This window comes from Acidovorax sp. 210-6, assembly GCF_010020825.1.
Lineage (GTDB): Bacteria > Pseudomonadota > Gammaproteobacteria > Burkholderiales > Burkholderiaceae_C > Simplicispira > Simplicispira sedimenti.
In genome coordinates, this window is record NZ_JAACJE010000001.1 from 2822033 (window position 1) to 2876490 (window position 54458).

A 54458-nucleotide genomic window follows, 5' to 3' on the forward strand; every position below is an offset into this window, starting at 1 on the left:
AGCCAGCGCCTGGGAGTCCTTGCCGCCGCTCACGCCCACATACACCGGCGCGTGGCCTGCCAGGGCGGTGTCGATCACCGGATCGCGGGCGACGCCGAAGCGCTGCGTGGATGGCATGAGAAGGGCTTGCGGCGCCAGGTGCTCGACCGGCGCCAGCCCGGGCAGTTCGATCTGTTGCACGATGGGCCTCCTGAAATCCAGGATAGGCAGCGCCATGCGGCATCAAGGGCTCAGGTTCGTCGCCCAACAGCTGCGAGACAATGCGCTGATGTGCGATGTCCATCTCGTCGAAACACGCCGAACCACCGAACCCGCTCCGGCGGGGCAGCGCTGCAGCTATTGCAGCGAGCCGTTGCACGGGCGGTGCGTCATCGTCGCAGGCTATCTCGACGACGGATCGCAAGAGCTGTACTGCTTTGCCTACCACGAGGACTGCGCATGGGACATGGAACATGACGACGAAGTGATCGAGACCCGCGAGGGCTGCTTCGACTACGGCACCCCGCTGACCATCGGCGCACTGCCGACAGTCGTAGCCAATGTCGTTCCCAGCCCGCCTGCCGGTGCATCGCGGATCGCCGCCGAGCAGGGAGCCCCATGACCTCCTGGAAGCTCAAGCAGACTGCGCAATGCGCCAAGTGCCCCTGGAGAGTGGACGTCGACCCGCACGAAATCCCGAATGGCTACAGCGTGGACAAGCATGCTGCGCTGGCATCCACCATCGCCGCGCCGGGCGCGCTGCCGGATCCTGGCGCGCCCCTGCGTGTGATGGCTTGCCATGAAACCGAGGACGCCCATTGCGTGGGATGGCTGCACCACCAACTGGGCCAGGGCAACAACCTCGCGTTGCGATTGCGCATGCTTTCCTGCGCGAACGCGGGCGAATTGCGGCTGCGCGGCGCACAGCACCAGACCTTCGAGGCCACCCTGCCTCGCGAAGCCGCACACGCGACGACGACGCCTTCCGGAAATGGATATACAGAGATGCCGCCCTGGCAACCTCGGCGCAGAAACGAAGAGACCGCACTGGATCAATAAAATCGAACCTTGCGCACGACGCAACCCATCAACGGGCTATTCACCATCCGACAAACAACGAGACCGACAACCATGGCAACTGCGAAAAAGACCACCGCTCCAGTGAAGAAGGCCGCCAAGGCACCGCCCGCCGCGACCGGCATCCGTCCGATCAAAGACACGTTCACCAAGAGCGCGCTGATCAATCACCTGGCCGAGCAATCGAGCGTCGAGCCCAAGGCCGTGAAGGCCGTCCTGGCCGCCCTGGAAGCCACCGTGCTCGGCTCGGTCAACAAGAAGGGCGCGGGCGGGTTCACGCTTCCCGGCCTGCTCAAGATCGACGTACAAAAGGTGCCTGCCAAGCCCAAACGCAAGGGCATCAACCCGTTCACCAAGGAAGAACAGGTTTTCGCGGCCAAGCCGGCCACCGTGCGCATCAAGGCCCGCGCCCTCAAGAAGCTCAAGGACGCCGCGCTCTGATGCGATGCGACAGTAGCGGCCCGGTCAGCCGGGCTGCCCTGTCGGCATGACCCGTTCCGACCTGCACCGCCCTACCATGCGCTGCAGCCGCTGCTGCACCATAGAAAGGTGCTCGGGAAATCGCGTGACGTTGGGATCGCTGGTTTCCCGGCCCCACCAGATGCTGGCGTAGTCCGAGACCGCGCCGTTGTAGCCGCAGTCCGGGCCGTCCTCCTCGAACTCCGCGCACAGGCGCCGCAGGGCCTCGCGGAAAGTCAGCCGACGCACGGCGACCAGCACTGCGGGGTTCCACACGACCCAGACGTTGCCCCAGAAATCGCGGGCCGCGTCGTTGCCCGAGCACTCGAAGAACCTGTCGTAGGCCTCGCCCACGTCGAAACGCCCCTCCGGTGCCTTGATCCCCTCGGTCCAGCGCGCCGAGGGCGCAACCCAGGCCTCCAACACACAGCCTCCCGCGCCGTACTCGCCGTACTCGTAGGCCACGGACAGCGATTCGCTCAGGCAGATCCCGGTGCCGGTGTAGCTGCATGATGCCGAGCGCCGAAACCCCTCCCGCAAGATGCGCCGCCCGCTCGCGCTGCGCGTGCCATGGAAGAGCGGCCCCAGGCGGCCATCGGTACTGGTGTCCATGCCCTGAGCTTCCCAGCGGAGCCTCCCGGTGCAAGGTCGCCGCCCACCGCGTCAATCATCGAAAAGCCTGAGCTGGGCAGCCACTTTCGGTTGCGACGCCTGACGCACCACCGGCCTGCGCTCGGGCCGCGCATCGCTCCTGTGCGCCCGTGCGGGATGGGGCACGGCGGGGGAAACGGTATCGGTGCGCTGCGGCTCGGGCTCGCGCGCCTGCCGCGCCTCGATGCGCCGCCGCCAGCCGCCCAGCACATGGGCTGGCGTGTACCAGCGGCTCCAGACCTCGTTGCTCAACGAATTGCCGTGCAGCACGATGGCCGGGATATGCAGCAGCGAAGCCTGGAGATAGGTCATGTGGACACAGCACAGGTCGATGTCGATGCAGGTTGCGTGCATCGCGCCCTGGTAGTTCAGGCCCGCCTGCTGCAGCGCATCGGCCATCGCGATCACCATGCCGCCCGCGCCGGAGGCTGGCTCCAACACGTCGAGGAAGCCCTTCGCCCTGGCCTCGGCCCCGTCGCCGACCAGCATGCGCGCCATCATCTGGGAGACGTGGTAGGGCGTGAAGAACTGCCCAGCCCGATCATTGCCCAGTTCGAGCTGCATGTAGACACCACCGAGCACGTCGCCCAGTCCGCCCGCGGCGCAGCGCTGCTCCATCGCGAAGGTCAGGTGTCCCAGCATGCGTGGGAAGCTCTCGAATACGTCGCGCGGATACCTCTTCGCGATCTGCAGGTAGCGCGCCTCGCGTGCGTAGAACTGGCGCCGGTCCACCGCGTTGCTGAACGACAGGCAGGACAGCTCGACGAAATCCGAGAACACCTCGTGCGGGTTCCAGCGGTGAGCGGTCTTGCGGATCAGTTGCAGCAGCTCCTTGGTGTGGTCGGTACCGTCCAGGTCCATCGCCATCCTTTCGCACCCGCCCATGCGGGTCGTCCAGAACAGCATCCCGCCCGGCAGGGGCGGGTCAACGGCACCGCCCGGCCGTCAGGCAGCAGCCGGTGCGCGCCCTCAGCCTTCGGCCGCCAGTCAGCCAGCCAGGCAGGCGGCATGGCGCGATGGAAGCGCACCCGTGCCCAATAGCGCCTTGCGCGGGCGCGCACGGCCTCGCGGTGGCAGCGGCTGCCGCTCGGCACGGCCCGCCGGGCAAGTTCACCGTCTTTCACCCGGCGCTGCACCGTCGTCGCCGAGTTGCTGCCAGTCTCATTTCGGAACCACCTTACGGAGCCGTGCTCACCCTGCAAGGGCACAGCTGCCAGCGTTGCTGCGGCGTCGTCCGGCCTACTCCACAAATGAAGGATTCATCAGATCGATCCCTGCCCCTTTGCATTTGATCCACGGGCCGCCGGGATGCTCCTGGCCGTCCCAGGCCGCGAGCGCCGCAAGGGCATCGGCCGCATGCTCGTAGCAATACCGGCGCTCATAGCCTTCGAAGTTCAGTCCGACCACGAGGCCGGTCGTGAAACTGAAGCGATGCAAGCCACACACGGCAGTGCCGATGACGCGGAGTTGGATGTAGCCTTGCGAAGCCAGGAAGGCTTCGAGTTCAGCTGTCGGGCCGTCTTCCTGAACACGTCGGCGAACGCGTTTCAACATGTGCTTCCTGGGAAAACGGAGGAGCGTTGTACTGCGGCGGAGCCGCTCACTCGACGATGGGCACCGGCTCGCGGTCCTCGAACGCCGACTGCACCGCCTCGACGACGCGCAGGGCCAGCGCCTTGTCTTCGAGCACTGCGTACTCCCTTGTCAGCTTGCCGGAGACCCGCCAACCGTTCTCCTTGATCGACCGGATCATGCGTACGGCATCAGGATCTGGCATCTCCAATACGTCCTTGATGCGGCGTTGCGCGACCTCGAACCGGATCAGCACGCGGGCCTCATCCGCCATCTCGTGCCGGATCGTGTTGGCGACGAGCTGGGCCGTGTAGACCGCGTGTTCCGTGAGATCCGGGTAGCGCCAGGCCGCATCGGCGTCCTCGTAGGCGTCGAACACGAGGTTCGAGCGCACGCCGTCTTCGTAGGTGAGCATCTCCCCGAAGCGGTGGGCATCGTCGTAGCGCCGCATGAAGGGGCGCGAGAACACCTCCAGGACGCGGTCGTATCCATGGCCGAACTCCCGCACGCCGGTGATAGTGGCCGACACAGGAAGGATCACGCCCGCGGGAAGGGCCCGATCGCGCTGCAGCGTGTCGTTGATGAGGAAGCGGTGGATGCGTCCGTTGCCGTCGCTCATCGGGTGGATGTAGACGAAGCCGAACGCGATGACGGCCGCGCGCGCCAGCGCCTCCCGTCCGCGCGTCGCCTGCTCGAACGCTTTGAGCCCGTCCAGCATTCCGTCCAGCGCAGCGAAGTCCGGGCCGATGTAGTGGACGATGTCGTCGCGAATGGTGGCCTGGCCCACGAAGACCGGCGATCGGCGCACGCCGAAGCGAAGCGCGGTTTCGCCCAGGATGCCCTTCTGCAGCACGGTGAGGCTGTCGATGCCCAGTGGCTCCTCGAGCTTGCCGCAGTGCTCGGCCATGACATGGGCAAACCGCTTGATGCGGTCGGTCTTGTCCGCCTCGTGCTCGATCAGGAAACTCGCCCGCGACTCCTTGAGCGTGAGCCACGCCGCGGCGCGCATCAGCACGTCCTCGCCGAACTGGCGGTCCAGCTCGGCGATCGCCCCGAAGGGATCGAACTGCAGCGCTTGGCCGAGGGCCGGGGTACGGCGCACGAGCGGACAGAACGCCGGGGTGCCCGGCAGGTTGTTGTTGATGCGCCAGCGCCGCTCCCGGACGGCCTCGGTGCGTGTCAGATAGGCGTCGGCGGACACCGCATCGACATAGGTTCCTGCGGCCAGGTCCGGCACGTCGAGCCGGTGCCCGGTGAGCCACTCGTAGAAGAAGCCGGCACGGCGTGCGTACTGCCCGAAGGGCTCAGCCCGGCACCACCGCTCCAGCGGCTCCGGCCCACAGGCTGCGAATAGCCGCGCGAAGAATTCGAGGTGGATCTCCTCGTACTTCAAGCCAAACTCGAAGTGGCCAGCGAAGCTGTCTGTCGGCCGGTAGACACCTGGATATTGGGTCAGGATGCGCTCGGGTGACTCCCGCACCGAGCGGGTGGTACCGATGGTCGATTCCACCCGCAGGGGCTGCACCAAGGCGATGCCGTACTGAGCCTCCAGGGCCTTGAAGCCAATCTGCATGTTACAAAAATCCCCTTATTCGCCTCAAAAAATGATGATTATCAACTCCGTTGGAGCAAAAACACTTCGGCATATGGTTACATAAATACGCTGACAACCCAAGAAAAACGATGATTAATGGCCGATATGTTGGAAAAACACCTCCGCACAAGCCGATGGCAGGGAGCACCACCGATCAGTAATAGCGTGACGCTCCCGGCCAGGTCAATGCCAACGCCGATGCCGATGCCGCCAGAAATCTCCCGCAGACCGGGGCGCTTGCGCGGCACTCCTTCATAAACGCCAACTGCTGCGCCGCGGCTGCCCTCACACTAGGGGGTCTCCTCGTTTTCAGTGCAATAAGTGACGGTACGCAAAGCTAGCACTGGCGCGGGGGTGGTCTGGGTAGACCGTTGATTTCATTGACTTTCCTGTTCGCTTTGTAAACGGGTATGGTGGCCTCCCACTTTTGAGGTTCACGATGCAGGGTTGGCACACAACGTTTTTGGGGATGCGTGGGCTCCCCCGCGATATCAGCGACTTCGAGATGAAGGCATTTTTCACCTTCGATGGTGCCGAGCGCGACGCAATCAATGCACGCCGAGGTGATTCCCACAAGCTTGGTCTGGCGCTCCATATTGGTTTCCTGCGCATGAGTGGGCGTTTGCTCGGTGCCTTTCGGGTAATTCCAGTAGCCTTGTGGCGCCACCTTGGCAACGAGCTTGGCATTGCAGCACCAGAAGTCGCCTCGCTGAGAGCCATGTATGAACGCGGGCGCACGCTATTCGATCACCAACAAGTAGCCTGCACGGTCCTTGGATTCCAGTGGATGAGCGAGCACCAGCGCCGCTCACTGGTACGTGAACTGCGCGACGAAGTGGCGCGCTGCGCCGACCGCGATCAGCTACTCGTGCGGGCGCGTCAATGGCTGTACAAGAACAAGCTGGTGATCGTGCACGAGCGGGCAATTCGGACACTGATTGCGGCGGCACTTGCCCAGCTTGAAGTTGAAACAGGCACCGCCATCGCCGCCAGCGTTGATCCAGCAACACTTGATCGCTGGCGAGCCTCAGTTTCAGAGCTGCGCCCAGATGGACAAACCCAGCAGAGTTGGCTATGGGCTGCACCGGCGAAACACTCAACCCGCCAAATCAGCGAGGTACTGGAGCGCATCGACCTGCTTTACACGCTGGACGTTCATAAGCACCTGGCAGACATCCCCGATCTCATCTTGCGCCGCTACGCGCGCCGACTTGTCTCCAGGCCGCCCTCAGCCGGAGCCAAGATCAAAGAGCCAGCGCGCACCGTGGAGGTCGCATGCTTTCTTCGGTATTGCCTGTTCACCACCACAGACCAGTTGATCCTTATGGTGCAGCGCCGGATCGCCGATCTGTGGCGTCAGGCTGCCGCCGATGTCCCCGCTACCGTCAATTGGGCCGCAATGTACAAAACGCTGCTCGGCGAACTTGTTGCCTTGAGCGCGCAAGGTGCGGTGCCAGATGCTGAGTTGCGTGCCCGTCTTGAAGCCTTGATCACCGAAACCCAGAAACGCAAACCACCGAGCAGGGCCTCCCTGGTCCGCGAGGGATTGATTGATGGAATTCGCCCCGTGCGGTCGTTGCTCGTCGCCATTGCAAAGCTGCCCTGGCAGGCCACCGGCGAGCATCCTGCCATCGAGTACCTTGCCAAGCTGCAAGCTTTATATCTCAAAGGATCCAGAAAGCTGCCAGTTGAAGTGGTGGCACCAAGTCTGGGAATGATCTGGCAGGTTTCGATCTCCAGCCCAGACCGGGAACGGGCGTTTCAGGCGTTGGAGGTGGCCACCCTGTTTGCCCTGCGCCGCGCGGTGCGCAATGGCTCGGTCTGGATTGAGCACAGCCTGAGCTTTCGGGGTCGTGCGCGCTTGTTCTTCACGGACGAGCGTTGGCAGGCAGAGTCCAAGAAACACTATGCCCGTCTATCGTTACCCAGCAAGGCTGCCACTTTCTTGAAGCCTTTGCTGGCCAGAGTAACTGCCGGTGTCGATGCGGTGGCCGCTGCAGCCCGCAGTGGCGTACTGCGCGTGGATGATGAACTCCATTTGTCGCCATTGCCCGCAGAGGACGAAGACCCAGAAGTGACCAAGCTGCGCGCGGCTTTGGATCACCGCATCGGTGAGGTTCAATTGCCGGAAGTGATTCTGGCCGTTGACGCCCAGGTGCGCTTTAGCTGGATCATGCTCGGACGTGAGCCGCGCTCTACCGACGAGCTGCTGATGGTCTATGCCGGCATCATGGCCCACGGCACCAGTCTGACTGCGGTCGAATGCGCGCGCATGATTCCGCAATTGTCTGCCACCAGCATTCGCCAGGCCATGCGCTGGGCGCGGGACGAACGGCGTCTGAGCCAGGCCTGCCAGGCTGTGCTGGAATTCATGCAGCGACACCCGATTGCCGCCACCTGGGGGCGGTCCGATTTGGCATCTTCTGACATGATGAGCATGGAGACCACCAAACGGGTGTGGCAAGCCCGGCTTGATCCTCGGCGCAACACACCTTCCATTGGAATCTACTCCCATGTAAAAGACCGGTGGGGCATCTTCCATGCGCAGCCCTTTGTGCTCAATGAGCGCCAGGCGGGCGTGGCCATTGAAGGTGTCATCCGCCAAGAAAAGCTGGAGACCAGCCAGCTTGCTGTGGATACCCATGGCTACACCGACTTTGCCATGTCACATGCCCGTTTGCTTGGTTTTGATCTTTGCCCGCGGTTGAAGGAACTCAAACAGCGCCACCTCTTTGTGCCACGCGGCACCAAAGTGCCCGCAGAAATCGCTGCGGTGTGCGAAGCCAATGTCGACGTCGCTTTGATCGAAAAGCATTGGGATAGTCTGGTGCACCTGGCAGCCTCGGTCATGAGCGGACATGCCAGTGCGGTGGCAGCTCTTGCGCGGTTCGGTTCTGCCGCCCAGGGCGATCCAATCTATGAGGCTGGCGTGCAATTGGGGCGGTTGCTGCGTACGGCGTTTTTGGCTGACTACTTTGTCAAGGACGCTTTCAGGAACGAGTTGCGCCGGGTGCTCAATCGGGGCGAGGCTGTTAACGCCCTCAAGCGCGCCATTTATACCGGCCGGATCAGCCCGGCGCAGGCCAAACGTGTCGATGAAATGCAGGCTGTGGCCGATGCGTTGAGCCTGATGGCCAACATCGTGATGGCGTGGAATACCTCACAGATGCAGGCGGTCCTGGATCGCTGGTCGAACCGCCGCCAGGTCATTCCACCGGAACTGATCGGGAAGATTGCGCCCACCAGGCTGGAGAGCATCAACTTGCGGGGTGTGTTTCGCTTCCCGGTTGACCGCTATGCTGACCAAATCCTGCCTTCGCGGCCAAATGCATCGATAACTGGCACCAATGGATGAAACCGACCACGGTTTGACGCCACGAATCGCAGATTTGAAAGTGAACAGGAAAGTCAATGAAATCAACGATCTACCAACACCACCTCCGCGCCAGTGCTAGCTTTTCGTACCGTCACTTATTGCACTGAAAACGAGGAGACCCCATGGTCGGCACGCATGCGGGCGACATGATCGGCGAGATCGCCCTGGCCATCGAGATGGGTGCGGACGCTGTCGACATCGGCAAGACCATCCACCCGCATCCGACGCTGGGCGAGAGCATCGGCATGGCGGCGGAAGTGGCGCATGGCAGCTGCACGGATGTGCCGCCTGCGCGCAAGTAAGTCCGCAGCCAAGCTACCCTGACAAGGCCCGAACTGGCGACGGTTCGGGCCTTGTGCTTTGCGTACCCAAACAATCGCCGCAGAATACTGTGCATTTGTACAGTATTCATGTCAGCCACTTCCAAGCCCAAGCTCTACAACCCACGCCACCCCGAACGCACGCTGCTCTACCAAATGGTAGCCGAGCACTACGAGACCTGGCTAGAGTTGGCCAGCGCGGGTCAGTTCGACGGCCAGGGCGACCACCACACCCCCAAGCCCTTCGTGCGCAAAGCGTTTGCCAAGTATCTTGAGTGCGGCATCTTTGCCCATGGCTTTGCCCGCGCTCGCTGCGGCGACTGTGGGCACGACTACTTTGTAGCCTTCTCCTGCAAAGGCCGGGGAGTCTGCCCCTCGTGCACCACGCGGCGGATGGTGGAGACGGCGGCACACCTGAGCGACCACGTTTTCCCCCGCCTGCCGGTGCGCCAGTGGGTGCTCTCCGTGCCCAAGAGGTTGCGGTACTTCATGCAACGCGACGGAGCGGTGCTGAGCATGGTGCTGCGCATCTTTCTGCGGGTGATCGCACAAACTCTGCAGACCCACAGCCCCGGTGCGGCCCATATGGACAAGGCAGGCCTGCACATCGGTGCCATCGCCTTCATTCACCGATTCGGCTCCAGCCTCAATGAACACGTCCACTTCCACGTTTGTGTGGTGGACGGGGTGTTTGAGGAAGTGGAGGGCGAGGGCGATGCTGATGCGACCCCTCGAATCTCATCGCCGGGTGTCATCTTTCACGCGGCCACCGGCATCGATGCGGCTACCGTGGCCCCAGTGCAGACCACACTGCAAAAACGCATCCTGCGCGCCTTCGTTGCTCGGGGCCTGCTGGAGAACTGTGACGCCAAAGACATGCTGGGCTACAAACACAGCGGCTTCTCGGTGGACGCCGGTGTCTGCATCGAAGCCCACGACCGCGCTGCGCTGGAGCGGCTGCTGCGCTATTGCGCGCGTCCACCGTTTTCCATGGAGCGCCTACGCAAAGAGGGAAGCAAACTGGTGTACCGCTGTGCCAAACAGCGCAGCGAGCCCACCAGTGACAAGCGTGGTGCCAAGGCAGATGAGCTGCACCTCACACCGCTGGAACTGATCGACCGCATCGCCGCGCTGGTGCCACCGCCACGCACCCACCGGCACCGCTACTTTGGTGTGCTGGCACCAAACTCGCCGCTGAGAGCGGCGGTAACGGCGCTGGCTCAGCCTGCTGCGTCGCAACCAGCCACGGTGGAGACTGCACAACCTGGCGCGGGCGTACCTGGGGTGGCGGCGCCGGGCAACGCGGCCACACCCACACCCGAACCTGAAGCACGCCCGAAGCGAGCGGCGCATTACTTGTGGGCGGTGCTGATTGCCCGCATCTACGAGGCATTTCCGCTGCTGTGCCCCATGTGCGGTGGGCAGATGCGCATCATTGCCTTCATCACCCACAGCGCCGAAATCCGCCACATCCTGAACCACATCGGGGTGGAGTCTGCCCCCCCGCACATCACCCCGGCACGCGGGCCACCGCTGTGGGAGGGCTGCGACGCGCCGGTGGATGATGGTGCGCAAGGCGAGCCGGATTGGGATCTGGCAGCTCAACCCGACGAGGTAGACCAGCGCGTCAATTGGTGACCCAGTGAAGCGGCGGTATCCATCGCTGCGGGGAAGCAGCTGCGCGCGCGCCAGGCCCAAATGCATACTGCCTCCCAAGCTCTTGCCATTGAGCGGCAAGCGAGCGCTCAACCTTCCTTGGCCGAACGTGTTTCGAGGCCCAAAACTCGTGCCATACTTGGCCTCATGCGGTTGAATTTCCTATCCGTTCCGCAGCGGTTCCCCCGAAGGCCCGGCAGCAAGTCGCCGCAGCGGAGCAACGGACTGCTCCGCGCGTCACGCAGCCTGCCGGGCCGGCCAATGTGCCGGCCCAGACCCGCGCCCCGGCTGTCGTTGCCGAGGCCGCGCCCCAGACTGTGCCGGCGGTTGCTGCCACAGCGTCGGTCGCACCGGCCGAGGCCGCCCCCCCGGTCCGGCCGCAGGGTGACGTCCTCGCCGCCTATCGCCAGCACCTCACCGAATTGTTCGCCCGCGGCTACGAATATCCGCGCATCGCCGCCCTGCGTGGCTGGGAGGGTGAAGTCCGCCTGCGCCTCAAGGTCGCCCGGCGCGGCAACCTGCTCGGCATCGCGCTCGATCGCTCCAGCGGCTTCGATGTGCTCGACCAGCACGCCCAGTCGCTGCTCTCCAGCTACGGCGATCTGCCGCCGCTGCCCGAGGCGCTGGAAGCCAGTGAAATCCAGGTCATCGTCCCGATCAACTACAAACTCAGAAAAACGACATGAAGAGACAAAGCCCCCAACGCACCCTGCTGGCCCTTGCCATCGCCGCCGCTTTCGCGCCGGCCCACGCCGAGCCCATCGTCACCACCGCCACCGTCGAAGTGGTCGGCACCACGCCGCTGGCCGGGGTTGGCGTGCCGCGCCTGCACCTGCCGGCCAACGTCGTGTCGCTCGACGACCAGCGCCTGGAGGAAATCGAGAGCCTCAACATCGCCGAACAGTTGCTGCGCCAGGCACCGGCCGTCACGGTCAATGAAACCCAGGGCAATCCTTACCAGGCCGACCTCAACTACCGCGGCTTCACCGCCTCGCCGCTGCTTGGCACGGCCCAGGGGCTGTCGATCTACGTCGATGGCGTGCGGGTGAACGAGCCCTTCGGCGATACGGTGAATTGGGATCTGATTCCGCATTCGGCCATTGCCGGCATCGACCTTGTCCCCGGCTCCAACCCGGCCTTCGGCCTCAACACCCTGGGCGGTGCACTGGCCATCCGCACCAAGAGCGGTTTTTCGCATCCGGGCGGCAAGCTCGAACTGTCTGGCGGCAGCTTCGGGCGCAGCAACACCGAACTGGAATACGGCGGCAACAACGGCACGCTCGGCTGGTACGTGGCCGGCGACTGGTTCCGCGAGGATGGCTGGCGTGATTATTCGCCGTCCGACGTCAAGCAGTTCTTCGGCAAGCTGTCCTTTCGCAATAGTGCCGGCGAGGCCGACCTGACGCTGACCCAGGCCCGCACCCGCCTGATCGGCAACGGGCTGTTGCCCCAATCGATGGCCAGCGAGCGCCGCGAAGCGATCTTCACCCGCCCCGACCAGACGCGTAACGACCTGACCCAGCTCGCCCTCAACGGCAAGCTGTGGCTGGGCGACAGCCAGAGCCTGAGCGGCACCGTCTATGTCCGCAAGACGCGCACCCGGACGCTGAACGGCGACATGAACGACGATTACGAGAACGACTGGGCGAGCGATCCGACCACCCCGAGCGGTGCCCACAACCGGACGCAGACCCGCCAGGTCGGCACCGGCGCCGCCGTGCAGTGGAACCTGACCAGCCAGGCCCACCAGCTGGCGGTCGGCGCTTCCTGGGACCAGGCCCGCATGCGCTTCGTGCAGACCCAGCAGCTCGGTTCGCTGAACGACTCGCGCGGCATCGACAACCTGCGCGATGTCGAGGAAGAAAACCGCCTGTGGGGCACCACCCGCACGGCCAGCCTGTTCGCCACCGATACCTGGTCGATCACCCCGGCCCTGCACCTGACCGCCTCGGCCCGCTACAACATGAGTCGGGTGACGACGCACGACGAACTGACCCTCACCGCGCCGAACCTCGATGGCGACCACAGCTACCGCAAGCTCAACCCGGCCCTCGGCCTGAGCTGGCAAGTGCTGCCGACGCTCAACGCCTACGCCGGTTTCAGCCAGGGCAACCGTATCCCGACGCCGATCGAACTCGGCTGCGCCGACCCGGCCAACCCGTGTACCCTGCCCAACTCGATGGCCGCCGACCCCTACCTGAAGCAAGTGGTATCGCGCACCCTGGAGGCCGGCCTGCGCGGCACCCTGGCCGGCAACACCCAGTGGAACGCCGGCGTCTATCGCACCTTGAACACCGACGACATCCTGTTCGTCGGCACCTCGACCAGCGCCGGTTATTTCACCAACTTCGGCAAGACACAGCGCCAGGGCTTCGAACTCGGCCTCAACGGCAAGCTGAGCGGCATCGACTGGTTCGCCAGCTACAACTGGCTGCACGCCACCTTCCGTTCCGACGCCTGCCTGCTTGCCGAAAACAACAGCACGCGCGGCACGGCGGCCGAATGCACCGGGGCCGGCCAGGACGACGAGATACTCGTCAAAAAGGGCAACCGCCTGCCCGGCCTGCCGGAGCACAGCGTCAAGCTCGGCCTGGCCTGGCGGGCGACCAGCTGGCTGCGCCTGGGCGGCGACGTGCAGGCCTTTTCCAGCCAGTACGTGCGCGGCAACGAGAACAACCAGCACCAGAGCGGCACTACCACCGATGCGCTGGGCAATGTGCGCACCTTCGAGGGACCGGGCAAGATCGGCGGCTACGCCATCCTCAACCTGAACGCCGAGGCGAAGCTGGGCGGCGGCTGGCAGATGTTCGCCAAGGTCAATAACGTCTTCGACCGCCGGTACGCCACGGCCGGCGCGCTGGCCGAAAGCCCCTTCGTCGGCGGCAGCTTCCAGGCCGATCCGGACGACTGGCGGCGGCAGACTTTCGTCGCGCCCGGCGCGCCCCGTGCGGCCTGGGTCGGCGTCCGCTACGTCTTCGGCGGCAAGTGAGCATGCAGCAGCCATTCGCCCTGCCTGACGCCAGCCTGCACACGCGGGTCGGCCTGGTCCTCACCGGACTGGCCGCCTGCCTGCTGCTGGTCCTTGGCGGCTTGTGGCTGCATGCGACGCGCAATGCCGTGCATGAGGAAGTCGAGGCTGCGACGCGGGTTTCCGGGCAATGGCTCAAGGTCATGCTCGGCCAGTTGCAGGCCCTGCCCGAAGCCGAGCGCGGTGAGCGCTTGCTCGCCATGACGGCCAGCATCGGCCGGGTGCGCGCCAATGTGCTGGAGGTGCGCGATGCCGCCGGCCAGCTGCGCTATGTGTCGCCGCCGTCGCCGTACAAGGCCGGGCGGACGGCGCCGGCCTGGTTCGCCGCGCTGCTGGCCAGCGACCTGCCGGGCAGCCGCCTGCCGTTCGCCGGCTACGAACTGAGCCTGCATCCCGACCCCTCGCGCGCCGTGCTCGACGCCTGGGATGAACTGCTCGGCCTGGCCGGCTGGGCCTTGCTGCTGCTCATTGGCCTGTTCGCCGCCACCCGGCGCGCCCTGGCGCGTGCTTTGCGCCCGCTCAACCAGGTCATGCAGGCGCTCGACCGCACCGGCATGGGCCGTTTCGACACCCGCCTGCCGCGTTTCGCCTCGCCGGAACTGGGTCGCCTGTCGCGTGCCTTCAATGGCATGGCCGACCGCTTGAAAGCAGCGGTGGACGACAACGTCCGGCTGGAAACCGCCAAGGAGGTGGCCGAACAGATGCAGGCCCGGGTCGAAGCCGAGCGCCGGGCCGAACGCGAGGGCATCGCCCGCGAACTGCACGACGAACTGGCGCAGGGCGTCACGGCGGTGCGCGCACTGGCCGGCGCCATCGTCCAGCGCACCACCGAACAGCCGGCCCTGCACAGCCACGCGCAGAGCATCGTCGCGGTGACTGGCGAGATGCAGGACGGCGTGCGCCGCATCCTGCATCGCCTGCGTACCGGGCAAAGCCTGGTCGCGCGGCTGGAGAGCACGCTCGACGCCTGGCGCCGGCAGCATCCGATTCAGCTGACCAGCCGTATCGCCCTGACGGGCGAGGCTTTTGACGATGAGGTGGCACAGTGTGTGCTCCGTACCGTGCAGGAAGGGCTGACCAACATCGTTCGCCACGCCGATGCCAGCCGGGTCGATCTGACACTGCTCCAGAATGGAGCAACTGTGCAAATCCGGCTCGCCGACAACGGCCGCGGCCTCGATGGCAGGCCTTCGGGGCAGGCCGGTTGCGGCCTCGGCCTGCAGGGCATGCGCGAACGGATCGCGCTGCTCGGCGGCCAACTCGAATTCGCCACGCCGGCGGGCGGGGGCTTCGTGCTCCAGGCCAGCCTGCCGGTGGCACAGGGGAGGGTAGAAGCATGAAACTGAACGGAGTCCGCGTCCTGCTCGCCGACGACCACGCCATGGTCCGCCTCGGCTTTCGCCTGCTGCTCGAAGGGGCCGGCGCCAGCGTGATCGGCGAGGCCGATTGCGGCGAGAGCGCCGTCCGCCTGTACGCCGAATCGAATCCGGATGTCGTCGTGATGGATGTCTCGATGCCCGGCGTCGGCGGCCTGGCGGCGCTTGAACGGCTGCTCGTCTGGGAGGCCCGGGCGCGCGTGCTGATGCTTTCGGCCCACCACGACGACATCGTGCCGGTGCGCGCCCTCAAGCTCGGCGCCCGCGGTTATCTGTGCAAGCGGGCGGCGCCGGAGGAATTTCTGCGTGCCGTCGGCGAAGTGGCGCGCGACCGCCGCTACCTCGACCCGGAACTCGCCCAGGCCGTCGCCCTGGCCCAGCTCTCGGGCTCGGCCAACCCGGTCGAATCGTTGACCGAGAAGGAACTGGCCGTCTTCCTCAAGCTCGCCGAGGGCCGTTCGGTGAACGAGGTGGCGAGCGATTTCTGCCTCAGCCCGAGCACCGTCGGCACCCACCTCTATCACATCAAGCAAAAGCTCAATGTGCAGAACGCAGCCGAACTGACGCTGGTCGCCGTGCGCAACGGCCTGATCGAATCGTGACCGCCAGCCGATGACCGGCGACCCGCTATTCCCCGACGTGCAGCCCCGCTGCGCACGCCGTATCGCGGTCGGTGACGGGCACTATCTCTACGTCGAGGAAATCGGCCCGGCCGATGGGCTGCCCGTTCTCTTCCTGCACGGCGGGCCGGGTAGCGGCTGCACGCCGGGGCAGCGCCGGCTGTTCGATCCGCAGCGCTTCCGCACCATCCTCGTCGACCAGCGCGGCGCCGGGCGCAGCCTGCCGCTCGGCGACCTGCACGACAACACCACGGCCGACCTGATCGCCGACCTCGACTTGCTGCGCGAGGCGCTCGGCATCCCGGCCTGGATCGTCTTCGGCGGCTCCTGGGGCAGCCTGCTCGCCCTGGCCTATGCGCAGATCTACCCGGAAAACATCCTCGGCCTCGTGCTGCGTGGCATCTTCCTCGGCTCCCGGCGCGAGATCGCCGCCTACGTGCAGGGCAATGGCGAGGCGCCGAGCCCGGCCTGGCAGGCCTTCGCCGCCACCCTGCCGGCCGGGGAACAGAGCGACCTGCTTGCCGCGACCGCCCGCCGCGTCCTGCGCGGCACGCCGAGCGTTGCCCGGTGTGCCGCCCGCGCCTGGCTCGATTACGAACGCGCCCTGCTCGGCGAGGCGCCGCTCGGGCACGACCCCGATGCCTGCCAACTGGCCAAGGTGCGCATCCAGATGCACTACCTGACGCGCGACTGCTTCCTGATGCCCGGCCAATTGCTGGCCGGTGTCGAGCGCCTGCGCCACCTGCCGGCGGCCATCGTGCAAGGCCTGGCCGATCCGGTCTGTCCGCCGCAGGCCGCCGAAGCCCTGCATCGCGCCTGGCCGGAAGCCACCTGGTTCCCGGTCGCCCAGGCCGGCCATGCCGGTTTGTCGCCGCCCATCGCCCGCGCCTGCATCAAGGCGCTCGGCTGGGTGGCGGAATGCGTCGAGACGGTAGGCTAGTTCGCCGCCAGCGGAGGCGGTTGGTGGCAATCGGCCAAGGCACCGGCCCCGTCGCATCCTTCGATCGCCACCCCCAGTCGGCGTACCGCTTCCGCCAGCATCCCCTCGGCCAGATTCCCGTAGCCCAGCACCAGCCCGTTGCAGGTCATCGGTGGCCGGGTGTAGCTGCTGAGGGCACGCACGCCGAGCCCCAGCGTTGCAGCCCGCGCCACCACCGCGCCATCGGGTATCCCGGCGGGCAGCCACATGACCAGGTGCAGGCCGGCTTCGCCGCCCGACAGCGTGACGGAAGAACCGAAAGCCTCCTTCAGGGCCGTTCTCAGTGCGCTCTGCCGTGCCGCGTAGCGCCCCCGCATGCGGCGCAGATGGGCGGTGTAGTAGCCGCGGTGGATGAAATCGGCCAGCGCCCGTTGCTCGATCCCCTGCCCGGGGCGCATCGCCTGCGTGGTGGCGCGGGCAAAGTCGGCGGCGATGGCGTGCGGCAGCACGAGATAACCGAGGCGCAGACCGGGGTAGAGCGTCTTGCTGAAGGTGCCGGCATAGACGACCGGCGCGTCGGGTTGCAGGCCGAACAGCGCGGGGGGCGCAGGGCCGGCGCGGCGGAATTCGCTGTCGTAGTCGTCCTCGATAATCCAGGCAGCGGCCTGGCGGGCACGCGCGATGAGGGCCAGGCGGCGCGGCAGGGACATGACGCGGCCGGTCGGGTACTGGTGCGAGGGGGTAATCATGATCAGGCGCGGCGGATGACCGGACCAGTCGCCTTCGCGCGGCGCCAACCCCTCGTCGTCGACCGGCACGTCATGGATGAGCAGCCCGGCAAGGCCGAAGACGGCACGGGCGGCGAGATAGCCGGGATTCTCCGCCCAGACGGTATCGCCGTGATCGGCGAGCAGGCGGGCGCAGAGATCCAGCGCGGCCTGTGTCCCGCTGGTGATGACGATTTGTGCCGCATCGACCGGCAGGCCGCGGACGGTAGTGAGATGACCGGCCAAAGCTTCACGCAGGACCGGGTCGCCGCCGTGCGCGGCATAGCCGAGCTGGCGCCAGCCGGCATCGCGCCAGGCGCGTTCCTGGCAGGCCCGCCAGGTGCGGAACGGAAAGGCGCTGTAATCCGGCGTGCCGGGGGCAAATGGCAGTGCCGCCGCCTCGCGCGCCGGTTCGGGTTGCAAGACGGCCGCAGCGCGGGCGGCAAGGCGCAGCCGGGTGACGGGCGAATGCCCGCTGCTGGCGGGCGGTGTCGCCCGCTCCGGCAACGATGCGACGCGCGTGCCCTGGCGATCGGCCAACAGGCAGCCTTCGGCCGTCAATTGTTCGTAGGCAAACAGCACGGTGTTGCGGGCGATCTTCAACGAAGCCGCCAGGCTGCGGCTGGCCGGCAGACGTGTACCAGGCGCCAGGCGGCCGGACAGGATCGCCTCGCGCAGGCGGTGGTAGAGCACGCGCTGCCGTGGCAGGGTGTCCGGCAACGGTGGGGCGAGCAGCCAGTCCAGCTCCATCGTGGCTCCTTTGATGAATCGTTTGGTGGTGCTACGAAAGGTACCACGGGCGCCCTAGAGTGGGGTCCTCGTGACCCTCTGGAGCCTTGCCCTCATGCCAACCGTTACCGCCCCTTCCGCCCGCACGCGCGTGCGCCGCAAACCGGAACGCGCCGACTACGATGCAACCGCCATCAACGCCATCGTCGACGCCGCGCTCATCTGCAGCGTGGCTTTCCAGATCGACGGCGCCGTGCACGCCATTCCCACCCTTCATTGGCGCGACGGCGAGCACCTCTACCTCCACGGCGCCAAGGCTTCGCGCATGCTCAAGGCGCTGACCGAGGGCGAGGCCTGCCTCACCATCGCGCTTGCCGACGGGCTGGTGCTGGCCCGCTCAGCCATGCACCACTCGCTGAATTACCGCTCGGTGGTGATCTATGGTCGCTTCGCGTTGGTGACTGACCCGCTGGAAAAACAGCGTAGCCTGCAGGCTTTCATCGAAGGCCTCTACCCAGGACGCTGGGAGACGCTGCGCCCGATCACCGACAAGGAACTCAACGCCACCAGCGTGCTGCGCATGCCGCTGGCCGAGGCATCGGCCAAAGTACGCGACATGGGCACGGTGGACGACGCGGAGGATCTGGCGTGGCCGGTTTGGGCCGGCGTGATCCCGTTGAATACGGCTACCGGAACGCCGCGTCGGGAGGACGACAGCGTGGGGGGCACGGTGCCCGCCACCCGCTTCTCGGTGGGGAAGGACAGCGTCGGCTGGGCGGTATAAGCTATCCGGCATGACGGAAAAGCAGATCCCGGGCGGCGCGTCCGGGCTGCCCGGACTGGCGGAGGTGTCCCATGCGCGAACTCGAACTGAGCAAGGCCTTCACCCTGATCGAGCCGGGGCCAGTGGTGCTGGTCACCACCTGTGCGGCGGGCCGGGCCAATGTGATGACCATTTCGTGGACCATGGTGCTCAATTTCTCGCCGCGTTTCGCCCTCACCACCGGGCCCTGGAATCATTCCTTCGCCGCGCTGGAGCAGCAACGCGAATGCGTCATCGCGATCCCGACGGTGGACCTGCTTGACACCGTGGTCGGTATCGGTACCTGTTCGGGCGCCGATACCGACAAGTTTGCCCGCTTCGCGCTGACGGCGCTGCCGGCCCACCAGGTCGCGGCGCCGCTGCTCGGCGAGTGTCTGGCCAACATCGAATGCCGGGTGATCGACATCGTCCGGCCGCACGGCATCGTCGTGCTCGAAGCGCTGGCCGCCTGGATCGATCCGGAACGCAAGGGGCGGCGCCTGCTGCATGCCGTCGGCGATGGCACCTTCATCGTCGATGGCCGCCGGCTGGACCGCAGGGCGATGATGGCGGCCAAGCTGCCGCCGGGGGTCTGAACGTCCGGCCGGCGCGAATGCGCTAACATGCCCTGGCTGCCATCATTTCCAGGGAGGATCGAATGGACCTGCAACAACGTTTCAGCGACGAACAACTCCACCAAATCGTCGAAGAAGCCTCGATCTACATGTGTGCCTGCCCCGGGCAAGTGGCCAATGAATTACGCCAGTTGCGCTATCTGATTCGCTATCAGCGCGACTGCATCACCGAGGGAAAATCGCCCAGCCTGGTGCACCAGACCATCGCCGCCGCCTCGCAGGAAGCGCACGCGGTGATGGAAGGCTGCCTTGACCGGGTGCTGGAAATCGAGGGCTGGGACCGGACCACGCTGAAAATGCCGGCCGGCCTGCGCAAACTGCGGGATGAAATCCTGGCCAGCGATCTGTAAGCAGCCCTCGCGCCCGTGATGCGGCCGCCGCCGGTATCCGCATCGGTCCTGAAACCCCTTTCCGCCGAGCCCATCCATGCCAACCATCGAAATCGTTTCCGACCTTGTTTGCCCGTGGTGCTTCATTGGCCTGCGCCGCCTGGCGGTGGCCATCGAACAGGTGCGCCGCGACGTGCCCGATCTCGAATGCCACAAGCGCTGGCGCCCATTCTTCCTGAATCCGCAGACGCCGCCGGAAGGTGAGCCGTACCTGCCCTTCCTGGTCGACAAATTCGGCAGCCGCGAGGCGGTCGAGGCCTTGTTCGAGCGGGTGCGGGAAGCCGGCCGGCCTTATGGCATCGAATACGCCTTCGAGAAGATCACGCTGCGCGCCAACACCCTGCAGGCGCACCGCCTGATCCATTGGGCCCAGCAGCAGAGCGACGCCGAGGCGCTGGTCGAGCGCTTGTTCGTCGCGCAGTTCCAGCGCGGCGAATATGTCGGGGATGTCGGCCTGCTCGCCGCCATCGCCGGCGAGTGCGGCTATTCGGCCGCCGACGCGGCCGCTTATCTCGCCTCGACGCAGGACACCGACAGCGTCCGGGCGATGGAAGCCGACGTGCGCCAAGCCGGCATCCGGCAGGTGCCCACCTTTATCGTCGACCGCCAGCAGATCGTGGTCGGGGCCGAAGACCCGCGGGTGCTGGCGGAGGCCATCCGCCGGGCGCTCGCCGCCAACTGACGTCTATTGGCCTTGCCGGCCGGCCCACAGGCCATGCAGCCCGGCCCCGGCGAAGATGGCCGCCAGTGCGATCAGCATGTCGCCATTGCCCGCCCCCAGGCCGGCCAGCGCCGGACCGGGGCAGATGCCGCAGATCCCCCAGCCCAGGCCGAACAGCACACCGCCGGCCAGCGCCGGGCGGTCGAGCGTGAACGGCCGTTGCTGGTAGGCGGACGCGAAAGCCGGGTGCCGGGTGAGGCGCGGCAGCAACTGGAAGACCAGCAAATTGAGGCCGACGGCGCTGCCCAGGACAAGAAGCAGGCCAAGATCCTGAAAGCGCAGGAAGGCAAGGATCGACTCGGGGCGGATCATGGTGGACCAGGCCAGGCCGAAACCGAAGATCAGGCCGCTGACCAGCGTCGCGATGTGGCCCAGGAAGGCGCGGCTCATGGTGCAACCCCCAGTCCGTACAAGGCCCAGGCCGTGACGATGGCCGTACTCAGAAAAGTGATGACCATCAGCAGGGAGCCGCCCGACAGCGAAGCCATGCCGCAGATGCCGTGGCCGGACGTGCAACCGCCGCCCAGGCGGGCGCCAAAGCCAATGAGCAGGCCGCCCAGCACCAGTTTCCACAGCGGCAGATGGCTGGGCTCGACCGGCTGACCGGCGAGCACGTAGAGACTGCCGCCGAGTAGCAGGCCCAGCGCATAAACCAGGCGCCACTGGCGGCTATCGCGTAACGATGCCTGCTGGAAAAAAGGCGTCCTGAGCAGCCAGGACCAACTGGAACTGAAAAAGGTACTGACGCCCCCTTGCCGCCCGGTGGTGGCAAACAGCAGCGCCACGCCGGCACCGATCAGAAGGCCGCCGATCACGTAGCGTTCGAGGCCATTGGGGAAAAACGAGAGGATCATGGTGCGGCAACATGTAAAAGCTGGGGGGGGAATTTTCCCATCAAGGGCGCCCGGCTGTCAGGTGCGAGGGCTGGCCGAAGGGGGGACTTGGCGCGGAGTCGGCGCCATCCGGGCGCCGAACTGCATCGCCTTCACTGGCGCGAATCGACCTAAAGCGGCAAGTGCCGCATGAGCAATGCGGAGCTCAGCGGGCGGCAATCAGGTAGATCGCGGTCACACCATGCTCAGAAACGTAGCGCCGCACCAAGTGCAACGGTGAGTCCGCGATAAGGGATTCGAGCCCTCCCGAGGCAATGAAATCACGATAGTTGCCGTAATGCTTCCGGCCGGCACTGATTTCCATGAGTTTGATGAGCAGATGCCAAATCTTGCCCATGACCTTGGAGAACGGCCCGGGGTGGTAATCCATCAGCATGATGCGACCGCCAGGCTTGAGAAGTCGCTGGCATTCCTTCAGGACTACCGGCCGCAATTCTGGATCCATCTCATGCAAGACGAACACCACGCTGATCAGATCGAAGCGAGAGGCGGCGAGTGGCATTCGGGTCGCATCACCGATGCACAATTCGGCGGCCTGACCCAGTTTCTGTTTCGCAACGGCGAGCATTGCGGGCAAATTATCGATGCCGACAAGGCGGCAGCCCGCTCTTCGATAAAGAGCAAGCTGGCTCCCGGTGCCACACCCGACGTCCAGAATCGCGATATTTTCCCGCGGGGGAAAAATCGTCAGGCCGACATCCCGGAGAATTTTCGCAGCAGGCTCATAGAGGCGGTCATAGAAGCCTGCATGCCAGCCGTAAGCGTCATGCTTCATAGGCGGCCTTTCCATTAAAGGCATCGATGAAGCACTATCGCACAAACTGGAATTCCGGGTATGCAACCCCTGACCTGTTTTGTTGGCATGCGTCTGGCCGAATCCCACCGACGATCATCAGATCACCTCAAGCCGCCCTCACCAAGCGCTGCAGTCGTATGTCCACGGTCATCGTCAGCGCAGTCAGCGCGGCGGCGCGGGCCCGGCCTTCCGGGGTGGCGCGGTAGAGGTGGGGAGTCATCGCCAGCAGGTCGGCGATTTCGGCCTGGCTGTTGAGGCTGAGCGGGAAGTGGACGGTTTCGGGGGCGAGGCCGGCGAAGCCGGGGGGCGGCTCGCTGGCGGCTGGGCGGGCGGGCTTCAGGCTGGGGTAGATGATCTCGCGCAATTCGCGCAGGTGATCCGGCCCGGCGTCGGCCATCAGGAGCTGGCCACCCGGCTTCAGGGCGCGGGCGAATTCGGCGTACACCGGAAAGCCGAACAGGCACAGGATGCGGTCGAGGCTGGCGTCGAGCACCGGCAACCGGGCGTTGGTGCCGACCACCCAGTTCGGGCGCTTGTCCTGCTTGGCGGCGGCGAGAACAGCCCATTTGGAGATGTCGAGGCCGAGCACGGCCAGCGGGATGCCCCGGCTTTCCGCTGCGGTGGCCAGTTGGCGCAGGTAGTAGCCTTCACCGCTGCCGGCGTCGAGACAGGCGGCCGGGCTGCCGGCCGGCAGGTCGGCCAGAGCGGCGCGGGCGACGGCTTCGGCGATCGGGCGGTAGTGCCCGGCATTGAGGAAGCGCCGGCGGGCGGCGACCATCTCCTTGCTGTCGCCGGGGTCGAGCGAGCGCTTGTGCTGTACCGGCAGCAAGTGCGTGTGACCCTGGCTGGCGATGTCGAAGCTGTGGCCGGCGGGGCATTTCCAGGCGGCGCCCTGGCGGTTGAGCGGGGCGCCGTCAAGCGGGCAGGTGAGGGCGGTGAAGGGCTGGATGGACATGCGGCGGGGGCGAAGGCGAAAGCCGGATTTTCGCCGCTTTCCGGGGCCTTGTGTGCAGCCGGGCGCCGTTGGCGAGGTAGCCTCCTGAAAATCGCTAGCCCCGGTTCCCGATTCCATGGTCGCCCGCCCGCAGCCGGGGGGCAACAATCGGTCATCACATCGCTTACGTCGAAAGGTTGGCCATGCCCAAGGAAGATCGCGGATTGAGCCTGGACGGCCAGGGGATTCCTCTCTGGTTGTCGCTGGAGCTGACTTACCGTTGCCCGCTGAAGTGCTCGTGGTGCAATAACCCGCTCGATTTCGAGGATTACGGCAGCCAGGAGCTGAGCACCGCCGAGTGGAAGAAGGTACTCGACGATGCCCGCCGGCTTGGCGCGCTGCAGCTTGGGTTCACCGGCGGCGAGCCGATGCTGCGCGACGATCTGGAGGAGCTGGTCGGCCACGCCGACCGCATCGGCTTCTACACCAACCTGATCACCTCCGGCATCGGCCTGACCGAGGAGCGCCTGCTGGCCCTCAAGGCGGCCGGCCTCAAGCATATCCAGCTGTCGGTGCAGGCTTCGCGGGCCGAGCTGACCGACGCGCTGGTCGGCGCCCGGGCCCATGCCGGCAAGATGGAAGCGGCGCGGCTGATCAAGAAACACGGTTTCCCGATGGTGCTCAACGTGCCGGTCTTCAAGCAGAACATCGGCGAGATCGACGCGATGATCGCCTGGGCGGCCGGGATGGGCATCGAGTACATCGAATTCGCCAACATCCAGTACTACAACTGGGCGCTGATGAACCGCGACGAGCTGATGCCGACGCTGGCCCAGGTCCGCGAGGCGGAAGCCGTGGTGAACCGCTGGCGCGAGAAGCTGGGCAACACGATGACCATCTATTTCGTCATCCCCGATTACTACGAAGGCCGCCCCAAGGCCTGCATGAACGGCTGGGGCGCCATCCACCTGACCGTGGCGCCGGACGGCGTGGCCATGCCCTGCCAGGAGGCGCGGGTGATTCCTGGCCTGCAGTTCGATTCGGTACGCGAAAAGCCGCTGGACTGGATCTGGCACGAGTCGTCGCTCTTCCGCAAATACCGCGGCCTGGACTGGCTGCCCGAGCCCTGCAGTTCGTGTTCGGAAAAGGAAAAGGACTTCGGCGGCTGCCGCTGCCAGGCCTTCCTGCTCACCGGTGACGCCAGCAACACCGACCCGGCCTGCAGCCGTTCGCCGCACCACGGCGTGGTCCAGCAGGCGGTGGCCGTGCGCGAGCAGACAATGCGCTTCCAGAAACCGCTGATCAAGCGCTCGGCGCAGGCGGTGTGCACTGATTTCATGGCGGGCTGAGCCATGCGCCATCCCTTCGATTCCGCCCTCGCCACCATCGCCCTCGGCCTGCTGCTGACGCTGGCCCTCAATGCCGCGCTGCGCGTCTGGATGGGCTGAACATGGACGGCGCCACCTTCGACCTGCTGGCCCGCTGGCTGCACTTCCTGGCCGGCATCATCTGGGTCGGCCACAACTACTCCAGCGTCGTCCAGCGTCCGACCTGGCAGCCGCTGAACGCTGCCGACCTGCGCGACCCCGACAGCCCGCGCCTGCGTGCCGTCATCAACCGCGAACACGGCACCTTCCGCTGGGCCGCCGTGGTGGCCTGGGCGGCGGGCATCGCCATGCTCGCCCAGCGCGGCTGGTTGCTGCCCGCCTTCACGCTGCAAGGCACGCTGGCGCCGCTCGGCCTGGGCGCCTGGATCGGCACGCTGATGCTGGCCAACCTGTGGCTGGTGCTCTGGCCACACCAGAAGAAGGTGCTCGGCCTGGTGCCGGCCAGCATCGAGGAGCGGCTGCGCTGTTCGCGCATCACCCACCTCTCGTCGCGCACCAACACCATGCTGTCGGTGCCGCTGCTGTTCTTCATGGCGGCCGGCAGCCACGGCGGGCACCTGTTCGGCGCATGACCGCCTGGAATTTCGCGGCCGGCCCGGCCCGCCTGCCCGATGCCGTGCTGGCCCGGGCCGAGCGCAGCCTGTTCGCCCGTGATGCCGGCGGCGCCTGCCTCAACGAGCAACCCTTCTCCGGCGCCGCCTTTCGTGCCTTGCGCGCCCACGCCACCCGGCAACTGGCCGCGCTGATCAACCTGCCGGACGATTACCGCATCCTCTTCCTGGCCGGCGGCGCCATGCAGCAATTCTCGCTGCTGCCGCTCAACCTGGCGGCCCCCGGGCAGCGGGTCGGCTATGTCGACACCGGCTACTGGTCGGCGCGGGCGGCCAGCGAGGCAGCGCTGCATCGGCCGGTGCTGACATTGCCGCCCCCCGGCGAGGCGGGCCTCGCCGTGCCGGACGATCTCGCCTATTGCCACCTGACCACCAACGAAACGGCCGACGGCCTGGCCTGGCCGGAACTGCCGGCAGCGCCCGCCGGCGTGCCGCTGGTCGCCGATGCGACGGCCGATTTCCTGTGCCGGCCGCTGGACATGGGCCGTTTCGGCCTGCTCTACGCCAGCGCCCAGAAGAATATCGGCGTCGCCGGGCTGGCCGTGGTCATTGTCCGCGAAGACCTCCTGGCGCGCTCCCCGGCTGGCCTGCCGGGCATCTGGTCTTACGCTCGGCAGGCCGAGGCGGAGAGTGGCGTCAACACGCCGCCCATCCTCGCCCTGCAACTGGCCGCCCTGGTTTTCGACTGGGTGGCCGGGCAGGGCGGCTTGCCGGCCATGGCTGCCGCCAACCGGCGCAAGGCGGCCTTGCTTTATGGCGCGATCGATGCCAGCGGCGGCTTCTACCGCTGCCCGGCCGATTCCGCCTGGCGCTCGCCGGTGACGGTGTGCTGGCAATTGCCGGATGCGGCGCTGACCGGGCGCTTCATCAGCGAAGCCGCCGCCGCCGGCCTGCACCACCTGGCCGGCCACCCGCGCCGCGGCGGCATCCGTGCCAGCCTGTACAACGCCATGCCGGAAGCTGGCGCTGCCGCGCTGGCCGGTTTCATGGCCGATTTTGCCCGGCGCTGCGCGTGAAGCCCGCTTTCTGGTGGTTGGCCCGCCCCGGCCTGGCCGGCGGCATCGACAAGAGCGGCGAACGGGCAGGCGAACTGCTCGGCCTGGGCTTTGGCAGCGTCGAGTTCGGCTCGGTGCTGGCCGACGACCTGCCGCCCCTGCTCAGCCGACTGGCCGGACAGCGCCCGGCGATTGCCGCAACCGCCATCGGCATCGGGCTGGGCCTGCCGCCTGATTTGCCGCCAGCCGCGCTGGGCAGCGAATGGCGGCGCGGTTTGGGCTGCCTGGCCGAATTTGGGGGCGTTGCCGACTATCTCAGCCTCAACCTGAGCGCCGCCGCCAACCGCCGTTTTCTGACCCCGTCGCTGCAAGGCGCGCTGGACGATGCGCTGGCCGAGTTGGCTGCGTGCCGGCACGCCTTGCCGATGCCGCTCGCGGTCAAGCTGCCGGCGCACGATGCGGCCCGCCTCTGGCCGGCCCTGGCCGCGGCCGGTGTCGACCAGTTGACCGTGGTCCTGCCCGATAACGTGGGCCTGGCGGCGCTATCGGCAGTCGGCGCTGGCGGCCTGCGCCTCGTCGCCGTTGGCGGCATCGGCAGCGCGGCCGATGTGCAGGCGGCGCGCGCTGCCGGGGCCGATGGCATCCAGGTGCATCGATTCTTCCTGAGCCACGGGCCGGCGACGCCGGCCCTGCTGGCTGCCTAACGGACGGTCAGGTAAACCAGCGTCTGGTTCAGCAGCTGGTAGCCGATTTCGCCGAAAGTGAACGGCCCGACCAGGTCGCCTGTCCGCTTGCCCTCCAGCCCGGAGTGCAGGTAGTTGAGGATGCAGTTGCACGAAAAGGCGATCTCCGGTGTTTGTCCCGGCAGGGCCTGGTGAAAGCTCGCCACGTAGTCGTCCACCGGCGCCGCGATGCGGTAGTCGAGCCCGGGGAAGACTGGCGCGTAGAGCTCGACCCGGCCGCTCGCCCGGTCGACGGCCTTGATGCTGACGTTGACCAGCGCGCCGCAGTAGTCGGCGACCAGCGGCAGGCGCGTGTCGATACCGGCGCTGGCCAGGTATTCGGCGAGGTTGCCCGGTTGGCCGTCGAGGCTGCAGGCGCCGACCGTGAAACCGCTGGCCGGGAAGACGATAGCCGGGCCGTGGCCGGGATGGAACAGGTTGACGATGTCGATCTGGGCAAAGCGCTCGGGCGGTAGCGGCACATCCATCACCACGGCGCAGTCGTCGGCAAACTCGCCGGTCGGGCCGAGCACGACGCGCGGCCTGGCCTGGGCGAGATCGTCGAGATGCACGCCGGCGATCCAGCCGACCAGCGGCTTCAGGTACATCTCCTCGTAATCCGGCGCATGCTGGGCAAATTCGACATGGCAGTCGCTGAAGGCGGGGATGATCACGATGCTGTAGCCGCTTTCCGGCGCATCGCGGCAGATGCCGGGCAGGGCGGCGCGGTCGCGCAAGCGCAGCCGGGGCGGCTCGGCGAAGCCAGTGACGGGGGTGACGAAAACCTGGTCGCGGCTGACTTGGCCGCCGTCGCCGGTCATGAAGTAGGGGATCGTGCCGCCGATCCACTGGCCGCGCGGCAACTGGCGCAGCGCCGCCTCGTCGCCGGCAATGCACAGTACCTGGCCGGCAGCGATCATCTCGGCCGCGAGCGGGAGCGGCATCAGGGTTTGCTGCCGGTTCATGGCCGCTCCCCGCCGGAGGTGGCGCGCAGGCGCAATTGGGCCAGTTCGCGGGTCAGGCTTTTTTCGTGGCGGATGAAATAGCGCCGCAATTCCTGTACCTTCAGGGCGCGTACCTCGGGATCGCCGATCACGGCCCATTGCTCGCGCAGCTTGGTGAGCAGCAGCTTCAGGCCAAGGGCGTGCATGTCGATGCCGAGACTGCCGTCGAGCAGGTTTTCCCAAACCGGATCGTCGGCCGCCGGCAGGGTGTTCAGCGCTTCCTGGCGGCTCTCCGGAGGCGCAGCCAGGACGGCCTTGCCGCTATCCAGGCGGTGCTTGAATTTCCACAGGTCGGCCACCGGCAGGTCGAGCAGGTCGCAAATGGTGCCCAAGCCGACGCCGTCATGCATCAGGCCGGCAACCCGGCGCGACAGCAGCCGGGTGAAGGGCTGTTCCTCGTCGCCAAGCCAGACGGGCGCCTCGCCATCGGGTGACGGCGTGCCGTGGATCACGCAACGCAGACGGCCGAGATTGACATGCCGCCAGCGCCCTTCATCCCCAGGGTTGGGGCTGCTGCGCGCGCCGAACAGCCAGCCGCTGCGCGCCGCCTCCTTGCCGATCCAGACGTCGATCTGATCCGGCCCGAGATCGTGGCGGATCTGCGTAACCTGCCAGGGCTGCCGGACTTCCAATGCCGCAGCGACGAGTTCCTTGGTATTCATCGGCTCCTTCCTCATCCTGAAAAGAGCAGACAAGCGGCAATCTTCATGCCAACGGCCTATCCCCGAAAAACCGTCGGCCTGGCAGCCGGGGTGTGAAAAAAGGGGACAGTCGCTGCTGCAGAACAGCACGCATGCGGGCCATGAAAATCATGAGGTGTCTTTGGCGCTTTCCCGCATGCCGGCCCCCAAACCGGCGTGCAGACTGGGGGCATGAAAATACTCGTTCTCGGTTCTGCCGCCGGTGGCGGCTTCCCGCAGTGGAACTGCAACTGCCGCAATTGCGCCGGTGTGCGCGATGGCAGCGTGCGGGCCCTGCCGCGTACCCAGTCCTCGATCGCGGTCAGCGCCGATGGCGTCGACTGGGTTCTGTTCAACGCCTCGCCCGATATCCTGAGCCAGATCCGCGCCCAGCCGGCGCTGCAGCCGGGACGGGCCTTGCGCGATACCGGCATCGTCGGCGTCGTGCTGATGGATGCGCAGATCGACCATACCACCGGCCTCTTCATGCTGCGCGAGGGGCGGCCGCTCGATGTGTGGTGCACGCCGCAGGTGCAGGAAGACCTCACCACCGGCAATCCGATCTTCAACGTGCTGGAACACTTCTGCACCGTGAACTGGCAGCCGGTCGACGTCAGCCCCGGCCAGCCTTGCCCGAGTTTCGTCGTGCCACGGGCCCCGGGCCTGCGCTTTACGCCGGTGCCGCTGAGCAGCAAGGCGCCGCCGTATTCGCCGCACCGCGAAAACCCGCATCCGGGCGACAACCTGGGCATGCTGATCGAGGATGTGGCGACCGGCTACCGGGTTTTCTACGCGCCGGGTTTCGGCGCCATGGAGCCGCATCTCGAAACCTTCCTGGCCGATTTCGACTGCGTGATGCTGGATGGCACCTTCTGGACGGATACCGAGATGATCGACCTCGGCATCGCCCCCAAGACGGCGCGCTCCATCGGCCACCTGCCGCAATCCGGGCCGGGCGGCATGATCGAATTGCTGGCTGGCTACCCCAGGCCGCGCAAGATCCTCATCCACATCAACAACACCAATCCGATCCTCGACGAGGACTCGCCGCAACGTGCCGAACTGGGCGCCGCCGGCATCGAACTGGCCTGGGACGGCATGGTGATCACCAACGGAGACAAGCAATGAACATGAACGAACTGCCACCGTGGAGCGCCGAAGAGTTCGAATCCCGCCTGCGGGCGATGGGCACCAGCTACCACATCCACCACCCCTACCAGGTGATGATGAAGGAGGGCAAGGCAACGCGCGCCCAGATCCAGGCCTGGGTCGCCAACCGCTACTACTACCAGATCAACATCCCGATCAAGGACGCAGCGATCATGGCCAACTGTCCGGAGCGCGAAGTGCGCCGCCACTGGGTGCAGCGCATTCTCGATCACGACGGCTTTGCCGGCGAGGCAGGCGGCATCGAGGCCTGGATTCGCCTCGGCGAAGCGGTCGGCCTGAGCCGCGAGGACATCATCGCGCAGCGCCACGTGCTGCCCGGCGTGCGCTTTGCCGTCGACGCCTACGTCAATTTCGCCCGCCAGCGCCCCTGGCAGGAGGCTGCCGCCGCCTCGCTGACCGAGCTGTTCGCACCGACCATCCACCAGTCCCGGCTCGACAACTGGCCGAGCCATTACCCGTGGATCGAAGCGGCCGGCTATGACTACTTCCGCCGCCGCCTGAACGAAGCGCCGCGCGACGTGGTGCACGGCCTGCGCATCACCCTCGGCCATTTCACGACGCGGGAGCAGCAGGCGCGGGTGATCGACATCCTGCAGATGAAGCTCGACATCCTGTGGAGCATGCTCGACGCCATGCTGCTCGCCCACTGCCCGGTACAGATCGAAGGCTGGGGCGCCTACCGGCCGATGGCGCCGGTCTATCCGCGCTGAACCCTGGCCCTGGCGCCGGCCTCCAGAAAATCTTGAGGGGCTTTTGGCGAATGCCCGGGCGCCAGCCGGCCAGCGAATAGCCAAGATGACACACAGGTGCCGCAGGGTGCGGCGCCCTAATCAAGGAGACATACGATGAACTGGCAAACCCCGGCTTACTGCGAAATCCGCCTCGGCTTCGAAGTAACCGCCTACGTCTACGTTCGCTGAACGAGCCCCGGAGCGGTCGCCGGCAACGGCAGCCGCTCCCTCTGACCGAGCATGGCAACCATGAATCCATCCGACCGCCCGCGCCTCAGCCCGCATTACCTCTTCCGCTACGAAGCCAGCCAGCAGGCACACATCCTGTTGTACCCGGAGGGCCTCATCAAGCTCAACCCGGCCGCGGCCGAAATTCTGCAGCGCTGCGACGGCGAGCGGACAACCGACGACATCATCGCCGACCTCGACGCCGCCTTCCCCGGCAATCGCACGGCCATCGCCCAGGACACCCGCGCCTTCCTCGCCGCCGCCTGCGACAAGGGCTGGTTGCGCGTCACCTGACGGCGCTCGCCGCCGACCCCCTCCCGGTTTTACCCGGCCGGATTATTACTTTCGACATATTTCATTTGGCTGGCGAAGGGAGCAGAATCGAAAGCGTCTATTACTTTGGTTTGGGTTGGCTCGCTCCGAATAGTCCGGCCCAGGCGCTTTTGATCGGGTTGTCCACAGGTAACAAAATGAACAAACACCTGTTGCTCGGCGTGCCGAATATCGACCATCAGCACGATGAGTTGTTGCGCTCGCTGCAGCACCTGCTCGCCGCGGGCAAATGCGACGAGGGGTTCAGCGAAGTCATCTCCCGTCTGACGATCCAGATTCACGACCATTTCCAGAGCGAGGAGCGTTTCATGGCCGGCCTCGCCCTGCCGCCGGAGATGATGCGCGAACACGAACGGGAGCATTCGCGCATCATCGAGGAACTGACCCAGATGCACCTCGATACCATGGCCGGCCTGCGGCTGTCGTTCGAGGACATCATCGGTCATTTCGTGTCCTACATCAGCCAGCACGTCATCGAATTCGATCTCCGGCTCAAGCCTTACATTGCGCAGCCTGCTTGACGGCTGAGCCGATCAGCTACCGGCCATCGCCAGTACCAGGGGCGTGGTGATCGCCGAAAGGGCGGTCGACAGGATCAGCGCGCCGGCCATGCCGCCTTCCACCGCCTTGAATTGCCGCGCCATCAGGAAGACGTTGGCGCCCTGGCCGATCGAGGCGAGCAGCACGATGACCCGGGTTTCGAGCGGCGGCAGGGCGAGCAGCCTGGCCAGCCCGAAGACGATCAGCGGCAGGATCAGCAGCTTGGGGATGACGATGGCCAGGCTGACCTTCCATTCCGATTTCAGGTTGTATTCCGCCAGGCTCATGCCGAGCGCCACGAGGGCGAGCGGCATGCCGGTCTGGCCGAGCATTTTCAGCGGGCTGTCGAGCATGGCCGGCAGGGCAGCCCCGCTCAATCCGAAGGCACTGCCGGCCAGGATGGCCAGGATGATCGGGTTGCGCAGCACGCCCTGCACGGTGTCCCGCAAACCCTTGAGCGACAGGCTGCCATGGCGGTGCCATTCGACCGACAGGCTGACCAGCGTCCACAGGATCAGGGCATTGAACAACAGCACCAGGGCGACCGACGGGATTGCCGGGTCGCCAAGCGAAGCCTTGGCCAGCGGCAGGCCGAGCATGATGTTGTTGGAGAAGATGCAGCCGACGCCGAACACCGACTGGCCAATACCGTCGAGCCCGAAAGCCTTCCCCGCAATGAGCCGGCCGAGCAGGAAAACGAGCAGGCAGCCGCCGAAGAAGGCGACGAGCAGCCGGCCATCGACCGGCGGCAACTGCGAGAGGTCGCTCATCATGCGAAAGAGCATGGCCGGCAGGCCGACACTGAACACGAAAGTGGTCAGATGCTGCGCCATGGTGCGCGGCCAGCCGGCGAAGCGCATCAGCAGGTAGCCGATGAGGATCAGCGCAAAGAGCGGTACGCCAAGCGTCAGATGGTGCAGGAAGGCGGTCATCGGTGGGTGGTCAGCTCCCGCTTTCCAGCGCGGCGGCAATCGCCCGGCCGAGATCGGCGGTCTGCGCCGTGCCGCCCATGTCCGGCGTGCGCGGCCCGCCAACCAGCACCTGCTCGATGGCCGCCATGATCGCATCGTGCGCGGCCTGGTAGCGGCTGTCGCCATTGCCGAGGAACTCGAGCATCATCGCGCCCGACCAGATCATGGCGATCGGGTTGGCGATGCCCTGGCCGGCGATGTCCGGCGCGGAACCATGCACCGGTTCGAACAGCGAGGGGAAGGTGCGATCCGGATTGAGGTTGGCCGACGGCGCGATGCCGATGGTGCCGGTGCACGCCGGGCCGAGGTCGGACAGGATGTCGCCGAACAGGTTGGAGGCGACGACCACGTCGAAGCGCTCCGGGCTGAGCACGAAGCGGGCAGTCAGGATGTCGATGTGGTACTTGTCCCAGCGCACGTCGGGGTAGGCGTGGGCCATGGTTTCGACCCGCTCGTCCCAGTAGGGCATGCTGATGGCGATGCCGTTCGACTTGGTGGCCGAGGTGAGGTGCTTCTTCGGGCGGCGCTGCGCGAGCTCGAAAGCGAATTTGAGGATGCGGTCGGTGCCCTGGCGGGTGAAGATCGATTCCTGAATCACCGTCTCGCGCTCGGTGCCCTCGAACATGCGGCCGCCGACGGCTGAATACTCGCCCTCGGTGTTCTCGCGGATGACGTAGAAGTCGATGTCACCGACCTGCTTGCCGGCCAGGGGGCAGGGAATGCCCGGCATCAGGCGTACCGGGCGCACGTTGGCGTACTGGTCGAATTCCCGGCGGAACTTGAGCAGCGAGCCCCACAGCGAAATGTGGTCGGGTACCGTGGCCGGCCAGCCGACAGCGCCGAAATAGATGGCGTCGAAGTCCTTCAGTTGAGCGAACCAGTCGTCCGGCATCATCTGGCCGTGCTGCAGGTAATAGTCGCAATGTGCCCAGTCGAAGGCGGTGAATTCCAGGTCGAGGCCGAATTGGCGGCAGGCTGCTTCGAGGACGCGCAGGCCCTCGGGCATCACTTCCTGGCCGATGCCGTCGCCGGCAATGACTGCGATTCTGTGTTTCATGGTGCGGGCGCTCGTGGCGGATGAAAGGCACCAGCTTAGTGATCACCAGATTAATTACAATCCAGCCTGTTGTGAATTTCGTGAACACAAATCGTGAACATAAAGCCCCAGCTTGAAGACCTCCGCCTGTTCTGCATTGTGGCCCGTCACCGCAGCTTTGCCGAAACCGCCCGCGAGCAGGGTATTTCCAAGGCGGTGGTCAGCAAGCGCATCGCCTTGCTCGAAGCGTCCGTGCAGGAAAAGCTCTTCCACCGCACGACGCGCAACGTGTCGCTGACCGCCCAGGGCGAAATCGTCCATCAATGGGCGCAGCGCATCCTCGAAGACGTCGACCTGATGGGCGAGGCCATTTCCCGCGAAAAGGCGGCACCGGCCGGCCTGCTGCGTATCTGCAGCAGTACCGGCTTCGGGCGCAGCCGACTGGCACCGGCCCTGTCGGAGCTGGCGCGGCAGTTTCCGCAGCTGGAAATCCAGGTCGAATTGTTCGATCGCCCGGTCGATCTGGTGGAGGAGGGGTTCCACCTCGACATCCGCCTCGGCCAGGTGCGTGAAAGCCATGTCATCAAGCGGCGCATCGCCTGTAACCGGCGGGTGCTGTGCGCCGCGCCCGCCTATCTGGCGCAATACGGCACGCCGCATACCCTGGCCGATCTGCAAAGCCATCGCTGCATCCCGATCCGCGAACGTGACCAGGATTTCGGCCGCTGGGAACTGCACGGACCGGCGGGCATCGTCGCCATCAAGGTCAGCGGCCCGCTCTCCGCCAACAATGGCGAAATCGTCCGGCAGTGGGCCATCGACGGCCACGGCATCATCCTGCGCTCGACCTGGGACGTCAGCCGCGACATCGCGGCCGGCCGACTGATCCCAGTGCTGCCGCAGTATTTCCAGCCGGCCGATGTCTGGGCCGTCTATCCGTCGCGGCTGTCGGTATCGGCCAGAGTCCGCGTCTGCGTCGAATTTCTCGCAGCATGGTTCGCGCAGAACGGCATGCACGACGACTGAGCGACCGGCGGTGGCCGGCGCTGCAATCAGGGCAGGTCGTGTGAGGCCAGGTTCCTGAGCAGGACGGCGAACAGCACGGCCGGATCGACTGGCTTGGCGATGAAATCGTTCATGCCGGCAGCCAGGCAGCGCTCCTTGTCTTGGGGTCTCCTCGTTTTCAGTGCAATAAGTGACGGTACGCAAAGCTAGCACTGGCGCGGGGGTGGTCTGGGTAGACCGTTGATTTCATTGACTTTCCTGTTCGCTTTGTAAACGGGTATGGTGGCCTCCCACTTTTGAGGTTCACGATGCAGGGTTGGCACACAACGTTTTTGGGGATGCGTGGGCTCCCCCGCGATATCAGCGACTTCGAGATGAAGGCATTTTTCACCTTCGATGGTGCCGAGCGCGACGCAATCAATGCACGCCGAGGTGATTCCCACAAGCTTGGTCTGGCGCTCCATATTGGTTTCCTGCGCATGAGTGGGCGTTTGCTCGGTGCCTTTCGGGTAATTCCAGTAGCCTTGTGGCGCCACCTTGGCAACGAGCTTGGCATTGCAGCACCAGAAGTCGCCTCGCTGAGAGCCATGTATGAACGCGGGCGCACGCTATTCGATCACCAACAAGTAGCCTGCACGGTCCTTGGATTCCAGTGGATGAGCGAGCACCAGCGCCGCTCACTGGTACGTGAACTGCGCGACGAAGTGGCGCGCTGCGCCGACCGCGATCAGCTACTCGTGCGGGCGCGTCAATGGCTGTACAAGAACAAGCTGGTGATCGTGCACGAGCGGGCAATTCGGACACTGATTGCGGCGGCACTTGCCCAGCTTGAAGTTGAAACAGGCACCGCCATCGCCGCCAGCGTTGATCCAGCAACACTTGATCGCTGGCGAGCCTCAGTTTCAGAGCTGCGCCCAGATGGACAAACCCAGCAGAGTTGGCTATGGGCTGCACCGGCGAAACACTCAACCCGCCAAATCAGCGAGGTACTGGAGCGCATCGACCTGCTTTACACGCTGGACGTTCATAAGCACCTGGCAGACATCCCCGATCTCATCTTGCGCCGCTACGCGCGCCGACTTGTCTCCAGGCCGCCCTCAGCCGGAGCCAAGATCAAAGAGCCAGCGCGCACCGTGGAGGTCGCATGCTTTCTTCGGTATTGCCTGTTCACCACCACAGACCAGTTGATCCTTATGGTGCAGCGCCGGATCGCCGATCTGTGGCGTCAGGCTGCCGCCGATGTCCCCGCTACCGTCAATTGGGCCGCAATGTACAAAACGCTGCTCGGCGAACTTGTTGCCTTGAGCGCGCAAGGTGCGGTGCCAGATGCTGAGTTGCGTGCCCGTCTTGAAGCCTTGATCACCGAAACCCAGAAACGCAAACCACCGAGCAGGGCCTCCCTGGTCCGCGAGGGATTGATTGATGGAATTCGCCCCGTGCGGTCGTTGCTCGTCGCCATTGCAAAGCTGCCCTGGCAGGCCACCGGCGAGCATCCTGCCATCGAGTACCTTGCCAAGCTGCAAGCTTTATATCTCAAAGGATCCAGAAAGCTGCCAGTTGAAGTGGTGGCACCAAGTCTGGGAATGATCTGGCAGGTTTCGATCTCCAGCCCAGACCGGGAACGGGCGTTTCAGGCGTTGGAGGTGGCCACCCTGTTTGCCCTGCGCCGCGCGGTGCGCAATGGCTCGGTCTGGATTGAGCACAGCCTGAGCTTTCGGGGTCGTGCGCGCTTGTTCTTCACGGACGAGCGTTGGCAGGCAGAGTCCAAGAAACACTATGCCCGTCTATCGTTACCCAGCAAGGCTGCCACTTTCTTGAAGCCTTTGCTGGCCAGAGTAACTGCCGGTGTCGATGCGGTGGCCGCTGCAGCCCGCAGTGGCGTACTGCGCGTGGATGATGAACTCCATTTGTCGCCATTGCCCGCAGAGGACGAAGACCCAGAAGTGACCAAGCTGCGCGCGGCTTTGGATCACCGCATCGGTGAGGTTCAATTGCCGGAAGTGATTCTGGCCGTTGACGCCCAGGTGCGCTTTAGCTGGATCATGCTCGGACGTGAGCCGCGCTCTACCGACGAGCTGCTGATGGTCTATGCCGGCATCATGGCCCACGGCACCAGTCTGACTGCGGTCGAATGCGCGCGCATGATTCCGCAATTGTCTGCCACCAGCATTCGCCAGGCCATGCGCTGGGCGCGGGACGAACGGCGTCTGAGCCAGGCCTGCCAGGCTGTGCTGGAATTCATGCAGCGACACCCGATTGCCGCCACCTGGGGGCGGTCCGATTTGGCATCTTCTGACATGATGAGCATGGAGACCACCAAACGGGTGTGGCAAGCCCGGCTTGATCCTCGGCGCAACACACCTTCCATTGGAATCTACTCCCATGTAAAAGACCGGTGGGGCATCTTCCATGCGCAGCCCTTTGTGCTCAATGAGCGCCAGGCGGGCGTGGCCATTGAAGGTGTCATCCGCCAAGAAAAGCTGGAGACCAGCCAGCTTGCTGTGGATACCCATGGCTACACCGACTTTGCCATGTCACATGCCCGTTTGCTTGGTTTTGATCTTTGCCCGCGGTTGAAGGAACTCAAACAGCGCCACCTCTTTGTGCCACGCGGCACCAAAGTGCCCGCAGAAATCGCTGCGGTGTGCGAAGCCAATGTCGACGTCGCTTTGATCGAAAAGCATTGGGATAGTCTGGTGCACCTGGCAGCCTCGGTCATGAGCGGACATGCCAGTGCGGTGGCAGCTCTTGCGCGGTTCGGTTCTGCCGCCCAGGGCGATCCAATCTATGAGGCTGGCGTGCAATTGGGGCGGTTGCTGCGTACGGCGTTTTTGGCTGACTACTTTGTCAAGGACGCTTTCAGGAACGAGTTGCGCCGGGTGCTCAATCGGGGCGAGGCTGTTAACGCCCTCAAGCGCGCCATTTATACCGGCCGGATCAGCCCGGCGCAGGCCAAACGTGTCGATGAAATGCAGGCTGTGGCCGATGCGTTGAGCCTGATGGCCAACATCGTGATGGCGTGGAATACCTCACAGATGCAGGCGGTCCTGGATCGCTGGTCGAACCGCCGCCAGGTCATTCCACCGGAACTGATCGGGAAGATTGCGCCCACCAGGCTGGAGAGCATCAACTTGCGGGGTGTGTTTCGCTTCCCGGTTGACCGCTATGCTGACCAAATCCTGCCTTCGCGGCCAAATGCATCGATAACTGGCACCAATGGATGAAACCGACCACGGTTTGACGCCACGAATCGCAGATTTGAAAGTGAACAGGAAAGTCAATGAAATCAACGATCTACCAACACCACCTCCGCGCCAGTGCTAGCTTTTCGTACCGTCACTTATTGCACTGAAAACGAGGAGACCCCACTAGGGACTCCCTCGCTTCCCTTGCGGAAGACTTCCCAGCTCCGGCTGGGCGTAGCAGTCGTTACCTGCCTCTACGGGATTCGCCGCCATCGCCCGCGTGCGGTGGCAAAGCCATGCGCAGCATTGGTGGTCGCCGCCATCTGAGCGGCAACCCGGCCGACAACGGGATTCCGAGCGATCCCAGCCTCTCCTTCGCCGCCGGCCAGCCCACCATGGCTGCACGTCGGCGGCTTCTTCATTTCCCGCCACCCTTGCGGTGGCCAAGCAGTGGGCGAGTCGCCTGGGTCTTCAGGCCCAACCCCCGCCCTCCCTTTGACAGGAGAATTCACATGCAAGCAGAAACGCTCCAGGCGGCCCACCGGCCGCCTGAGATTGAGCGCACCCGCGTGGCAGTCGCCCTGCCACCGGATGCGACCTCCTCCGGCGAGGCGCTTTTCGTGCCGATCACCTGGGAAGATACGAACGACGACGGGGTGGGACGGCCCCGGATCCTGCGGGATCCGCACGATGCGCTGCCCTGCTTCACCAGCCGGAGACTGATCGGCTTCCTCTGCCAGGACCGGGCCACGCGCACGGTCGATGGCAATCTGAAGCTCTGGTACGGGGAGGTCAGCCCCGAAGACTACCTCCGGCTGTGGCGCGAGGCCCTCAAGAGCCCCCTGACGCCAGCGCAGCTGGCCGAGCGGCATGGCCTGTGCCTTCGCGTCACGCTGTGCGCAACCCTCGACAGGGTGCGCGGCATGCGCTGCCCCTGGCCGAATGCTCCATTCGAGACCTTCGAGCATCTGGAGGCCTTCTATGGAACGCGGCTGATCCACATCACGGCTGAAACCGGCGAGACACGCTTCGGGCTCTCGCTCGACCTGCGCGAGCCCGAGGCCGCGCGCCATACGTTCTACGTTGAATCGCTGCTGGCCCAGACCGGGGACACGCAGGCCGGGATGCGCGTGACGCTCGGGCGCGTGGCCCAGCCCCCGTACCGCCTGCCTGTCTTCGACTGGCAGGCCAACCTGTTCGAGGAGGCCACGCCATGAGCCACCGCGTCGAATACCAGTGGGCCGCGTTCCACGTGCCAGGCGCTCCGCTCGGGCTGGCCCAGGACCGCTACATCATCGCCATCGAAGGCGGCGACAACACCGTGCGCTGCGGAACCCACGGCAGACGTGCATGCAGTTGGAACGCCTGCATGGTAGGTGACCGCTCGCAGATCCTGCGGCAGGCCGTTCAGGCTGCCGGTGCCTGCGAGAACGGCAGCTTGAGGCCCCATGGACGCCGCTGGATGCCGGAGACCTACATCCGCCAGATCCGCTATCTGCTGGACGCGGCCGCCGCCACGCCCCCGCAGGGATCCTGGCATGCGCGGCTGCGCGCTGCGGCGGACCACCCCGCCATCGAGGCGCTGCGCCAGCTCGGCCTGGAACCGCGGCTGGAAACCCGCGACGGGCAGCAGCAGGCTCTCGTCGAGCCACGGCCCGAGCACCATGGCGCGTACTTCGCGCTGATCGATCGCTACGCCAGCGGACTGCCTGCGCGGTGCTGGATCGAGGTGTGCGGACTGCCGACCTCGTGAACGTCCGGCATCTCCTGGAGAAAAGCCCTGCCGCCATGCGGCAGGGCTTTCGTTTTCCAGCTCACGCCTGCGCGCGTTTCACGCCACGCGCCGTTCCTGCCCCGGCTCCGCACCTCGCACAACACGAAACGGCGGCAACCCCGCGATCAGACGCCGCCCCCACGGGGTGCTTCCGAGCCGCGTATCCAGCACCGTGATGCGGCCGCGGTCCTCGCACGTGCGCAGCAGCCGGCCCACGGCCTGCGCCAGCCGGATACCAACCTCCGGAACGCTGCGCTCCATGAAGGCCGACCTGCCTTGGGCCTCGATCCATTCGCGCCGGGCCTGCTCCACCGGGTCGTCGGGCACGGCGAACGGCAGCTTGGCCATGATCAGATGCGTGCAGTAGGCACCGGGCAGGTCCACGCCCTCGGACAAGCTGGCCAATCCGAACAGGACGGAGCGCTGGCCCTGGTCGATGCGCACCCTGTGCCGTTCCAGCAGCTCGCGCTTGGACACCGTCCCCTGCATCAGCACCTCCCCGCGCAGCGCGGACGGCAGGGCCTGCTCGACCTGGTGCATCTGGCGGGCCGACGCGAACAGCACCAAAGCGCCCGCCTGGGCCGCCAGCAGCGGAGGCAGCCGCGCCGCGACCTCCTGCGTGTGGGCCTCGGCATCGCGCGGGTGCGAGCGCATGCGGGGCAGGTGCAGTTCGGCCTGGGCCTGGTGATCGAAGGGCGATGGCAGGTTGAGCGCACGCACGCTGCCGTAGACATCCAGGCCGGACTCCTCCAAGAAGAGGTCGAACGATCCGCAGGCCTGCAGCGTCGCCGAGGTCAGCACCGCCGCGCCGGCGCGCTCCCAGAGCAGCGCGCGCAGGCGCTCCCCGCCGCTGATCGGTGCCGCACACACGTGGTACTCGGCCGTGCCGCCTGTCCTGCCGCCGCGCTCGACCCAGCGCGCCATGGGCTTCCCGCCATCGGGCACCGGGCACAGCATTCCGTCCCAGGTAGCGGCCAGGTGCTCCGCGCTGCCGAGGCAGGCACCGAGCGCCGCGACGTGGGGCTGCGCGGCCACCGCATCCTGGCGAGCGCGTTCCAACGCTGCATTCCGTACGGAACCCAGGGCCTCTCGGAGTGCCGCGGCGGCCGCGCGGATGCGGCTCCCCGCCTCGGCGATGCCCGGCGGCAGCGCGCCATGCGGGAAACGGTGAACCTCGCCGTCGTCGCCGAACGCGCAATGCCGGGACAATGCCGCGTGCAGCGCCGCCACATCCGTGCCGAGGCGCTGCCCCTCATTCTCGACGGCTTCCACCAACCCGCGGTCCAGCCGCAGGGCGCTGCCCGCCTCGGCCGCCACGGCGGCGGCCTCCTCAGCCCAGCGCGCGGCGCCGAGCACCGCGTGCCGCGACGCGCTGCGAGCGGCCGCCTTTGCTGGCAGGCCGTGGGCCTCGTCGAACACGAAGAGGGTTTCTGACGGGTCCGGCAGCAGCGCCCCGGGCTCCATCTCCAGCGCGGCCAGCACGAGGTCATGGTTGGCCACGATGACGTCCACTTCCTTGAGCCGCTGCCGGGCGGCCTGGTAGGGGCAGCGCGCGTAGTCCGCGCAGCGCGGCCCGAGGCAGCCCTGGCGGTCGGTGCTGATGCGGTTCCAAAGACCGTCCGGGATCGGCTCCGGCCATTCGTCGCGGTCGCCGGACCAGCTCTCGCCCGCGAAGGCATGGGCCAGCCGCCCTTCCAGGCGCACAGGCTGCGCCAACGCATGCGGGACCGGCGAGCCTCCGAGGTCGGCGACGGGCTGCTGGGCCTGCGGCCGCAGCAGCTTGGCCGGGCACACGTAGCGCCGCCGACCCTTCGCCAGTGCGCAACTGAACGCGACCGGCAGGTGCCTCTGCAGGGCGGGCAGATCCTTCGCCATGAGCTGCTCCTGCAGCGCTACAGTCGAGGACGACACGACCACGGTGCGTCCGCGCGAACGCGCGAGCACGATGGCCGGCAGCAGGTAGCCCAGGGTCTTTCCCGTACCGGTGCCGGCCTCGATCGCAGCGATACGCTGGGCTGGTGGCCGCAAGCCTTCTTCCGCGTCGCCAAGGCTGCCCAGGGCCTGCGCCACCTCGGCCATCATCACGAGCTGCCCCCGGCGGCTCGTGTAGTCCGGCATGGCCTCGCGCAGCGCGCGCAGGCAGGTCTGCATCTGGGATTTTTCTGCATCGGTGAGCATGCGGACAGCTTCTCGCGACATGCGGCGTCTTCAAGAGCCAGCACTCGCCGGGACGCCGAGACCCTGCACGCGCGCCGCCCGAAGCCCCATGCCCGCGGGGCTGCCTTCGTACCCCAGAAACAGCAACGCCCGGCCCGCCATCCAAGGCGGTCCGGGCGTTTTATTGCGCTCCTATCTATTTCGTTTGTCGGCCTCAGCCGATCTGGACCACGACCAGCACGGCGTCCAGGGTGCTGCCATGCTGCGCGCAGAACCGCTCGCAGGGCTCTGCCGCCCGGTCTCTCAGGCCAGCCTGTCGGGCCAGCGCGAGCAAGTGCAGCAACGCATCCGACGGCGCGAAGAGCACATCGCGGCCTTCTCCATCGACCCACAGGATGGCACCGGGCTCGGACTCGGGCCGGGCCGACGCGATGTCATCCACTTCATCGGCATAGTTCGACAGCAGGTCCTCCAGCCAGTCGGCCTGGTTCTCCCGCAGTCTCGCCGTCTCGACGTCCAGGCCGTGTGCGCAGGCGAGTGCCTTGCGCGCATGGAGCAGCACCTCCTCCAACATTGCGCTGTGCGAGAGCACGCCAGCCTGCGCATCGCTGATCCACAGCCAGGCCAGCACCCAGGCGCCGCCGTCGCCGACCGAAGTGGTGGTGTGGTCGTCGATCTCCGTGTCGTCGTCCGCATCGATAGTCGCGCGGGCCGCCGAGACGTAGGGATCGTCTCCGGGCACCGCGAAAGCCCGGATGCACTCTCCGATGGTCAGGCCCCCTGCGCACAGGGCTTCCAGGGAAGGGATGCCTGGTACCGCACCCGACGCCGGTACGGACGGCGCAGTTTCGCGGGACTGGTCCTGGTTGGCCGACTCGCGCAGGTAGTGGCGCGCTCGCTCGATCACGGCCCAGCAGTCTCCGGTGGCAGGCTCATCGTTGCTCTCGGCGAACCTGAGCGCGTACGCCAGCAGGTCGTCGATGAGCGTTCTCGGATCGGTGTTCATGTGGTTTCTCCTTCATGAAAATGAAGGGGCGCTACCCCCAGGGGCCAGCGCCCCTGGGGGTAATGGATGTGATGCCGGTAGCACGCCGGTGGCAGGCGCCGGGACTAGTGCACCGCGGCACCCAGATGCATCACGGTGTTCAAGAGGGTGTATTCCAGGGTCTGCTCGGCGTACTCGCTGCCGACATAGCCCCAAACCTCCTCGTCGCGGTCCTCGACGCGCCGTCCAGTGACGCGGTCCACCACGTAGACGACGATGCCGTAGACCTCGCCGTTGACCCAGGCGTTGTATTCATCGAGCACGCCGCGACAGTACCGCTCGGCTTCCTCGGCGAGCTTGGCCGCCACTTTGGACGGCGGGACGTCCAGGCCCGAGGCTTCGACCAGCGCCGCCATGGCCTGCGTCCGTGTCGCATAGCCGCCGATCCAGGTGGTCCCCCCGTCGAGGGAATAGTGCACGGCCGGCGGATCGCCCCGGCCGCCGGCCGTGCCGGACCAGCACGCTTCGCCAACGCCCAGTTCGCGCAGCACGTTGGACCGGATGTTGTCCTCGGCGTCCTCATCGGGCACCCAGATGGCACCGCCGCGCGTGGTGTCCCAGCGACACTGCATGCCATGGCCGGTCACGCTGTAGACGACGCCGCCATGGTCGTAGATGTCGAGCAGGACCGCCAGCGGGTAGCCGATGCTGCCTGCCGCGAGGGCACGCTCCCAGGCCGCCTCCGCCTCGCTTTCGCAGAGCAGGTTCGCCAGGTCCTTGAGCTTGTCGTGCCAGCACGGTGCCAGGTCGTTCCACCAGGGAACGTCGAGGAACTGCTTGGCGATGTAGTCGAGCGCGAACTCCCAGCCTTCCTGGTGGACGGCATCCTCGACCGTCTGCAGGACCGCGTTCCACGTGGCTGCCTTGTCGCGGCTGCGCAGGAGGTTGCCCAGCGTCGCCATCAGCGAGCGGTTCTTGCGGAGCGAAGCGACAACGCAGTCGGCCAACTGGCCGGACACACCCTCGTCGCCGAGATCCTTGTTGCCGTCGCCGTCGCGCCCCAGGGCGTGGAAGAAGTACCCCTCCTCGTCGCGCCGCGCGCGCCGCCCTCGGTGGTACAGACAGCCCATGGCATGGCCCTCGGCCAGGGGGTTGCAGCGCTCCGCGTCGTCATCGATGCACAGGCCGCCGGCCACGATGAACCTCTCCATCATGACCATGCGCTCCTCGGTGTCCGGCGGGATACGCAGCACTGCCTTGACGTCGATCGCCTCTTGCGCGTCGACCGCGCCGACGAAGGCCACCTCGGAGAGCGATTCACGTGCGTCCTCGACGCCGGGAAGCGCCAGCCCCCGGATGGCGAAAGGAACCCCTTTCACGGCAACGACCGTCTCCGGCCGCAGGTTGGAAAGAATCTTGACTTGGTGTTTGTTCATGATGGCTCCTTGAACAAGTCGCGGGGCCGTCCCTGCGCGGGAAGCGTCCCGCTAGGGTTGACAGGTGTCCTTTGCCGGTGCGGCGCGGGACATCGAAAGGTTGCCGACGCGCGAAACTGCGCATGCAGCGCGGGCGCGGGGCACAATGAAAATGGAAAGCCCCTGAGCGGATCCGCGCAGGGGTCAAGAAAACGGACAACCCGGCAGGGGCTGCCACACGGCGGAAAACGGGCCACCCGTTGACAGGTGGCGCGATCGCAAAGCGGACACCGTCCGCATGTCTCACAAGGCTACGATTCGCTCGATGAGCAGGCTGGCAGCTTGCCTGTGACGGCGCGCAGCGCCGAAAGCCTGATCACTCTATCACCCACTGCCGCAGCGTTCAATATGCGGCGCGGTCGAGGTCTGCCTCAACCGTTCCTTGCCCGGCGTGATGTGGACGCCAATGCGCAGGGCGAGATCCAGCAGCTTCGCGCAACCCTGGTCGTCCTGCAGCAGGCTGCATGTCCCCCTTCTGCTGCAACACCCCGTCGCATCCTGCGGCGCATGGTCGCCACCCGCATTCGCCCGCCGAGCCAGGCGTTCGCGGCTCGCGGTCGCGCGACTGCGGCGGCAGCTACCGCATCCCGGCCCACACTCAAGGCTCACCCGCTTCCTGCAAGGAAGCCCCGGCCATGCCGGGCGTCGCAGTCGTTACCTGCCCGGCGCGGATCCGTCCCGCCAACCACTTCCACCTGGGAGCACCGTCTCCCTTGGAGCGGTGTTCCCGTCCACCCCTGGAGAACACCATGCACACAACCTGCTCCGACAGTGTCGGTCCGGCACAGGACCACGCCGCCATAGACCTCGAAGAGCTGCTCGGGGACGGCGAAGCCCAACTCGTCTACGAAGGGCTCTACCGCCTGCGTGAAGCCAAGGTCGAGGCACTGGGCATCGTGCGAGCCGCAGGGCTGAGCCCCCATGGCCGGCCCTTCGAGCCCTGGGACTTCGGCGTTCCGCAGATCGACCAGTTGCTGGGCCGCCTCGGTGCCGACCCCGTCGAAGCCTCCCCCACCACGCCGGAGTGCTGAGATGGGTCCGACGCCATACCAGTACCTGCCCCTATGGGCCAAGGTCGCGATCGAACGGCTCGACGCGGACGCCGCGCTGCGCAGCGAGGCCATGCTCGACGAGCTGCTGGACAGCTACGCACGGTGCTACGCAGAAGTGGTCGATGCGCAGACCCGCGATTCGGCAAGGCACATCTGTCGGCGCCGTTTCATCGGCTCGTACACCGAACCGCCGCGGCCCGAGCCCGTTCCGCCCGGAACCTTGCGCCTGGTCCGGCTAGCGCGCGAAGGCGCACTCAGCACCGGCGACCGCGTGGCGACACAGCGGCTGGGCGAATGCGAGGTCACCCGCGTCCACGACCAGCACTCGATCGAGGTGCGTGATCCGTCCACCGGGCGGCACTACTTGATCAGCGGCCTGGATTTCGGAACGGACGCACGCGTCGTGGAAGTCGAAGCGGCCCGCGGCGCGACGGCCCCTTGATCCGAGCACACGAACCGGCCACCAAGGGCCGCCCTTTCCATAGATCCGGTGGACAGGCGTCGCCTGCCCGCCATGCCATTACTGGAGTACATCATGTCCATTCCCAAAGCCATCGAAGGCGCGATGAACCGCTGGAACTCGGTGGAGACGGCGTTGCGCGCCGCCAATCCAGGTGCCAGCAAGGAAGACATCTACCACGCCACCGCCGACGCGATGAACCGATCACTCGGTCTGCCACAGGGCGAACGGCGCACCGTCTTCGACGACGGCACCTACCGCGTGCAGGTCAGCCGCCTGTTCGCCGTCATCGCGCGCAAGGATGGCGCCGAGTTCTACGTGCCCACCCACCACGCCTGGTTCGACCGCGTCGCCACGGCGGATTGCCGCCGCACCGTGGAAGATTTGCACGCCGAGCTGGTGGCCACCACTGCCTGATCGGAGGACTTCGCATGTCCATGCCACGCCCCCCTGCCTGCCCGATGTGCTCGGGCGAAGGTGCCCTGCTGGGACCGCTGGGCTCGCTGAACTGGTTTCGCTGCCGCCACTGCGGTTGGGATTTCAGCCGGCCACGCCGCCAGAGACCCCGGCCATCCGCAGCCGCCACCCCTTCACAGGCGAAGTCACCATGAGCGACACGTCTGCGCAGCACCTGCTGACCCATGCCGAGCCCCTGGTCGCGATCTCGATCGCGCATCTGCGCCCAGCCACACGACAGCGCCTGGCCGACGGCGATCTGTCGGTGATCGCCTATCCCAACGACTACGGCGGATTCGTCTACGTCGGCTCCGCCGACGAAAACATTCCAGACGAACCCGAGCTGGTCCCGATCTTCGCAGCGGCGCAGGCAGTCGGCATCATCTGGATCAAGTTCGATGCCGACGCCGAAGCGGTTGAAGGCTTCGACACCTGGCCGTGTACTTCCGGTTGATCGACCGCCATATCGGCGATCTGCCGACGTGGTACTGGTTCAAGGTGCATGGATTGCCTGCTTCCTGAACCTTCCCGATAGACCAACCCCACCGCACCGCGCGGTGGGGAGCCGGCCCCCATCGCCCGCGCCGCCGGGGTTTCGCGCGGCCCCCACACCCTGTCTCTTCGCCCTTCCGCGGCGCCCCTTCAGTCCGCCTCGATGCCAGCGCGCAGCGCCGCAGCCAGCACCGTATCGCGCAAACGGGCGTTCCGTGCCAACGGCCCGCCGATCCGGCGCCCGCCTAGCACACCGGCCAGCCGGTCGCCAAACAGCGCCAGCGCAGAATCGCGGTCCCGCTGGCGCGACATCCACAGCAAGCCATCGATATCGTCGAACTGCCGGTGCAGCGCCTGGGCCCACAAGGCGGTGTCCCGGTAGTCGCGCGACGGGCTTGCGATCAGTTCCTGCTTGGGCACCTTCAGGCGATGCAGCCCTTCGCTCGTGAGGTCCACGAGCTTCAGGTCGCGGGCGGGCACGAGTTCACCATGGCCGCGGTGCGCGAATTCGTCGAGGTCCACGAACTTGTCGGGCGCGTCGATCGGCACTTCGTGGAACACGGTCTCGAAGATCGCGCAGTCCAGCGTCGCGCCGCCGTACAGGTACGGCACGACCTGGCCACTCGCGTCGTGGATCGGCGCGAAGCGCGTCGGCTTGCGCAGTTGACCGGCCGCGTCCACCCCCGGATTGAAGCTCTCGGGGGCGAACGCGGTGTCGTGGATGACGTGGATCACCTGGCCGGCTGGCCAGCGATCGAACAGGGGATCGAGCGGCGGGACCGGCGCGCGACAGCTCAAGCCGCGCTCCCCTGGGCATCGCGCTGCGCGGTTTCGACGACGGCCTGCGGGTCACTGGCCAGCAGATCGACCGGGCGCGCACTGCCCGGCAGCCCGCCATTGTTCGAGGCGAACCACAGCGCCAGCTTCCAGGACGATTTGCGGCTACCGAAGGCTTCCAGCACGTCCTGGACCGCCTTGATCGGTTTACCGTTCTCGAACTGGAAGGCCGGGTAGACATCGCGTTCACGCGCCGCCTTGTCCGGGTGCGACACGGCGAACACCTGGCGGCGCTTGCGCCAGTTGTCGGCCAGCGCCGCACGGTTGCTCGCCTGCGAGCCGTTGGCGTCGGCCAGTTGCTCGGCGGTGAAGAAGCCGAACTCGTTGAGCAAGCGCGCATGGCGGGCGGCAAGCCGCTGCGCCATCTCCAGATCGGTGGCGCTGGGCGCGAGCATGCGCGCAGCCATGAAGTCGACCATTTCCGCCATGCGGCGCTCGCGCACCGCGGCCACCTTCTCGGCGAGCAGCCGGTCCAGCAGCGGCAACGATGCCAGCAGCGTCCTGGATGCCGCCTCGTCCGCCACTTCCAACACGAAGGCCTGGCCTGCGTGCGACGGGCGACCGCGCCCCTCATGGCGCACCGTAAGTACGTCGCCCTGCAGCGCGAGAGAGGCTGCTTTGCCCATGACATGCACTCCTATCGACCTTGTTGATGAAATTCTAGTTCATCAGATCATTTTGGTCAAAACACCTACAAAAGATCCTCGGGGCGTGATGTATCGGCAGGTCCCGCTTCGCCACCATCAATCGTCGAACCTGGCCATCCCTTCCCGCTGAAACCGCCCTGGGCCACTTCCCGGTGACGCGGACAGGAAGCAAACTGACACGGCTTCCCTGGCTGCGGTCCCTGCCGACCGTCCAGCCCACCCGAGTTCTTCGGGCGTCGCGGTCGTTACCCGCCCAACGCAGCTCCGCTGCCAAGCACCGCGCCGGGTTCTCCGGCCCCAGTTTCCGCGCCGATCCGGCGCCGCTCCGTTTTTTTCACCCATCCCGCGGCCCATCGCCGCGCCATGCCGTGCCATGTCCGTTCGCGGGCCTGGTCGCGGCCCACCCATTCAGAAAGGCCATCCATGACCACTGTCGCCGAAACCCTCTGCGCCATCGAGCGCCGCGCCGAGCGCGCCATCGTGCAGGAGTTGCGTCTGATGACGCAGGAGATTCTTGCCATGCGGACCCAGCTCACGCTCGCGGACCGCGCGCACGCCGATGCGCTGTTGCTCAAGCTGACCCACCTGGAACGCTGCCAGCAGGTCGATACCGTCGCGCCCTGCCCCATCGCGCCGTCCGCCGCGTCCACCGGGCAAGGGTTTCCCATGCTCCCGATCGACTCGCTGGAACCGCTGCAGCCGGACCGCTACCTGGTCCATCTCTACGGCCACGAACTGGGCGATCTGGAGCGCGCGGTCCTCGTCGAGACACTGGCCTCGGCCGCCCAATTGGTGCGCCAGCACCAAGCCGAGCGGCCCCAACTGGTATGGGAAGTGACCCACAACACCACCACGGGCGAACTGGCTTTCCTGGGTGATGACGACACGCTCGTCGCCAGCATCTCGCCCTGCGAGCCGCTCACGCCGGAAGTGCAGCCGCTGGTCGCCGACGCCTGCAAAGAGTTCTGCAAGGGAAGCCTGACGGCACTGCGGTGCCTGTTCATCACCCCCGTGCAGGCGCAGCCGGAGCCTCTGGCCGCCTGAAACTGCGGCGCGCGGGTGCCTTTGTGCCCGCCGTTGATTCCAACACCCCCCGGGGCTCGCCCCGTGGGGCGGGCTCCTTCGCACCACACAGTGCGCTTCGCCACTGCACGCCTGCGCGCTGCGGCGGCCAGGAGACCCCATGTCCTTACTACCTTTCGAGAATCTCAAGGCGCGCGCCAAGCGCGCCCTGGACACCCGGATCGCCCGCTGCGACCCTTTGCTGCACGGCATCGGCTTCGATTCCGAAGCCGCATGCCTCGCGCTGATTCCCTGCGCCGTGCTGGACGACGATGAGCGCGCGTCACTGCGAACCATGGCCCGGAACGCCCGTGATGGCTCGGACCTTGCGCAGCGCGCCCGCATGCACGCCGAAGCGAACCGCTCCGACTGGTCGCAGTGGCTGCAGCGCATACGCCAGACGGGCCATCACCGCATCAACCAGTGGGACGTGCGCTGCGTCAAAGGGCTGATCGCGCACTTTCCCGAGTGTGTAAGCCAGCGCCAGCGCCGTGCCGCCATCGCCTGTCATGTGGACGATGAGACCGACGCCTGGATGCTTGCTTTCGCGGACGCACCGCGACGCACGGAGATCGGGCCATGAATTTCTGTACACGATCCGACCCGCCCGTTCCAGACCTGAGCTGGAGCGACGACGGCTGGTTCACACAGTTCCTGCCCAACACCAAGGCGGGCGAGGACGCCTGGCGTGTGATGGCAACGCACACGGACGGCACCGGCAAGGTGCTCTCCGTCCACGCGGCGGACACCATCCGCCAGCTTCGCGCGAAGGGATACACCGTCGCCAAGGCAAGGCGCACCGGCAAACGCTCCGGTGCTAACGACGACGCCTTGCTGGCAGAACTCGCGAAACCGCAAGCGCCGCGCTCATAGCAGCCGCGCTCCACGGCTGGTAGCACAACAGCCCGCTCGCGCCATGGCCGCTCGCGGCAGCGCGAAAAGCACACGGTACCGCCGCAAGCGGCACCGCCACCCTGGCCCGCCGTTCACCGGCGGGCGTTTTCTTGACCCCGAGGGGCACCGACGCCCCGCGGGGGCGCGTGCGCCTCATTTTGATGAGGAAGCAACATGCACGATTCCATCCAAACGGAGGGCGCACCGCTCTCCGAAGAAGAACGCATCGCCGCCAACCGCACGGCGATTTTCTCCGCGCTGCGCGACGAAGGCGTCCTGCGGGCTGCGGTCAGCTACACCGGCTCCGGCGACTCGGGCGGCCCGGAGGGCGTCCGTTTCGAGATGCCGGACGGTCCCCGTGAGCTGGACGAGATGCCAATGGCACCGCAGTACGTGGAGTCCAGCCAGTACGTCGACGGCGCATGGCAGACCACGGTCAGCCTGGACGACAGGCCGCTCGACGACGCGCTCACCGACTTCGCGATGGATGCGGTCGAGCAATACTTCGGCGGCTGGGAAAACGAAAGCGGTGCCTCGGGCGAAGTGGTGTTCGATGCCACGGCATCCACCGTGGTCATCGAGCACAACAGCTATTTCATCGACTCCGAATACTCGGAGATCCGCGTATGAAGGCGCACGTCTCGCTTGCCTGCTGGCCGGGCCTGCGGCATGAAGCGGCGGCAGCGTTGCTGTGCGACCCGATCGAGGAACCGCTGTTCGGGCGGCTTTCGGCTGAACACGTCCAGTTGGTACCGCAGAGCCTGGGCTGCCTGGACGAAGCGCTGGCCGATGCGCTGTGCGCCGCCCATCCGGGCACGCGTTTTCGGCTGCATGCCAACGTCCAGGTACTCCCCAGGCGCCGACTGGCCGACCTCAGCGGCTTCGCGCTGCACGCCGACTGGTTCGCGCAGGCCGCGCGCATCAGCCAGCGGCTGGAGGCACCGGCGTACACGGCGCATGCCGGACGCCGCTGCGAAGCGGATCTGCCCCGCATGCTGGACGACGCGCGCCGCTGCGCCGACCTGTTCGGCTGCCCGGTCGGCGTCGAAGGCCACTACCCCTCGGCCGGCGATGTCTGGCTGGTGTCGAGCTGGGCAGAGTACCGCGCGGTGTTCGAGTCCGACGTGCCTTACGCGCTCGACCTCTCGCACCTGCACATCCTGGCGACCCGCACGGGCTGCCACGAGGCCACGCTGGTGGCCGAGATGCTGGCCTGCGAGCGCTGCATCGAGATCCATGTCAGCGACAACGACGGCCAAGGCGACTGGCACCAGGTCTGCGCAGAGCCGCCCTGGTGGCACCCACTGCTGCAGCACATCCATCCCCACGCGGTGGTGTTTTCCGAAGGCAACCACCGCAGAGCAAGGAACAACCATGTCCACTGAAAATCCCCAACAGCACCCCACTTTCCTGGCGCAGGCCGACGGCACGCTGGCCCTCAACCAGGCCGGCATCGAACTCCAGACCCGCTACCGTCAGGTGAAAGCCGAGCACGACGCTCTGGATGCAAGCTGGGCCGGCGCCTTCCTGGCGCGGCTGTTCGCACAGCATGCCTGGCTGGACGCCGTGAGGCTGTCCTTCGCGGTTTCCGCCGAGTACGACGATAGCGGGGGCTACTTCCGCTCCATCTCCTGCCACATCCTGTCGGCGTGCGCCGTGCCGCAGCATCCCCTGCCTGAAGAACTGCTCACGGAGGGAGAATTCGACTCGGACACCGCCGAGCAGATCGTCGAGCAAGAAATCGAGGACAGCGAGTTCGATCTCTATACGTGCCTCTCGGAGACTCCCAGCGGCTACGACGATCTCGACCTGACGCTGGAGCGCAAGCCCATTGCGGAATTGCTGTGTGCCAGCCCCATCGACGGGCATGCGGCATTCCGTGCCTGGGGACTGGGGCAGGCCACCACCCGATAGCACCATGGCGGGTTCGCGCAAGACGCCGGCCCGCACGGTTTCGCAGCCCTGCGCTCCGCAGCCTGCGGCAGCGGCCATCGCGCCACCCGCGATCGGCGAGCATTTCCGCCGCTGTTCCGTGGCGCCGCTCGGGGGCGCGGACACCACGCCCGCGCCACGGCCACACTGGACCTGCTTCCATCGCCCCCCTGTGGGGGCTTCCGGCGCTCTGCGCTGGCGGCGCGGCCGTTACCCGCCCCTTGCCTTCAACGCGCCGGCCCTATCGCCGGCACGTCCCTTCCATCCGGGAACACCGTTCCCGATGCTGGGCTGGTGTTTCCCTCTCCGGAGAAAACCCATGTCCTATCAAACCATGACCATCGGTGCCTCGCCCTGCGAGGAAAGCTGCGCCCAGGTGGGCCATCCCGACTACGAGGCGCGATCCCGGCGTGAATGCCTGGTCTTCCGGCGCATGCTCGAACGCCTGTTTCCCTTGGCCGATGATGTGCCCGCCCGGTTCGCCGTGATCAGCTCTCCCCACGAGTTCGGCACCTACCGCGAAGTCTGCGTGCGCTACGAAGACTCCGATGCCCGTGCCTGCGACCACGCCTATGCGGTCGAAGCGAACACGCCCGCCCAATGGGACGCGATCGCGCGCTACGAGCTCATCTGGATCGAACGCAAGGACCAACTGCAGCGAGCAGTCCTGCGCGGCGATCTGCAGCCGCAGGAGGTACCGACGGTCTACCGCGGCAACGGCATCCCGGACCTGCCTGCGGATCACAGCTTCAGCGAACTGCTGACTACGTTTCCCCTGTAGTTCGCGAAAAGCACGGCGCCGCTGCATCGACGACAAAACAAGACTTTCACTGGTCTTGACCTTCTAACGGCCCGCAACCGTCTTCATTCCTCTCACCCACACCGGGGCCGTGTTGCCCCAGCGGGTGCCGCGGCCCTTCATTTTTTCCAAGGAAACCCCATGGCACTCGCAGTTTTCATTCTTCCGTCACGAGCCCGTTTCACCTCAGGTCAGGTGGTTGTGACCACCGGCGTCGGCGCGCTGATCGGCGAAGGCAGGCTCGACCCGGCACCGTACCTTTACCGTCATTTTTGCGGCGACTGGGGCGATCTCGACGACTGCGATCGGTGCCTGAACGACGCCGCACTGCAGTCCGGTGAGGATCGGCTGTTCTCGTCCTACCAGGTCGCGCCCGACCTGAAGCTCTGGATCATCACCGAGTGGGACCGGAGCGTGACCACGCTATTGCTGCCCAGTGAATATTGATCTCAATCAGCCTGGAAACCCCAGTGCTTGTCCAAAGCGGTTGCGAAGGACGAACACGCGGATTTGTCCAGGATGGCCAGGAAGTCCTCCCGGCTAACGGGCGGGGCCTTGAACCGTTGAGCATGCCGCCCAGCACCTTCGCCACCTCCGGCCCGACCTGGAGCAGTGCGGCCAGGAATGTGCCCGGATCCACGGAACGAACCGCGAGCTAGCGGCGCGAGGTGAGGCGTGCAATGTGGTGGCGGCGCAGTTGGCGGATCTGACTCCTCTGCTGGGCCGACTGGCCGAGGCGACGAACAAGAGCCGGGACTACCACTGACGGGGCAAGACGGCAGTCCGTCGCCACGGCAAACGGCCTGCCAATCCGGGCGGTGAGAGAGGCAACTACGCATCCAGCGCGACGCACACCGGCAGCGCTCCCATACTGACCCGCGCATCCTGGCCACGGCCAACGCACGCCCTATGGGCGTTCCCGATCCCGCTCGGGCGTCGCGGTCGATACCCGCCCCGCCGCCACGGCAGCCCTGAGCTGCCCGCCACCACACACCTTGGCTCCTCCGCCTGCGCGCAAGAGGCCAGGGCCGTGATCTTTCGTCCATCCCATCCGGGGAGCTCGCCTCCCCGATGGGTCGGTGCGTTCCCCGCCTTCCTTCGGAGAACCACCGATGGCACGCACCACTGCGCCTTCCTTGTGGCTTCCGGGCTTCGACCCGGATGTCCCAGACACCCCTGAGCCGTCTGTTGAGACGGACTTGTTCGCTGAACTGCCTGCGCCCCAGGCACCCGTTTCCAACCCCATCCAGCTCGCACCCGTCGCCCTCGTGGCCGACGCGCCCATGGACGCCGCGGCTGAGGTCGAAGTCGAGACCGAAGTCCCGAGCACGGCACCGCGCGCCAGTTGGCGCGTGCTCACCGGCGCCAAGCGCGACACGCCCCGATCCCTGTGGCCCATGCTACAGCGCGAGCACCTGTCCGGCCTGGTCGGCACGGCCACCAAGTTCGACGCCAACGTGGCAGCGATCCAGGCCCTGCAGGCCCTCGAAGCCGGCCAGCGTCAGCCGGATGTCGCCGAGCGCGCTCAGTTGCTGCGCTTCACC

58 protein-coding genes and 1 pseudogene (2 of these 59 running past the window's edge) are annotated in these 54458 nt (G+C 66.3%); 40 read left to right on the forward strand and 19 right to left on the reverse strand.

What is annotated here, in order from left to right; all coding sequences use genetic code 11:
* Positions 1-180: the 5' portion of a phosphoadenosine phosphosulfate reductase family protein gene (locus tag GWK50_RS13080; RefSeq protein ID WP_162016906.1), read on the reverse strand. It extends 984 nt beyond the left edge of the window; 180 of the gene's 1164 nt are visible here — the first part of the coding sequence; its start codon is at positions 178-180; its stop codon lies beyond the left edge, outside the window.
* 1 nt (position 181) lies between these two features.
* Between GWK50_RS13080 and GWK50_RS13085 the strand changes: the two genes are divergently transcribed.
* The 3 genes from GWK50_RS13085 to GWK50_RS13095 all read left to right on the forward strand — a co-directional run bounded on the left by GWK50_RS13085 (position 182) and on the right by GWK50_RS13095 (position 1497).
* Complete coding sequence (locus tag GWK50_RS13085; RefSeq protein ID WP_108500019.1) at positions 182-601, forward strand: hypothetical protein; 420 nt, start codon at positions 182-184, stop codon at positions 599-601.
* Positions 598-1038 carry a DUF6283 family protein gene (locus tag GWK50_RS13090; protein WP_108500018.1) on the forward strand — a complete coding sequence of 147 codons (441 nt, stop codon included), beginning with the start codon at positions 598-600 and terminating at the stop codon, positions 1036-1038. The genes GWK50_RS13085 and GWK50_RS13090 overlap by 4 nt, the downstream gene beginning before the upstream one ends.
* A gap of 72 nt (positions 1039-1110) precedes the next feature.
* Positions 1111-1497 (forward strand): HU family DNA-binding protein, encoded by a 387-nt coding sequence (locus GWK50_RS13095; protein WP_108500017.1) that lies wholly within the window; start codon positions 1111-1113, stop codon positions 1495-1497.
* 24 nt (positions 1498-1521) lie between these two features.
* On the opposite strand, the gene GWK50_RS13100 is transcribed toward GWK50_RS13095, so the two are convergent.
* From GWK50_RS13100 to GWK50_RS13115, 4 genes are all read right to left on the reverse strand, one after another.
* Positions 1522-2127, reverse strand: coding sequence for a hypothetical protein (locus GWK50_RS13100; protein ID WP_108500016.1), 606 nt, complete (start codon positions 2125-2127; stop codon positions 1522-1524).
* 51 nt (positions 2128-2178) lie between these two features.
* On the reverse strand, positions 2179-3072 hold the full coding sequence (locus GWK50_RS13105) for an N-6 DNA methylase (RefSeq protein WP_233250754.1): 894 nt from the start codon (positions 3070-3072) through the stop codon (positions 2179-2181).
* A 333-nt stretch (positions 3073-3405) separates the two neighbouring features.
* Entirely contained in the window at positions 3406-3720 is a 315-nt protein-coding gene (locus tag GWK50_RS13110) for a hypothetical protein (protein ID WP_108500015.1), read from the reverse strand.
* 46 nt (positions 3721-3766) lie between these two features.
* Positions 3767-5311, reverse strand: a complete 1545-nt coding sequence (locus tag GWK50_RS13115) for a Fic family protein (protein ID WP_108500014.1) — start codon at positions 5309-5311, stop codon at positions 3767-3769.
* Between the two features lie 460 nt (positions 5312-5771).
* On the opposite strand from GWK50_RS13115, the gene GWK50_RS13120 reads away from it, so the two are divergent.
* From GWK50_RS13120 to pip, 8 genes and pseudogenes are all read left to right on the forward strand, one after another.
* Positions 5772-8687 (forward strand): Tn3-like element IS1071 family transposase, encoded by a 2916-nt coding sequence (locus GWK50_RS13120; RefSeq protein WP_003049965.1) that lies wholly within the window; start codon positions 5772-5774, stop codon positions 8685-8687.
* Positions 8688-8830: 143 nt separating this feature from the next.
* Positions 8831-9010 (forward strand): annotated as a pseudogene (locus GWK50_RS13125) (hypothetical protein); the annotation flags it as partial.
* A 108-nt stretch (positions 9011-9118) separates the two neighbouring features.
* On the forward strand, positions 9119-10666 hold the full coding sequence (locus GWK50_RS13130; RefSeq protein ID WP_011117152.1) for an IS91-like element ISPps1 family transposase: 1548 nt from the start codon (positions 9119-9121) through the stop codon (positions 10664-10666).
* A 281-nt stretch (positions 10667-10947) separates the two neighbouring features.
* Positions 10948-11370 (forward strand): energy transducer TonB, encoded by a 423-nt coding sequence (locus GWK50_RS13135; protein ID WP_162016907.1) that lies wholly within the window; start codon positions 10948-10950, stop codon positions 11368-11370.
* Positions 11367-13673 (forward strand): TonB-dependent receptor, encoded by a 2307-nt coding sequence (locus GWK50_RS13140; RefSeq protein ID WP_027457894.1) that lies wholly within the window; start codon positions 11367-11369, stop codon positions 13671-13673. The genes GWK50_RS13135 and GWK50_RS13140 overlap by 4 nt, the downstream gene beginning before the upstream one ends.
* A gap of 2 nt (positions 13674-13675) precedes the next feature.
* Positions 13676-15052 carry a histidine kinase gene (locus GWK50_RS13145; protein ID WP_162016908.1) on the forward strand — a complete coding sequence of 459 codons (1377 nt, stop codon included), beginning with the start codon at positions 13676-13678 and terminating at the stop codon, positions 15050-15052.
* The gene (locus tag GWK50_RS13150) at positions 15049-15690 is read left to right on the forward strand and encodes a response regulator (protein WP_027457895.1); all 642 of its coding nucleotides are present in this window, start codon (positions 15049-15051) and stop codon (positions 15688-15690) included. Before GWK50_RS13145 ends, GWK50_RS13150 begins: the two co-directional genes overlap by 4 nt.
* 10 nt (positions 15691-15700) lie before the next feature.
* Positions 15701-16648 (forward strand): prolyl aminopeptidase, encoded by a 948-nt coding sequence (gene pip / locus GWK50_RS13155; protein WP_162016909.1) that lies wholly within the window; start codon positions 15701-15703, stop codon positions 16646-16648.
* Here pip and GWK50_RS13160 read toward each other — a convergent pair.
* Positions 16645-18144 (reverse strand): PLP-dependent aminotransferase family protein, encoded by a 1500-nt coding sequence (locus GWK50_RS13160; protein WP_162016910.1) that lies wholly within the window; start codon positions 18142-18144, stop codon positions 16645-16647. The two genes, pip and GWK50_RS13160, sit on opposite strands and share 4 nt — an antisense overlap.
* Before the next feature lie 94 nt (positions 18145-18238).
* Here GWK50_RS13160 and GWK50_RS13165 point away from each other — a divergent pair, with 94 nt between their 5' ends.
* The 4 genes from GWK50_RS13165 to GWK50_RS13180 all read left to right on the forward strand — a co-directional run bounded on the left by GWK50_RS13165 (position 18239) and on the right by GWK50_RS13180 (position 20631).
* A complete protein-coding gene (locus GWK50_RS13165; RefSeq protein ID WP_162016911.1) occupies positions 18239-18907 on the forward strand; it encodes a pyridoxamine 5'-phosphate oxidase family protein in 669 nt (222 codons plus the stop codon).
* 71 nt (positions 18908-18978) lie between these two features.
* Complete coding sequence (locus GWK50_RS13170) at positions 18979-19521, forward strand: flavin reductase family protein (protein WP_162016912.1); 543 nt, start codon at positions 18979-18981, stop codon at positions 19519-19521.
* Positions 19522-19583: 62 nt separating this feature from the next.
* A complete protein-coding gene (locus tag GWK50_RS13175; RefSeq protein ID WP_197905012.1) occupies positions 19584-19910 on the forward strand; it encodes a hypothetical protein in 327 nt (108 codons plus the stop codon).
* Positions 19911-19986: 76 nt separating this feature from the next.
* The gene (locus tag GWK50_RS13180; protein ID WP_027457899.1) at positions 19987-20631 is read left to right on the forward strand and encodes a DsbA family oxidoreductase; all 645 of its coding nucleotides are present in this window, start codon (positions 19987-19989) and stop codon (positions 20629-20631) included.
* 3 nt (positions 20632-20634) lie between these two features.
* Here GWK50_RS13180 and GWK50_RS13185 read toward each other — a convergent pair whose 3' ends face one another.
* From GWK50_RS13185 to GWK50_RS13200, 4 genes are all read right to left on the reverse strand, one after another.
* Positions 20635-21060 (reverse strand): DUF6691 family protein, encoded by a 426-nt coding sequence (locus GWK50_RS13185; protein ID WP_027457900.1) that lies wholly within the window; start codon positions 21058-21060, stop codon positions 20635-20637.
* On the reverse strand, positions 21057-21524 hold the full coding sequence (locus GWK50_RS13190) for a YeeE/YedE thiosulfate transporter family protein (RefSeq protein ID WP_035854689.1): 468 nt from the start codon (positions 21522-21524) through the stop codon (positions 21057-21059). Before GWK50_RS13190 ends, GWK50_RS13185 begins: the two co-directional genes overlap by 4 nt.
* Positions 21525-21708: 184 nt before the next feature.
* Positions 21709-22338: a class I SAM-dependent methyltransferase gene (locus tag GWK50_RS13195; protein WP_162016913.1), complete on the reverse strand. Its 630-nt coding sequence runs from the start codon at positions 22336-22338 to the stop codon at positions 21709-21711.
* 127 nt (positions 22339-22465) lie between these two features.
* Positions 22466-23314 carry a putative RNA methyltransferase gene (locus GWK50_RS13200; RefSeq protein ID WP_162016914.1) on the reverse strand — a complete coding sequence of 283 codons (849 nt, stop codon included), beginning with the start codon at positions 23312-23314 and terminating at the stop codon, positions 22466-22468.
* Positions 23315-23496: 182 nt separating this feature from the next.
* On the opposite strand from GWK50_RS13200, the gene pqqE reads away from it, so the two are divergent.
* The 4 genes from pqqE (at position 23497) to GWK50_RS13220 (ending at position 26991) form a co-directional block, all read left to right on the forward strand.
* Positions 23497-24642 (forward strand): pyrroloquinoline quinone biosynthesis protein PqqE, encoded by a 1146-nt coding sequence (gene pqqE / locus GWK50_RS13205; RefSeq protein WP_027457904.1) that lies wholly within the window; start codon positions 23497-23499, stop codon positions 24640-24642.
* 101 nt (positions 24643-24743) lie between these two features.
* On the forward strand, positions 24744-25253 hold the full coding sequence (locus tag GWK50_RS13210; protein ID WP_027457905.1) for a urate hydroxylase PuuD: 510 nt from the start codon (positions 24744-24746) through the stop codon (positions 25251-25253).
* The gene (gene serC / locus GWK50_RS13215; protein WP_162016915.1) at positions 25250-26308 is read left to right on the forward strand and encodes a 3-phosphoserine/phosphohydroxythreonine transaminase; all 1059 of its coding nucleotides are present in this window, start codon (positions 25250-25252) and stop codon (positions 26306-26308) included. Before GWK50_RS13210 ends, serC begins: the two co-directional genes overlap by 4 nt.
* On the forward strand, positions 26305-26991 hold the full coding sequence (locus tag GWK50_RS13220) for a dihydroorotate dehydrogenase (RefSeq protein WP_162016916.1): 687 nt from the start codon (positions 26305-26307) through the stop codon (positions 26989-26991). Before serC ends, GWK50_RS13220 begins: the two co-directional genes overlap by 4 nt.
* On the opposite strand, the gene GWK50_RS13225 is transcribed toward GWK50_RS13220, so the two are convergent.
* Together GWK50_RS13225 and GWK50_RS13230 are read right to left on the reverse strand one after the other, a co-directional pair.
* Positions 26988-27974 (reverse strand): hypothetical protein, encoded by a 987-nt coding sequence (locus GWK50_RS13225; RefSeq protein ID WP_197905013.1) that lies wholly within the window; start codon positions 27972-27974, stop codon positions 26988-26990. The two genes, GWK50_RS13220 and GWK50_RS13225, sit on opposite strands and share 4 nt — an antisense overlap.
* A complete protein-coding gene (locus GWK50_RS13230; protein WP_162016917.1) occupies positions 27971-28675 on the reverse strand; it encodes a hypothetical protein in 705 nt (234 codons plus the stop codon). Before GWK50_RS13230 ends, GWK50_RS13225 begins: the two co-directional genes overlap by 4 nt.
* Before the next feature lie 210 nt (positions 28676-28885).
* Between GWK50_RS13230 and pqqB the strand changes: the two genes are divergently transcribed.
* The 4 genes from pqqB (at position 28886) to GWK50_RS13255 (ending at position 31676) form a co-directional block, all read left to right on the forward strand.
* Positions 28886-29821, forward strand: a complete 936-nt coding sequence (gene pqqB, locus GWK50_RS13235) for a pyrroloquinoline quinone biosynthesis protein PqqB (RefSeq protein WP_162016918.1) — start codon at positions 28886-28888, stop codon at positions 29819-29821.
* Positions 29818-30573 carry a pyrroloquinoline-quinone synthase PqqC gene (gene pqqC, locus GWK50_RS13240; protein ID WP_197905014.1) on the forward strand — a complete coding sequence of 252 codons (756 nt, stop codon included), beginning with the start codon at positions 29818-29820 and terminating at the stop codon, positions 30571-30573. The genes pqqB and pqqC overlap by 4 nt, the downstream gene beginning before the upstream one ends.
* 270 nt (positions 30574-30843) lie before the next feature.
* On the forward strand, positions 30844-31116 hold the full coding sequence (gene pqqD / locus GWK50_RS13250; protein WP_027457911.1) for a pyrroloquinoline quinone biosynthesis peptide chaperone PqqD: 273 nt from the start codon (positions 30844-30846) through the stop codon (positions 31114-31116).
* Positions 31117-31292: 176 nt separating this feature from the next.
* The gene (locus tag GWK50_RS13255; RefSeq protein WP_027457912.1) at positions 31293-31676 is read left to right on the forward strand and encodes a hemerythrin family protein; all 384 of its coding nucleotides are present in this window, start codon (positions 31293-31295) and stop codon (positions 31674-31676) included.
* Between the two features lie 12 nt (positions 31677-31688).
* Here GWK50_RS13255 and GWK50_RS13260 read toward each other — a convergent pair whose 3' ends face one another.
* Together GWK50_RS13260 and GWK50_RS13265 are read right to left on the reverse strand one after the other, a co-directional pair.
* Complete coding sequence (locus GWK50_RS13260) at positions 31689-32627, reverse strand: AEC family transporter (RefSeq protein ID WP_162016919.1); 939 nt, start codon at positions 32625-32627, stop codon at positions 31689-31691.
* A gap of 10 nt (positions 32628-32637) precedes the next feature.
* Positions 32638-33723, reverse strand: a complete 1086-nt coding sequence (locus tag GWK50_RS13265; protein WP_027457914.1) for a tartrate dehydrogenase — start codon at positions 33721-33723, stop codon at positions 32638-32640.
* A 93-nt stretch (positions 33724-33816) separates the two neighbouring features.
* On the opposite strand from GWK50_RS13265, the gene GWK50_RS13270 reads away from it, so the two are divergent.
* The 4 genes from GWK50_RS13270 (at position 33817) to GWK50_RS13285 (ending at position 39645) form a co-directional block, all read left to right on the forward strand.
* A complete protein-coding gene (locus tag GWK50_RS13270) occupies positions 33817-34728 on the forward strand; it encodes a LysR family transcriptional regulator (RefSeq protein ID WP_027457915.1) in 912 nt (303 codons plus the stop codon).
* Between the two features lie 287 nt (positions 34729-35015).
* Positions 35016-37931 carry a Tn3-like element IS1071 family transposase gene (locus tag GWK50_RS13275; protein ID WP_003049965.1) on the forward strand — a complete coding sequence of 972 codons (2916 nt, stop codon included), beginning with the start codon at positions 35016-35018 and terminating at the stop codon, positions 37929-37931.
* Positions 37932-38404: 473 nt separating this feature from the next.
* Positions 38405-39109 carry a hypothetical protein gene (locus GWK50_RS13280; protein ID WP_108497890.1) on the forward strand — a complete coding sequence of 235 codons (705 nt, stop codon included), beginning with the start codon at positions 38405-38407 and terminating at the stop codon, positions 39107-39109.
* Positions 39106-39645, forward strand: a complete 540-nt coding sequence (locus tag GWK50_RS13285; protein WP_108497889.1) for a hypothetical protein — start codon at positions 39106-39108, stop codon at positions 39643-39645. Before GWK50_RS13280 ends, GWK50_RS13285 begins: the two co-directional genes overlap by 4 nt.
* 78 nt (positions 39646-39723) lie before the next feature.
* Here the strand turns inward: GWK50_RS13285 and dinG are convergent, their stop codons facing one another.
* From dinG to GWK50_RS13300, 3 genes are all read right to left on the reverse strand, one after another.
* On the reverse strand, positions 39724-41844 hold the full coding sequence (gene dinG / locus GWK50_RS13290; RefSeq protein WP_162016920.1) for an ATP-dependent DNA helicase DinG: 2121 nt from the start codon (positions 41842-41844) through the stop codon (positions 39724-39726).
* 193 nt (positions 41845-42037) lie between these two features.
* A complete protein-coding gene (locus GWK50_RS13295; RefSeq protein ID WP_108498269.1) occupies positions 42038-42829 on the reverse strand; it encodes a hypothetical protein in 792 nt (263 codons plus the stop codon).
* A 104-nt stretch (positions 42830-42933) separates the two neighbouring features.
* The gene (locus GWK50_RS13300) at positions 42934-44244 is read right to left on the reverse strand and encodes a hypothetical protein (protein ID WP_108498268.1); all 1311 of its coding nucleotides are present in this window, start codon (positions 44242-44244) and stop codon (positions 42934-42936) included.
* Positions 44245-45032: 788 nt separating this feature from the next.
* Here GWK50_RS13300 and GWK50_RS13305 point away from each other — a divergent pair.
* From GWK50_RS13305 to GWK50_RS13320, 4 genes are all read left to right on the forward strand, one after another.
* Positions 45033-45314, forward strand: coding sequence for a hypothetical protein (locus GWK50_RS13305; protein WP_108498267.1), 282 nt, complete (start codon positions 45033-45035; stop codon positions 45312-45314).
* A 1-nt stretch (position 45315) separates the two neighbouring features.
* Positions 45316-45777, forward strand: coding sequence for a hypothetical protein (locus GWK50_RS13310; protein WP_108498266.1), 462 nt, complete (start codon positions 45316-45318; stop codon positions 45775-45777).
* Between the two features lie 93 nt (positions 45778-45870).
* Complete coding sequence (locus tag GWK50_RS13315; RefSeq protein WP_108498265.1) at positions 45871-46212, forward strand: hypothetical protein; 342 nt, start codon at positions 45871-45873, stop codon at positions 46210-46212.
* Between the two features lie 190 nt (positions 46213-46402).
* Positions 46403-46705, forward strand: coding sequence for a hypothetical protein (locus tag GWK50_RS13320; protein WP_108498270.1), 303 nt, complete (start codon positions 46403-46405; stop codon positions 46703-46705).
* 188 nt (positions 46706-46893) lie between these two features.
* Here the strand turns inward: GWK50_RS13320 and GWK50_RS13325 are convergent, their stop codons facing one another.
* Both GWK50_RS13325 and GWK50_RS13330 read right to left on the reverse strand, forming a co-directional pair.
* Positions 46894-47541, reverse strand: coding sequence for an RES family NAD+ phosphorylase (locus GWK50_RS13325; RefSeq protein ID WP_162016921.1), 648 nt, complete (start codon positions 47539-47541; stop codon positions 46894-46896).
* Positions 47538-48206 (reverse strand): hypothetical protein, encoded by a 669-nt coding sequence (locus GWK50_RS13330; RefSeq protein WP_108498263.1) that lies wholly within the window; start codon positions 48204-48206, stop codon positions 47538-47540. The genes GWK50_RS13325 and GWK50_RS13330 overlap by 4 nt, the downstream gene beginning before the upstream one ends.
* A gap of 444 nt (positions 48207-48650) precedes the next feature.
* Between GWK50_RS13330 and GWK50_RS13335 the strand changes: the two genes are divergently transcribed.
* The 9 genes from GWK50_RS13335 to GWK50_RS13375 form a co-directional block, all read left to right on the forward strand.
* A complete protein-coding gene (locus GWK50_RS13335) occupies positions 48651-49271 on the forward strand; it encodes a hypothetical protein (RefSeq protein ID WP_162016922.1) in 621 nt (206 codons plus the stop codon).
* A 139-nt stretch (positions 49272-49410) separates the two neighbouring features.
* On the forward strand, positions 49411-49872 hold the full coding sequence (locus GWK50_RS13340) for a hypothetical protein (protein ID WP_108498261.1): 462 nt from the start codon (positions 49411-49413) through the stop codon (positions 49870-49872).
* Positions 49869-50162 (forward strand): hypothetical protein, encoded by a 294-nt coding sequence (locus GWK50_RS13345; RefSeq protein WP_108498260.1) that lies wholly within the window; start codon positions 49869-49871, stop codon positions 50160-50162. The genes GWK50_RS13340 and GWK50_RS13345 overlap by 4 nt, the downstream gene beginning before the upstream one ends.
* Positions 50163-50357: 195 nt before the next feature.
* The gene (locus GWK50_RS13350) at positions 50358-50813 is read left to right on the forward strand and encodes a DUF6878 family protein (protein WP_108498259.1); all 456 of its coding nucleotides are present in this window, start codon (positions 50358-50360) and stop codon (positions 50811-50813) included.
* Positions 50810-51568: a hypothetical protein gene (locus GWK50_RS13355; protein ID WP_108498258.1), complete on the forward strand. Its 759-nt coding sequence runs from the start codon at positions 50810-50812 to the stop codon at positions 51566-51568. The genes GWK50_RS13350 and GWK50_RS13355 overlap by 4 nt, the downstream gene beginning before the upstream one ends.
* Positions 51558-52097: a hypothetical protein gene (locus GWK50_RS13360; protein ID WP_108498257.1), complete on the forward strand. Its 540-nt coding sequence runs from the start codon at positions 51558-51560 to the stop codon at positions 52095-52097. The genes GWK50_RS13355 and GWK50_RS13360 overlap by 11 nt, the downstream gene beginning before the upstream one ends.
* A 337-nt stretch (positions 52098-52434) precedes the next feature.
* On the forward strand, positions 52435-52896 hold the full coding sequence (locus GWK50_RS13365) for a hypothetical protein (RefSeq protein WP_108498256.1): 462 nt from the start codon (positions 52435-52437) through the stop codon (positions 52894-52896).
* 159 nt (positions 52897-53055) lie between these two features.
* The gene (locus GWK50_RS13370) at positions 53056-53361 is read left to right on the forward strand and encodes a hypothetical protein (protein WP_108498255.1); all 306 of its coding nucleotides are present in this window, start codon (positions 53056-53058) and stop codon (positions 53359-53361) included.
* Positions 53362-54026: 665 nt separating this feature from the next.
* Positions 54027-54458, forward strand: the 5' end (the start) of a protein-coding gene (locus tag GWK50_RS13375) for a DEAD/DEAH box helicase (RefSeq protein ID WP_162016923.1). The gene runs 4629 nt beyond the window's last position; only the first 432 of its 5061 coding nucleotides appear in the window; it begins with the start codon at positions 54027-54029; its stop codon lies beyond the right edge, outside the window.

What these genes read in the sequence shown, in the direction of transcription:
- GWK50_RS13085 (WP_108500019.1), top strand. Translation starts at nt 182, where the DNA reads ATGGGCCTCCTGAAATCCAGGATAGGCAGCGCCATGCGGCATCAAGGG.
- GWK50_RS13090 (WP_108500018.1), top strand. Translation starts at nt 598, where the DNA reads ATGACCTCCTGGAAGCTCAAGCAGACTGCGCAATGCGCCAAGTGCCCC.
- GWK50_RS13095 (WP_108500017.1), top strand. Translation starts at nt 1,111, where the DNA reads ATGGCAACTGCGAAAAAGACCACCGCTCCAGTGAAGAAGGCCGCCAAG.
- GWK50_RS13100 (WP_108500016.1), bottom strand. Translation starts at nt 2,127, where the DNA reads ATGGACACCAGTACCGATGGCCGCCTGGGGCCGCTCTTCCATGGCACG.
- GWK50_RS13105 (WP_233250754.1), bottom strand. Translation starts at nt 3,072, where the DNA reads ATGCTGTTCTGGACGACCCGCATGGGCGGGTGCGAAAGGATGGCGATG.
- GWK50_RS13110 (WP_108500015.1), bottom strand. Translation starts at nt 3,720, where the DNA reads ATGTTGAAACGCGTTCGCCGACGTGTTCAGGAAGACGGCCCGACAGCT.
- GWK50_RS13115 (WP_108500014.1), bottom strand. Translation starts at nt 5,311, where the DNA reads ATGCAGATTGGCTTCAAGGCCCTGGAGGCTCAGTACGGCATCGCCTTG.
- GWK50_RS13120 (WP_003049965.1), top strand. Translation starts at nt 5,772, where the DNA reads ATGCAGGGTTGGCACACAACGTTTTTGGGGATGCGTGGGCTCCCCCGC.
- GWK50_RS13130 (WP_011117152.1), top strand. Translation starts at nt 9,119, where the DNA reads ATGTCAGCCACTTCCAAGCCCAAGCTCTACAACCCACGCCACCCCGAA.
- GWK50_RS13140 (WP_027457894.1), top strand. Translation starts at nt 11,367, where the DNA reads ATGAAGAGACAAAGCCCCCAACGCACCCTGCTGGCCCTTGCCATCGCC.
- GWK50_RS13145 (WP_162016908.1), top strand. Translation starts at nt 13,676, where the DNA reads ATGCAGCAGCCATTCGCCCTGCCTGACGCCAGCCTGCACACGCGGGTC.
- GWK50_RS13150 (WP_027457895.1), top strand. Translation starts at nt 15,049, where the DNA reads ATGAAACTGAACGGAGTCCGCGTCCTGCTCGCCGACGACCACGCCATG.
- pip (WP_162016909.1), top strand. Translation starts at nt 15,701, where the DNA reads ATGACCGGCGACCCGCTATTCCCCGACGTGCAGCCCCGCTGCGCACGC.
- GWK50_RS13160 (WP_162016910.1), bottom strand. Translation starts at nt 18,144, where the DNA reads ATGGAGCTGGACTGGCTGCTCGCCCCACCGTTGCCGGACACCCTGCCA.
- GWK50_RS13165 (WP_162016911.1), top strand. Translation starts at nt 18,239, where the DNA reads ATGCCAACCGTTACCGCCCCTTCCGCCCGCACGCGCGTGCGCCGCAAA.
- GWK50_RS13170 (WP_162016912.1), top strand. Translation starts at nt 18,979, where the DNA reads ATGCGCGAACTCGAACTGAGCAAGGCCTTCACCCTGATCGAGCCGGGG.
- GWK50_RS13175 (WP_197905012.1), top strand. Translation starts at nt 19,584, where the DNA reads ATGGACCTGCAACAACGTTTCAGCGACGAACAACTCCACCAAATCGTC.
- GWK50_RS13180 (WP_027457899.1), top strand. Translation starts at nt 19,987, where the DNA reads ATGCCAACCATCGAAATCGTTTCCGACCTTGTTTGCCCGTGGTGCTTC.
- GWK50_RS13185 (WP_027457900.1), bottom strand. Translation starts at nt 21,060, where the DNA reads ATGAGCCGCGCCTTCCTGGGCCACATCGCGACGCTGGTCAGCGGCCTG.
- GWK50_RS13190 (WP_035854689.1), bottom strand. Translation starts at nt 21,524, where the DNA reads ATGATCCTCTCGTTTTTCCCCAATGGCCTCGAACGCTACGTGATCGGC.
- GWK50_RS13195 (WP_162016913.1), bottom strand. Translation starts at nt 22,338, where the DNA reads ATGAAGCATGACGCTTACGGCTGGCATGCAGGCTTCTATGACCGCCTC.
- GWK50_RS13200 (WP_162016914.1), bottom strand. Translation starts at nt 23,314, where the DNA reads ATGTCCATCCAGCCCTTCACCGCCCTCACCTGCCCGCTTGACGGCGCC.
- pqqE (WP_027457904.1), top strand. Translation starts at nt 23,497, where the DNA reads ATGCCCAAGGAAGATCGCGGATTGAGCCTGGACGGCCAGGGGATTCCT.
- GWK50_RS13210 (WP_027457905.1), top strand. Translation starts at nt 24,744, where the DNA reads ATGGACGGCGCCACCTTCGACCTGCTGGCCCGCTGGCTGCACTTCCTG.
- serC (WP_162016915.1), top strand. Translation starts at nt 25,250, where the DNA reads ATGACCGCCTGGAATTTCGCGGCCGGCCCGGCCCGCCTGCCCGATGCC.
- GWK50_RS13225 (WP_197905013.1), bottom strand. Translation starts at nt 27,974, where the DNA reads ATGAACCGGCAGCAAACCCTGATGCCGCTCCCGCTCGCGGCCGAGATG.
- GWK50_RS13230 (WP_162016917.1), bottom strand. Translation starts at nt 28,675, where the DNA reads ATGAATACCAAGGAACTCGTCGCTGCGGCATTGGAAGTCCGGCAGCCC.
- pqqB (WP_162016918.1), top strand. Translation starts at nt 28,886, where the DNA reads ATGAAAATACTCGTTCTCGGTTCTGCCGCCGGTGGCGGCTTCCCGCAG.
- pqqC (WP_197905014.1), top strand. Translation starts at nt 29,818, where the DNA reads ATGAACATGAACGAACTGCCACCGTGGAGCGCCGAAGAGTTCGAATCC.
- pqqD (WP_027457911.1), top strand. Translation starts at nt 30,844, where the DNA reads ATGAATCCATCCGACCGCCCGCGCCTCAGCCCGCATTACCTCTTCCGC.
- GWK50_RS13255 (WP_027457912.1), top strand. Translation starts at nt 31,293, where the DNA reads ATGAACAAACACCTGTTGCTCGGCGTGCCGAATATCGACCATCAGCAC.
- GWK50_RS13260 (WP_162016919.1), bottom strand. Translation starts at nt 32,627, where the DNA reads ATGACCGCCTTCCTGCACCATCTGACGCTTGGCGTACCGCTCTTTGCG.
- GWK50_RS13265 (WP_027457914.1), bottom strand. Translation starts at nt 33,723, where the DNA reads ATGAAACACAGAATCGCAGTCATTGCCGGCGACGGCATCGGCCAGGAA.
- GWK50_RS13275 (WP_003049965.1), top strand. Translation starts at nt 35,016, where the DNA reads ATGCAGGGTTGGCACACAACGTTTTTGGGGATGCGTGGGCTCCCCCGC.
- GWK50_RS13280 (WP_108497890.1), top strand. Translation starts at nt 38,405, where the DNA reads ATGCAAGCAGAAACGCTCCAGGCGGCCCACCGGCCGCCTGAGATTGAG.
- GWK50_RS13285 (WP_108497889.1), top strand. Translation starts at nt 39,106, where the DNA reads ATGAGCCACCGCGTCGAATACCAGTGGGCCGCGTTCCACGTGCCAGGC.
- dinG (WP_162016920.1), bottom strand. Translation starts at nt 41,844, where the DNA reads ATGCTCACCGATGCAGAAAAATCCCAGATGCAGACCTGCCTGCGCGCG.
- GWK50_RS13295 (WP_108498269.1), bottom strand. Translation starts at nt 42,829, where the DNA reads ATGAACACCGATCCGAGAACGCTCATCGACGACCTGCTGGCGTACGCG.
- GWK50_RS13300 (WP_108498268.1), bottom strand. Translation starts at nt 44,244, where the DNA reads ATGAACAAACACCAAGTCAAGATTCTTTCCAACCTGCGGCCGGAGACG.
- GWK50_RS13305 (WP_108498267.1), top strand. Translation starts at nt 45,033, where the DNA reads ATGCACACAACCTGCTCCGACAGTGTCGGTCCGGCACAGGACCACGCC.
- GWK50_RS13310 (WP_108498266.1), top strand. Translation starts at nt 45,316, where the DNA reads ATGGGTCCGACGCCATACCAGTACCTGCCCCTATGGGCCAAGGTCGCG.
- GWK50_RS13315 (WP_108498265.1), top strand. Translation starts at nt 45,871, where the DNA reads ATGTCCATTCCCAAAGCCATCGAAGGCGCGATGAACCGCTGGAACTCG.
- GWK50_RS13320 (WP_108498270.1), top strand. Translation starts at nt 46,403, where the DNA reads ATGAGCGACACGTCTGCGCAGCACCTGCTGACCCATGCCGAGCCCCTG.
- GWK50_RS13330 (WP_108498263.1), bottom strand. Translation starts at nt 48,206, where the DNA reads ATGGGCAAAGCAGCCTCTCTCGCGCTGCAGGGCGACGTACTTACGGTG.
- GWK50_RS13335 (WP_162016922.1), top strand. Translation starts at nt 48,651, where the DNA reads ATGACCACTGTCGCCGAAACCCTCTGCGCCATCGAGCGCCGCGCCGAG.
- GWK50_RS13340 (WP_108498261.1), top strand. Translation starts at nt 49,411, where the DNA reads ATGTCCTTACTACCTTTCGAGAATCTCAAGGCGCGCGCCAAGCGCGCC.
- GWK50_RS13345 (WP_108498260.1), top strand. Translation starts at nt 49,869, where the DNA reads ATGAATTTCTGTACACGATCCGACCCGCCCGTTCCAGACCTGAGCTGG.
- GWK50_RS13350 (WP_108498259.1), top strand. Translation starts at nt 50,358, where the DNA reads ATGCACGATTCCATCCAAACGGAGGGCGCACCGCTCTCCGAAGAAGAA.
- GWK50_RS13355 (WP_108498258.1), top strand. Translation starts at nt 50,810, where the DNA reads ATGAAGGCGCACGTCTCGCTTGCCTGCTGGCCGGGCCTGCGGCATGAA.
- GWK50_RS13360 (WP_108498257.1), top strand. Translation starts at nt 51,558, where the DNA reads ATGTCCACTGAAAATCCCCAACAGCACCCCACTTTCCTGGCGCAGGCC.
- GWK50_RS13365 (WP_108498256.1), top strand. Translation starts at nt 52,435, where the DNA reads ATGTCCTATCAAACCATGACCATCGGTGCCTCGCCCTGCGAGGAAAGC.
- GWK50_RS13370 (WP_108498255.1), top strand. Translation starts at nt 53,056, where the DNA reads ATGGCACTCGCAGTTTTCATTCTTCCGTCACGAGCCCGTTTCACCTCA.